We start from the raw sequence: 57,671 nt of genomic DNA, 5'->3' as shown, positions 1-57,671 counted from the left end.
TGACTTGGAGGACAGATGCATACTTCCATTTGAGTAGAATATATGATATGACGAATTCTATTCAACATTTTGAATTTCCTCTTTTAGTTAATGTCAACTCATTTGCTAATGTTGGGCAAGCTTTAAATGGTTTATACCCAAATTTTAGCCTATTGCCATTTATATGGATTACTTCAATATTTACTCCAATTGTTCAATATGGGTTGATTAATCTTTTGTTCGTCCTTTTAGGAAGCATACTTAATTATTTTAGTTTTCAAAAAATTGGTGCATCTAAGATTCAAGCCTTAACTGGAGTTATTGTAGTTCTTGGCTTAATTGACACACATAATTTCGGATCATTTAATCTTCAAGGATCATGGAGTAGCTATTTTACACTACCAATTGTTGTTTTATCGATGCAGAAATTGTATAAGAAAGTATATATATATATCCTGCCACTTGCAATGGCTGTTGCATTTACAGTTAATATCCATATTTTAAGTGCAGTATTTCTGATTATATTTATTTTATGTTATTTTTTATATTTAATTTTTGTTTCAAATAATAGATTATTACTTTTTGGAAACTTTCTTTCTGCAGGTATTATTTCAATTATTTTGTCTTTACCAACGTTGGCTTCGTTATTATTATTCTCAAAAGATCAATTATCAGTGCCTATACCTGTTTCTTTAGGACAGCAGACTGTTAGTATCGAGAGTATGATAAATTCATTAAGCAATCCAATAATTTCTAATTATTCGACGGCTTCAGTTCCACTGCAAGGGATTATGCTCTTATTTGATATAGTGATTTTCTTTCAATGGAGTAAGTTTACAAAAATTGGTAAACAATTAATTATCTCGATGTTTATAGTACAGATAATCATTTCTCCAATTTTTCCTTGGCAGTTATTTGATACAACGCCCTTACAGAATTTACAGTTTCCAGCTCGATTGGTTCCGTTTGTATTAGCCGTTTTTATAACAGTAATTTTCACGCAACGTAAACTAAATAATTCTGTGTTTCTGTTGAGTTTTGTTTTCATGGGACTTTTTTTTGCAACGACATATCAAACTAATGACAAAATAGTTAAAACAAATATGCCTCTGTTAGCTACCAATGAAGGCCAATATAGATTGAGCGATCTTAATCGGAATTTCTCAACCACTATTTCTAACCAAACACTCAATAATCCTAATTTTTATACACTTTCAAAAGCCCCCGAATATAGTCCAGAGTATAAAATTGATAAAAAGAATTTTTATAGTATTTGGGGATCAATCATTAGACACAGGGTGTTTAATAACGAAGAAAGTGTACATGGTGTAAAATTGATTCCTCATAAAAATGCTATTACTTATGAATTTCAGTCAGCAATATCAGGAACTTTTGATCTTCCATTTTGGAAATACAAAAATATGAAGTACAGTGTCATTGATGATAAACAGAGACATCTTCCGGTCAAATTATCAAAAAGGGGAACAGTGCAGGTCCAATCTGCCCATTCAGTTTCTGAACTTACTATTGTAGTAAAGAATCCGAATTGGTATAACTATTTTGTGATTCTTTCGTTATTTTCCTGGATAGTGGCTATTGTCTTGACAGTCATCACTTTTAAAATGAAGGGCTTACATTTTTCCTTAAATAAATTTAAAAATTCTTATTAAAAAAATAATTTAAAATCAAGTAAAAATTCAAAATTTTTTCAAATGAGATATTAGTAAATTCTATTGAAAATTTTTTGAATTTTTTTACTAATGTCCCTAATTAAAATTTAAAAAATTTCTTGTTCAGTTGCAACTTATTGAGAATTATAAAAAATGAAACAAAAAATAATAAAAGTTTTCTGCCTTTTAATTTTGGTTAGTATTATATTCAACTTAATTAGGTTGAATATACAACAAAAATCAGTCCGAAATACTGATATAACGAAGAAAGTGGGAAAAGTTACTCACTTTAATCGACTAAGTATGAATAACATTCCTGAATTATTGTCAAATAAAAAGTATCTTGCACCGACCATCGATCATGAATCTTTGCAAAAGGATATTCCTGGTGCGAAGGTGTATGATGCAACGACCGGACAGAAGGTTCGGATGGATGTTTGGGATTCTTGGCCAGTGACAGATCCAGATGGTGTTGTAGCTAATTACCATGGGTATCGTTTGGTTGTTGGTTTGACGGCAAAAAATGGACGTTATTCTGGTGCCCCGACTAAGATGGGCTTGTTTATGCAGAAAAATGATGCGAAGCAAGATGATTTAAGCACCTGGCAATTTGTTGGCTATGTCTTTAATTCGAAACTAGAGGGTGTTTCTGACCAAGATTATGACCAGTATTTGCAGAATAGCCGTGGTGAATGGTCAGGTTCGACCGTGATGATGAACCCTAAGGATAATACGCTGCGCTTCTTTTATGCTAATGCCTATGTTTTAAATGGTGTTTCGGCACAGGTGTTAACAACCGCTCAAATTACGGTTAACCCAATGGATGGTAAAAAATGGTCAAGTGGTTTAACAATCGATCATACTAAGACAACGGACCGGAAAACAGTCTTTTCAGGTGACGGTGAAATTTATCAGACTGCTAGTCAGGGTGAAGGCAAGGGGAAGTACTTCAGCGATGATTTGACTCTGCGTGATCCACATTTCGTTCGTGATGGCGACAAGTATTACCTTGCATTCGAAGGAAACACTGGTCCTAAGTACAATTACCAAGGAAAGAACAACTTTACGAATAAAAGTTATTATGGTTCTTCCTCATACTTTGAAAAGGAATCAAAGCGTTTAACGTCTAATCCAAATTCTTCTGAGTATGAAAAAACATACTTTGCCAATGGGGCAATTGGAAAACTCGAGTTGAATAAGGACTTTTCTGTTAAAAAGGTTATGCAGCCCATGGTTACCGGGAATGCGACAAACGATGAACTAGAACGGATTAATCTGTTTAAGCATGCTGGTCGCTGGTATGTCTTTACATCTACTTGGGGATTCCATATGGCGACTGATAATGAAGCGATTACGAAGAATTCATACTTGCTTGGTTTCAGCTCTAAGGATGGTATTAACGGTACTTATGAGCCTCTGAATGGGAATGGTCTTGTAATTGCTGGCCAAGGTGAAGGAGCGAATCCGAAGAGTTTCACCTACTCTTACTTGGTCCTGCCTAATGGTGATAATAAAAATAATCGTTTTGTTGTGACTTCCTTTGAAAAGAATAGTACCTTCGCACCAAGTTATTTGCTGAAGATTGATGGTGATAAAACCACCATGATTAATAATAAGGTACTTGGACAGGGTGTCCTGACGGATAATAAAAAGTATTTCTCTGCTCACCCACAGAAGTTGGCGGATTAAATCAAGAACTAATTGTTTCTTATGCCCTCATCGGGTATGCTAGTGAATGTATCTTAATTTGATGAGGACTATCATGAAGAATTTAATTGATTTGTATAAGAAGTATGAAGAGACCATTTTGTATCTCTTCTTTGGGGGAGCAACTTTTGTTGTTTCCGTTGTGACTTATTCGCTCTTTTCGGCAGTGATGCATTGGGATTATAGTTTGGCCTATGTGGCTTCCTGGTTCTTGGCTGTGCTCTTTGCCTATTTGACCAACCGAATCTGGGTGTTTAAGTCAGAGGTTCGTGACTTTGCTGGACTCTTCCGGGAGATTTGGCAGTTCTACTTGGCTCGAATTGTGACGGGCGTTATTGGTTGGTTGATTCTGGCCTTCGGTGTGCAGATTTTGCACCAAAACGATTTGATTTGGAACGGCATTCAAAACATTTTTGTGATTGTGTCGAACTATGCCTTGAGTAAGCTTTTTATCTTTAAGAAGCTGGAAGGCGAATAAGAGGAAATGGTAACCTGCGGGTTATCATTTTTATTTATGGAAATTTTGGGAAAAGTTTGAAAAAGTTATCGATATCTCATTGCAATCTTAGTGAAATAATTATAATATAGGCAGTGAAAAGAGCGGGGATGCAATGTCTCCAATCAATACCCATTTTTTAGGAGATCGACCAGTGTGATTAAGCAGAATAAATTACTGGTAACAATTATCGCAACGGCGATATTGGGAGCGGGCGCTGTGGCGGTCGCAAGCAAAAATTTGAGCGATCAGAACGACCGGAGCAAGACCTCTTCTTCGAGTACGGCGCTGCCAACAACGAAGGATACGTCCTGGAAGGATAACGCTGTCAATGAGAATGGTGGGACCGCTAGTGCTACTTCAGGGGCTGCTTCGAGTTCTAGTGACTCGTCCTCTGGTGCAAAGGGCAGTCAGTCAGCAGGGAATGGTTCGTCATCGAGCAGTAGCCAGTCCAATACGCTGACTGAAGACGACTTCCGTTCAAGTGACGACTTGGCTTATCGGATGATTGCCTTGTATGGCATGCTGAATGGTGATGCTTCCTGGAAGGCTTTGCAGTCGGCTAAGGGTATCACGATGACGCGTCAGTCGGATTCTGTGCCGACTTTTGCAGTGACGGCGACGAGTGGTGGCAATACGACTGCCTACTACCGCTATGCGATGACGAGTAATGACACGGAGGCGCAGAAGAAGCCGCTTTCCTTTAGTAAGAGCGATGCCAGTCAGTACCGGGCGTCGATTGCTGACGTGTTGACTTGTGTGAACGCTAACGGCGGTCGGGCAACGATTCAAAAGATGAACTTTAAGTTAGTTAGTTAATGATAAGAAAGGGACCAATCAGACGATTGGTCCCTTTTTGTATAAGATCGATTAGCGCTATTGTAGCGGTGATTTGAACCTGCTATGATGACGGTAGAAAATTCAAATAAAAGGAGAAAACCATGACCACAGAAATTCAAGTTGAGTTAGATAGCCGAGATAAAGTGTCTTTTGAACGGCTCTGTCAGCGGCTGGGAATGACGGCCCAGGATGCCATGCAAAACTTCGTCATTAAGACCTTGGATGTTGGGAAAATGCCCTTTCAGGTTGAAGAGCCCAATGAACGGTTGAAGAAAGCCTTGGCGAGTCGTGATTACGTGACTTTTGAGAATCCTGAAGATTTTTTGGAGTACTTATACAATGACGAAGATGAATGACTATCAGTTTCAAGCGCGTTCTGTTAATGGCTTTAAAAAACAATTTCGGAAGATGATGAAGGGCGGACGATATAAGAAAAGTGATTTTGAACGAATTAACGAAATTCTTCTTCGAGGGTTACCCATTCCTGAATCGTATGAAGACCACCAGTTGACAAATCGTGAAACAGACCGGGCCTTGCATATTAAACTCGATTGGGTTTTGGTGTACCGCTATAACGGTGATTATGTAGAATTCATTGAAACCGGTAGTCACACCAATCTTTTTTAAGGCAAACAAAAACCCCCTCGACCCGGTTAGGTGAGGGGGTTATTCATTTAATCTGAATTACTTTACGTACTTAGCCAAACGTGACTTTTGACGTGAAGCCTTGTTCTTCTTGATCAAGCCCTTTGAGTAGGCGCGATCGATAGCAGAAGAAACTTGCTTGTACAATTCAGCAGTATCGTCTGAACCGGCCTTAGCAGCCTTGACGAAGCGCTTAACGGCAGTGCGGTAAGCGGAACGCTGTGGTTCGTTGCGATCGTGTTGCTTCTTAGTCAAGCGTACGCGTTGAATAGATGATTCAATAATCGGCATATGTCTGTCTCCTTAAATTTGATGCTGGTTTTTGAAAAGCAGTAGCTTAACGACGCAAACCTAAGCGCTTGATCAATTCACGGTAACGAGGAACATCCGTACCACGGAGGTAACGGAGCAAGTTACGACGACGACCGATCTTCTTCAAAAGACCACGTTGTGAGTGAAAATCATGCTTGTGCATTTCCATGTGGGCGTTCAATTCGTTGATGTCGGCAGTCAAAACTGCAACTTGAACTTCCACTGAACCAGTATCGCCTTCATGGCGGGCATATTCTTTCATGATTTCGTTCTTACGTTCTTGTGTAAGGGCCATAATCATTTCCACCTTTCTATAATGTCGCCAAAGTCTGAGAAAAACGACGGTGAGACGTTAATCTAAGAATTTGGTCAGTTGTTTTGACAACAGTCTTAATTATACGGACTTTTCCTAGAAAATCAAGGGGCAGAAAGGTCCGTTTAATGGTAAAATAGAACAGTAATTAATCTTGAAAGGAAAGCCGTGGTAGCGCCCTTGGGGCCTGCCATGCAGGTGAATACATGGCAACATCAATTTCCAAAGAAGAAGTCGCCCACGTCGCCGACTTGGCCAAGTTGACTTTTGAAGAAGAGGAACTGAACGCCTTCACAAGTCAGCTCCAAGACATCGTTTCTCTCGTCGACAAGATGGCCGAAGTCGATACGACCGGAGTTGAACCAACTTATTCCGTAACCCAAAACGTCAACCACTTACGCGAAGACAAGGCGGATAACTGGCACGAAAAGAAGGCCTTGCTGAAGCAGGCGCCGGAAGAAGCCGCGGACCTAATTAAGGTACCGGCCATTTTGCAGGGAGGGGAAGAAGCCTAATGACTTATAACTACTTCGAACACTCACTGGAAGACATTCACGCCGCCTTGCAGGCCGGTGACATTACGGCCACGCAACTGACGGAAGACACGCTTGAAAACATCAAGCAGTCGGATGGCGAATTGGAAGCCTTTGTGCGCCTGCACGAAGAAGCCGCCATGGAAGCCGCCCGGATTGCCGATGAAGAGGGCGACTTTGACAACCTCTTGGCCGGTATTCCGATGGCCATCAAGGACAACATTGCCACTGAAGGCCTGGAAACGACTGGGGCTTCAAAGATTTTGGCCGGTTTTAAGCCCGTTTACGATGCCACGGTTACCAAAAAGTTGAAGGGCGCCGGGGCGGTCATCGTTGGAAAGGCCAACATGGATGAGTTTGCCATGGGTGGTTCTTCTGAAACGTCCGCTTACAAGCAGACAAAAAACGCCTGGGACCTTTCCCGCGTGCCCGGTGGTTCATCGGGTGGTTCGGCCGCCGCAGTGGCTGCTGGTCAGGTGGCCTATTCCCTTGGTTCCGATACCGGTGGGTCGATTCGTCAGCCAGCCGCCTTTAATGGTTTGGCCGGCATGAAGCCAACCTATGGTCGCGTGTCTCGTTTTGGTCTCTTTGCCATGGCTTCTTCGTTGGACCAAATTGGTCCCTTGACTCGTACGGTGCGTGACAATGCTCTGGTGTTGAACGCCATTGCCGGTTTTGATGACCGAGACTCGACCTCTGCCGAAGTGGCCGTGCCGGACTTTACCGAGAAAATGGGCCAGTCCATTCAGGGGATGAAAGTCGCCGTGCCAAAGGAATACTTCGAAGAGGGAATCTCTGCTGAAGTTAAGGCCCAAGTCAACGCGGCCATCGCACAGTTGGAGGCCTTGGGTGCCGAAGTTTCCGAGGTATCCTTGCCACACACGCAATACGGTGTGGCCGCTTACTACGTGCTGATGTCATCCGAAGCTTCTTCAAACTTGCAGCGTTATGACGGCATTCGTTATGGCTACCGCGCTCCGGAAGCCAAGAGCCTGGAAGAAGTTTACAAGGAAACACGTTCCGAAGGCTTCGGTGCCGAAGTTAAGCGACGGATTATGTTGGGAACTTATTCACTTTCCGCTGGTGCTTATGACGCCTTCTTTAAGAAGGCCGCGCAGATTCGTACTTTGATCATTGAGGACTTTAACAAAGTCTTTGAAGAATACGATTTGATTGTGGCGCCAACGACGCCAACCCAGGCCTACAAGATGGGTGCTGAAATTGACGATCCAAAGGCCATGTACATGGGCGATGTCTTGACGATTCCAGTCAACCTGGCTGGTTTGCCCGCCATGTCGGTTAACGCCGGCTTTAACGGTGGCTTGCCAATCGGTTTGCAGATCATTGGAAAGGCCTTTGACGAGCAGACGATTTACCAGTTGGCCTACGCCTTTGAACAGGAAAACAACTTTACTGACAACATCCCCGCAATCGGGGCGGATTTCTAAGGAGGCCAGCTGATGGGAAATGAAAATTTTGAAACAGTGATTGGACTCGAAGTCCACGTTGAGATGCAGACGAATTCCAAGCTGCTCTCACCATCCCCAGTCCACTACGGGGACTCACCAAACGAAAACACCAACGTGATTGACTGGGCCTACCCTGGTGTTCTGCCAGTGGCCAACAAGGGTGCCTTGGACTACGGGATGCGCGTTGCCATGGCCCTACACGCCGACATCACCGAAGAAATTCGCTGGGACCGGAAGAACTACGTTTACCCGGATAACCCCAAGTCCTACCAGACGACGATGAACCAGACACCACTGGCTCGTAACGGTTATTTGGACGTGACGATGCCAGACGGAAACGTGAAGCGAATCGGAATCGAAGAGCTCCACGTCGAAGAAGATGCCGGAAAGAACACCCACGGGACTGACGGCTATTCCTACGTCGATTTGAACCGTCAGGGAACACCCCTGGTCGAAATTGTTTCCAAGCCAGACTTGGCCTCTCCCGAAGAAGCCTACGCCTACTTGGAACAGCTGCGCCGTGTGATTCTCTTTACCGGTGTTTCCGAAGCCAAGATGCAGGAAGGGCAGATGCGTGCCGACGTTAACGTTTCCTTGCGTCCGCATGGATCCAAGGAATACGGGACCCGTGTCGAAATGAAGAACGTTTCTTCCTTCCGTTACGTTGAAGCAGCCTTGGCCTTTGAAGAAAAGCGCCAGGCCAAGTTGATTCGTGCCGGTGGCCAAGTCCGTCAGGAAACCCGCCGCTACGACGAACCAACCAAGTCAACGATTTTGATGCGTGTTAAGGAAACGGCCGACGATTACCGTTACTTCCCAGAACCTGATCTGTCACCGGTTCGCATCGACCAGGCCTGGATTGACCGGGTGGCCGCGGACTTGCCAAAGTCAGCAACCGACCGTCAAAAGGACTACGTCGACGAACTCGGCTTGGAACCGTACGATGCCGAAGTGTTGACGCAGACCTTGGCTATGTCGAACTTCTTTGACAACACGGTTGCTGCTGGTGCTAACTCAAAGCCAGCTGCTAAGCGTGCAGCCAACTACTTGATTGGTGATGTTAACGCCTACTTGAACAAGACTCAGGTTGAGTTGCAGGAGACGAAGCTGACGCCGGACAACCTGGCTGGTTTGGTCAAGCTGGTCGAAGACGGTACCATTTCAACCAAGCAGGCCAAAAAAGTCTTCGAAGCCATCATGGAAGGTGAAGAACCGGAGGCCTATGCCAAGGCCAAGGGGCTGGTGCAGATTTCCGATCCCGCCACGCTCCTGCCATGGATTACAGAGGTCTTAGATGCCAACCCACAGTCAATTGAAGACTTTAAGGGTGGAAAGGACCGTGCCACTGGATTCTTGATCGGACAGTTGATGAAGAAGTCCAAGGGACAAGCCAACCCAGGTGTCTTGAACAAGCTTTTGTTGGAAGAATTGAACAAGCGTTAAAGGTTGTTGGTGGTTGAGACCTGCGGCTGCGGGCTGAAGAAGGCTTTGCCTTTTTTTTCGGATTGCTGCTTTTTGACCCATGCAATTGTTAAAATGGAAAATCGCGCTGGTTTTCCGTACATAGATTTAGGAGGAAAGGGCGTGGTTGGCCTTTTAAGAGGACCGAATCGCCTTTGGTGAGCAAGATGAAACGTGCACGAATTATTTATAACCCAAGTTCCGGTCGTGAGATGGTTAAGCGGGAAATGCTTGGCATTTTAAACGTTTATGAACAGGCTGGCTACGAAACGTCGACTTTTGCAACGACACCGGAACCCTTGTCGGCACAAAAGGAAGCGACTCGGGCGGCCCTGGCTGGCTTTGACCTGATTGTCGCTGCCGGTGGTGACGGGACCATCAACGAAGTCGTCAACGGGATTGCCCCCTTGGCCAAGCGACCAAAGATGGCCATCATCCCGGCTGGTACGACCAACGATTACGCTCGGGCCTTGAAGGTCTCCCGCGATGATCCATTGGAAGCCGCTAAGGTCATTTTGAAGAACCAGAGCATCAAGATGGACATCGGTCAAATCCAAGCCTTTTCGCCCGCAGAAGTCGGCAAGGAAGGCTCGGCTTTGGAAAAGCAACCGGTCCGCTACTTCATGAACATCGCGGCCCTGGGGACTTTGTCTGAACTGACCTACGCGGTGCCATCGGCCATGAAGTCCCTCTATGGCTACTTGGCCTACTTGGTCAAGGGTGCCGAACTGCTGACCCGCTTGAAGCCGGTGTCGGCCAAGGTGACTTTTGACGATGGGGAATACGAGGGCGATATTTCGATGATCTTCCTGGCCCTGACCAACTCGGTTGCCGGCTTTGAAACCATCGTACCCGACGCTAAGCTTGACGACGGGATGTTCACCCTTCTCATCGTGAAAAAGTCCAACCTCTGGCAGATTGCCCAGTTGGCCGCCCAAGTCTTGAAGGGCGGGGCCCACATCCACAACCCGAACTTGATTTACAAGAAGACGGCCAAGGTGGAAATTGAGCCAACCAACGGTGATCCGATCAAGGTGAACTTGGACGGGGAGTACGGTGGCGATGCACCGATGACTTTTGAAAACCTGAAGCAGCACATCGAATTCGTGGCCAACATTGAAGCCATGAAGACCGATGACACGACGACCAAGATTCAAGAGCAATTCGTCGAACAAGTTGAAAAATTAGAAGCAACGGGCGGTCACGATGACCTGTCCGAAGAAACGGCTGATAAGGCCGATAAGTAAGCAGACTGGCGGCACCTGGTGCGGCCACTTTTGCGTTATTGAGAAGATGAAAGGCGAACACACATGGCAAAAGCCAATCGCGTATACAAGCAGAAGGCGCCGGTCAAAAAGAACGACCGGGTCGAGGCTGACATTATTGATTTGACCTACCAGGGGATGGGTGTGGCCAAGGTGGAAGGCTTTCCACTCTTTGTCGCCAATGCTCTACCCGGTGAAAAAGTCTTACTGACGGTGACCAAGGTTTTGAAGAACTACGGCTTTGCCCGCATTCAAGAAATCGTCAAAGTCTCCCCCGACCGTGTCGAATTGCAAGATAAGCTGGCGCTGACAACCGGGATTGCCCCAATGGCCAACCTGTCCTATCCAGCCCAGCTAGCCTGGAAGCAGCGACAGGTTCGCGAACTCTTCAAGAAGGCTCAGCTGCGGGTGGCGGTTGCACCAACCTTGGGGATGGATGACCCAACCCACTACCGCAACAAGGCCCAGGTACCAACGCAGATGGTCAACGGCCGCTTGGAAACCGGCTTTTACCGTCGTGGTTCCCACAAGCTGATTCCAACCGATTCCTTCTACATTCAAGACGAAAACGTCGATGAAGCCATTCGCGTTACCCGTGACGTTCTCCAAGATTTGGGCCTTTCGGCCTATGACGAAGAGACGGGGAAGGGCTTGGTTCGCCACGTCATGGCCCGCTACGGAAAGGCGACCGGCCAACTGATGGTCGTCTTGGTAACGGCCAAGGAACGCCTGCCTGAAAAGGAGGCCATTGTGGCCGCCTTACGGGAACGTCTGCCAAAGATGGTTTCCTTGGTCCAGAACGTGAACGCCAAGCAGACTAACGTCATTATGGGCCAAGAGAACCACCTGCTGTGGGGGCAGCCTGAGATTGAAGACCAGCTGCTCGGCAAGGCCTATCTGATTGGACCGAACTCCTTCTACCAGGTCAACCCGGAAACGACGGCCAAGCTCTACAGCCTGGCCAAGGACTTGGCTGATTTGAAGCCAACCGACACGGTTATCGATGCCTACTGTGGAATCGGAACGATCGCCTTGACGGTGGCCGACAGTGTCAACAAGGTGCTCGGTGTCGAAGTGGTCGAACCGGCCATTGAAGACGCCAAGAAGAACGCCAAGCTAAACGGCATCTGGAACGCCGACTTTGTCGTGGCGGATGCTCCAGAGCAGATGCACCAGTGGGCCAGCGAAGGCAAGACGGCCGACGTCGTCTTCGTTGATCCACCCCGTAAGGGCTTGACCAAGGACTTTATCGAGGCCGTTGGGGTGATGAAGCCCGACCGCCTGGTCTACGTCTCCTGTAACCCGGCCACTTTGGCTCGTGACGTCAAGGATTTGATCGAGCAGGGCTATGAAGTGGACGGTCGTGTGCAGCCCGTTGACCAGTTCCCACAGACCATGCACGTGGAAGCGGTGGTGAAGCTGGTGCGGGCAAAGTAAGAAAGTGAATAAAAAAGTTGCTAAGAATCTGTAATATTAGATTCTTTAGTGATTTTTGTACATATTGATTGACCAAAAGGAGGGACCACTGTGGCCAAAGCAACCGACACACCAATGATGGTGCAATACCATCAGATCAAAGACCTCTATCCCGACGCCTTCTTGTTTTACCGCTTGGGGGACTTTTACGAACTCTTTGAGGAGGACGCCATTAAGGGGGCCAAGATTCTTGAGTTGACGCTGACCTCGCGCAACAAGAATTCCGAAAACCCCGTACCCATGGCCGGCATTCCCTATCACGCCGCCTCGAACTACATCGACATCCTAGTCGATGCCGGCTACAAAGTCGCCATTGTCGAACAGATGGAAGATCCAGCCACTGCCAAGGGGATGGTCAAGCGAGACGTCGTTCAGCTGATCACGCCCGGAACCAAGTTGGCCGGGCAAAACGGGGATGGCAAGACCAACAACTTCCTGGCCGCCGTTGTCCATGACAATGCTGGTATGGCACCGGCTAAGAAGGGGGAGGCCCCCCGTCCTTACGCTTTGGCCTACATCGATTTATCAACCGGTGAACTCAAGGCGACTTTTTTGGAATCGGCAGAGGAAGTCCTCGATGAATTGGGGGCTTTGGAAGTCAAGGAAGTCGTCTTGGCCAAGCAAGACGACCTGAAGGCCGCTGACGTGGCCAGCCTGGTTGGTGAAAAGGGCCTGGTGGTTTCCTTCCAGGGGCCGGCCCAGCCTTCGGCCACGCTGACTTATCTGACCAAGGACTTGAAAGACGCCCTGGGCCAGGCCGTGACCTCGCTTCTGCTCCAGTACCTCTTTGATACGCAGAAGCGTTCCCTGGACCACATCATGCCCGTGCAGGCCTATGAACGGCAGGCCTACCTGGTCTTCAACCAGGTGACCCGGGTCAACTTGGATTTGGTCCAAAATGCCCGGACCAAGCAAAAAGCCGGTTCGCTCTTTGCCCTTTTGGACGAAACCAAGACAGCCATGGGTGGCCGCTTGCTAAAGCAGTGGCTGATTAAGCCCCTGAAGAACCGCAAGGACATCAAGGCCCGTCAGGACGTTTTGGCTGCTTTGACGGCCGACTTTTTCACCCGGGGAACGGTTCAAGACCAGCTGAAGTACGTTTACGATTTGGAACGACTGGCCGCAAAGGCTGCCCTGGGTACTTTGAACGCTAAGGACATGGTTCAGCTGAAAAAGTCGCTGCAGGCCGTACCGGCGCTGCAGAGTGCCTTGACCGGAACCTCCTCCGATCCCATTTTGCAGGAGCTGGGGGGCGGCCTGGATCCCGTTTCAGATTTGGCCGAGGTAATCGAAGCCGCTCTGGTGGATGATCCGCCCGTTTCAGTCCGCGATGGCGAGCTGATCAAAGAAGGCTACGACGACCTGGTTGATTCCTACAAGCAGGCCTTGACCGATAACCAGGACTGGCTGGCCAATTACCAGGAAGAAGAACGACAAGCAACTGGCATTCCAACCCTAAAGGTCAAGTACAACAAGAACTTTGGCTACTTTATCGAGGTGACTAAGGCCAACTTGGCAAAGCTTGAAGAGGGCCGCTACACCCGTAAGCAGACCCTGACCAACGCTGAGCGCTTTACAACCGCTGAACTGAAGGAGCACGAGGACCTGATCTTTGCTGCGCAAACCAAGCGCTACGACCGGGAATACGAGCTCTTCTTGGAAATTCGCCGACAGGTCAAGGCCGAAATGCACCGCCTGCAGGGCCTGGCCCACGACTTGGCCAAGGTCGATGTCTTGGCCGCTCTGGCCGACGTGGCCGAGGAACGGCACTTTGTTCGACCAAGTTTCCATGAGGATGGGAACCGGGCGGTTAACATTGTCCAGGGCCGCCACCCAGTGGTCGAATCACTCTTACCGGCTGGGGAATACGTGGCAAACGGCGTGACTTTCCCACAGGACCAGTTTATCCAATTGGTTACCGGACCGAACATGGCGGGAAAGTCGACCTACATGCGTCAGTTGGCGATCATCGTCATCTTGGCCCAGATGGGTTCCTTTGTGCCGGCTGAAGCGGCCGAACTGCCAATCTTTGATCAAATCTTTACTCGAATCGGGGCCAACGATGACTTGGTGGCTGGTCGCTCGACTTTCATGGTTGAAATGGCCGAAGCCAACTTGGCCTTGCAAAACGCGACGGCCCAGTCCTTGATTCTCTTTGACGAGTTGGGCCGGGGAACGGCCACTTACGACGGCATGGCGCTGGCTCAGGCCATCATTGAATTCCTGGCCAAGCATTTGCACGCTACGACCGTCTTTGCCACCCACTATCACGAATTAACGGCCCTGGCGGAAGCCTACCCGGCCATTGAAAACGTGCACGTCGGGGCCAAGCTATCAGAAGACGGCCGGCTCCACTTCTTGCACCAGGTGCAACCCGGTGCGGCCGACCGTTCCTATGGAATTCAGGTGGCGGCCTTGGCCGGTCTGCCTGGTCCACTCCTGCAAAACGCCGAAAAGATTTTGGCGGCTTTGGAAAGGGAAGGGGCTGGTCAGGTCGAAGTCGAAGAAACCGTGAAGAGGGCGGCGGAAGCGGCTGGTTCAGCAGAGCCAAATGCGGATGCTGCGGATCAGGCTGTCTCGCCGAAGACTCCGGCCGCGACCTTTACTCAGCCAAGTGGCTTTGCCCAAGACCTGCCGCTCTTTGAAGTGACCGAAAGCAGGCCAAGCAAGGCGGTTCCTTCTGAAGCGGAAAGTGCCGTTTTGGCGAAGTTACAGGAAACCAACCTGAATAAGTTGACGCCGCTGGACGCGCTCAACCTGCTTTATAAGTTGCAGGAAATGGGGGAGCAGCATGGCTAAGATTCACGAACTATCGGACTTGCTGGCCAACCAGATTGCGGCCGGTGAGGTGATTGAACGGCCGGCCTCGGTCGTCAAAGAGTTGGTGGAAAACGCCATTGATGCAAACGCCCACCAGGTCGACGTGGTCGTTGACAACGCTGGTCTGGACCTGATTAAAGTCATCGACAACGGCGATGGCATTGAAGAAGACCAGGTGCCACTGGCCTTCGTTCGCCACGCCACTTCTAAAATTGAAAACCGTCACGACCTGTTCAAAGTCATGACCTTGGGCTTCCGTGGTGAAGCCCTGCCATCGATTGCCTCGGTGGCCGACGTGACTTTGCAAACCAGGACCAAGGAAGCTGAAAACGGCTTTACCTACCAGGTCAAGGGTGGCCAAGTGATTCAGGAGAATCCGGCGGCCGGCCGCTTAGGCACCATCGTTTCGGTGCGCAACCTTTTTTACAATACACCGGCTCGTTTAAAGTACTTAAAGAAGCCGCAGACCGAACTGTCATTAATTGTGGACGTGGTCAACCACTTGGCCCTGGCTCATCCGGAGCGGGCGCTGACTTTGACCCACAACGGCAAGACTTTGGTGAAGACGGCCGGAAACGGCGACTTGCGCCAGGTTTTGGCGGCCATCTACGACCGGAAAACGGCCGAGAAGATGGTCGACTTTGCCGGACAGTCGGAACACTTCAAGGTGTCTGGCTACCTGACTTTGCCGGAGCAGACGCGGGCCTCACGGTCCTATTTGGCCGTTTTGGTCAACCACCGATTCGTGAAGAACTTTTCGGTTTCAAACGCCATTATCAAGGGCTACGGTTCCAAGTTGATGGTCGGCCGTTTTCCAATCGGGGCGGTTTCCATCGAATTGGACCCACTCTTAGTTGATGTCAACGTCCACCCGCAAAAGGCCGAAATTCGCCTGTCTGAACAGGGTGAGTTGACGGACCTGTTGACCAAAGTCATCGCGGAACGTCTGGCTGAAGAAAACCTGATTCCAGACGCCTTGGAGAACCTGGGTCAAAAAGAAGATGAACTGGCCCATCCAGGATTGGAAAGAACGCAAAGTCCAAAGGCGAGTCAGCAAGCGGCTAACGCGGCAAAGACCGCTTTCTTGAACCAAGCCCAGCGCGCGGTGAAGTTGGGGACTATGCCCGCCATCAAGGTCAACGAACAGGCTGTCATTCAGCTCACTGATTTGGCCTATCTGCAAGATGCGGCCGTTTTGGCTTTCAAGACCCGCTATCAAGACGAGGCCTATCTCGATCCCTTTGCAGCGATTGCTTCAGCAAAGTCTTCGACCGTTTTGAATGAAGAAGAGCGGAGGGCTGAAGCGGGCCGGGTTGAGTTCGATCAAGTGGCCGAACCCCTGGTGGATTACCACGTGAACGACCATAGCGCCTCGGACGATTCTGTTGCTGAGGATGATGAGCCGGCACTTTTAAGCAGTCACAAACAGGCTTTTGTTGAAGAAAAGAAAAAAGTTCGGGTGGAAAACCTGGACTTGGACGTCGATGAGCAGGCAACAGACGACAATCCCAAGGGCTTTCCCAATTTGGATTACATCGGCCAGATGCACGGAACCTTTCTCTTTGCCCAAGACAAGGACAAGCTCTATTTGATTGACCAACACGCGGCCCAGGAACGGTTGAACTACGAGTTCTACCGCAAGCAGGTTGGTGAGGTGTCGGGCAACCAGCAAGTGCTCTTGCAGCCGCTGACTTTGACCTATTCGACCGCCGATGTCTTGAAAATCATGGACCACCGCGAGGTGCTCTTGGAAGTCGGCCTGGCGCTCGAGGAATTTGGCCCCAACACGATTGCTTTGTACGAGCACCCGACTTGGATGAAGGCCGATCAGCTGGCCGATACCGTCAAAGAAATGATTGACTGGGTGCTTTCGGGTGAAGAATTGACCATAGCGGCCTTTCGGGAAAAGGCGGCGATCATGATGTCATGTAAGCGGGCCATCAAGGCCAATTGGCACATTTCGGACGCCGAAGCGCGGACTTTACTGGCCAATTTGGCCAAGGCCGAAAACCCCTACAACTGTCCGCACGGCCGGCCCGTTTTGACCGCCTTTACCCTTACTGAAATGGAGCGGATGTTTAAGCGAATTCAGGATTCCCACGAGTCCTGGCAGAACTACGACACCCATCCATTCTAAAAAAATCGACGAAAGGAGGACTCTTCGATGATGAATAATAACGACGTCGTGATTCGCTTGCGTTACGCGCTGTCACTGACAAACAAGCAGGTCGAAGCGATCTTTAAAAAGGGTGGCGTGACGGTTTCTGATGCCGACTTGGACCGGATTTTGACCCGCCAAGACAAGGACCTGCCTCACGACCACAGCCTGTCGAACCATGACTTGGAGGCCTTTTTGAACGGTCTTGTTATCGATAAGCGTGGGGAACGCAAGGACAAGGATGGCAAAGTCGTGCCGCCGACTTTTGACGCCACGAGCGCGAAGTTGGTGAACAACGTGACCATCAAGAAGATTAAGATTGCCATGTCTTACACTTCTGACGACATTCAGGAGCTGATGAAATTGGCTGGTGACAGCATTTCAAACGGTGAATTGTCGGCCATCTTGCGCCGGCCCGACCACCGCAACTACCGGGAAGCGGGGGACCGCTATGTCCGGAAGCTGCTTGCGGGGATGAGCAAGAAGTACCGGGGCTGAGTGTCCTCGATTTAAATTAAATGATTAAAAGCAGCCCCATTATTGTGGGGCTGCTTTTAATTTTCCTTAAATTCTGTTTTCTAAATCACTGTTACTAACTGGTAATCAAGACTTTGTCATTGTTTTTGACTACTTGAACCTCGTCTTTTTTCATATTGTAAATGGGAAAATTTGTTATGATAGAAGAGAATGAATGGAGATTTGAACAGTATGTCATCGATTGAAAAGGCCCTTTTGAAAAATCAAGTCATCGCCCCGTTCGCCTACACGCAAGCAGGCGGTGTGGCGGATTATTTGGCGATTCCAAAGTCTTTAGACGAGCTGTCTGATCTCCTGGCTTGGGCAAGAAAAAACGAATTGCCCGTGCACGTTTTTGGCCGTTTATCCAACCTGGTGGTTCGCTCCGGTGGTTTGCGTGGTCTGGTCATTTTAATGACTGAATTAAAGGCTGTACAGCAGGAAGGTGACCAATTGATTGCCGAAGCCGGCTGTGACATTATCTGGTTGGCGGCCGTTGCCCAGGACAAGGGTCTGACTGGTCTCGAGTGGGCGGCCGGGATTCCCGGTTCTGTCGGTGGGGCTGTCTTCATGAACGCCGGGGCCTACGGTGGCCAGGCGGACATGGTGGTCGAATCCGTGACGGCTTTGATGCCGGATTTGTCCTTGCAGACTTTTGCAAGAGAGGAACTGGCCTTTGCTTACCGGCACTCGGTCTTTCAAGACAACGGGGGCGTGATTGTCCAGGCCCGCTTTGCCTTGAAGCCTGGTAAGAAGGAAAAAATCCAGGCGAAAATGGACGAGAACAACTACGCCCGTGCCCTGAAGCAGCCCCTTTCTTGGCCATCAAACGGCTCGGTCTTTAAGCGGCCAGAAGGGCACTTTGCTGGAAAGCTCATCATGGATTCTGGCCTCCAGGGAACGGCCGTTGGTGGCGTCATGGTGTCAACCAAGCACGCCGGCTTCATGGTCAACGTCGACCACGGGTCTGGAAACGATTACGAAGACCTGATTCATCTCGTCCAAGCAGAAGTTTATAAAAATTATCAAGTGAAACTCGAACCAGAGGTTCGAATTATAGGAGACCGATAAGCATGACATTAATCGAATTAATGGTCGTCTTAGTGACTGGGGTGGCGCTTTCCAGCATCATCTCACACTTTGTTCCGGCCATCCCAATTTCACTTTTCCAAATCGCCATCGGGGTGCTCTTAGCAACCTGGGGCCAGATCAACGTAGAGGTTGATTCCCACTGGTTTATGATGCTTTTCGTTGCGCCGATTTTGTTTAACGATTCCTGGCGCTTTCCAAAGCGTGAACTCTGGGAACTGCGGGCTCCAATCTTGGGAAACGCGATTCTACTTGTTCTGGTTACGACGATCGTTGGTGGCTATGCCATCCACTTCCTGATTCCACAGCTGCCCTTAGCCGTATCACTGGCTTTGGCAGCCGTGCTATCACCAACGGATCCGGTGGCCGTTCAAGCGATTGCCAAGCGGGTCAAGCTACCGGAAAACCTGCTGCACGTGGTGACCGGCGAAAGTCTGGTCAACGATGCCACGGGGCTGGTTTCCTTTAACACGGCGGTCAAGGCGGCGGTCGCTGGTACCTTTGTACTTGGTGACGCCCTTTTGAACTTCGCCTGGATGACGGTGATGGGGGCCCTGGTTGGAATCTTTCTTGGTTCAGGCATGATTATCTTGCGAAACTGGGTTTCCCGTTCCGGCTTGGCCGACGTCGTCTTCTATACGATTTTTACCTTGCTGATGCCCTTTATCATCTTTTGGGTAGCCGAAGGTATCCACGCCTCTGGCTTGATTGCCGTGGTAACGGGCGGCATTGCAGCCAAGATTCTTTCTGATCGCAAATCCAGTCTCCTCTCGGCTGAGGCAACCATTGTTTCGGTGCATTCCTGGGAAGTCGTCGTTTACGTCTTAAACGGCCTAATCTTCGTCTTGCTGGGGATTACCTTACCAAACGCCTTGCACAACATCCTAAAGAACACGGAAATCGCCAACTGGCAGGCCTTCTTATACGGGCTCTTGGTTTGGCTGATCGTCTTTGTTCTCCGGGTTCTCTGGGCCTACGCTATTCAGTGGGGCCAACACTGGCACCACAAGGAAACAGTGGCCTCGCTTCGTTCAGCCATTGTTTCTGGTCTGACCGGTGTGCGTGGGGCGGTCACGATGGCCGCCGTTTTGACGGTGCCAACTGTCACCGATGCCGGCAAGGCCTTCGTTGGGCGCGACTTGGTGATCTTTATCGCGGCGGTTGTGGTCGTGCTGTCACTGGTGATGGCTTCGATTATGCTGCCGGTGGTCACTAAGCAAGTGACCCAGCACGACTTTACCCAGCCGGAATCGGCCATGGCAGCAGAGGAAAGCGAGAGTCCGGTGCGGGCTGACCTTTCCGAAAAGCGGGCCCGTTTGTGGATTATCCGTGTTGGCATTCAACGGTTGCGCGACCTGCAAACCGAGGAAAACCGGCGGATTATTCACGAATTGATTTCCCGTCGGCAAAAGTCGGCCAGAACGTTGCGCCACAGTCTCCACGATGACCAGGACCAGTCCGACTACGCGGCCGAAAAGGAAATCGAATTGCAGGAACTGGCCTTGGAGGCCCAGCGCAACCGCTTGCAGCAGTTGCTGGTGGAAGAAAGCATTTCACCGATTACTTATTCCTTGCAGGCCAAGCGCTTGGATCAGTTCGAAGCCGACTTGGGCTCCGACCGTGATCTGGCGGGTTTTGTCCGCTTTAAGTGGTACTACCGGCGCTTGCGAGCCAACTTCCGCATCTGGTTATCCGACCAGGAATCGGAAGTCGTCCACGAGGAATCGGGCCTGGCCGTTCGTGAAATGGCTAAGGCGGCCATCAAGGCCCTGTCCGACTTTGTTGGGGCCCAGGTGGGAGATACGGTCACGCACCGGATTCTCCGTCAGACGGCCTACAACCTGATTGTGGTTTACCGCTATCAGATTGAAAAGACCAAGCACGTGCCGTCGTTTGAGCAGCAGGAACAAGACGATAAGACGCGCATGGAATTAGAATTGAAGACGCTTTCTGCCGAACGTGACATGGTCCAAGAACTCTACGATCAAAAGCGGATTTCGCGGCAGACCAGCATCAATTTAAGACAGTACATTAACTACGCGGAGACCAGGGCACTGGTTGGCCGCAATGAGGAGTAAAACATGGGAATTTGGGCGTACATGACCTCTAGTAACTTGGCCCACTTGGTCGATATTTTGATCATCTGGTTCTTGCTCTACAAGGTGATTACATTTGTTGAAGGGACGCGGGCGTTGCAGATCCTAATCGGGGTCGGTGTCATCGTCTTGGTCAAAGTCATCGCTTGGTCGCTTGGCCTGGTGGTGCTTTCCTGGTTGATGGACCAAATCATTACCTGGGCACCGATTGCCCTGGTGGTGATTTTCCAGCAGGAAATTAGGCGGGGACTGGAAAGCCTGGGCCGGCGGATGATGGTCCGCAAGCAGCACCTCGATAACGAACAGGCCCGCGAACTGATTCGGGGCTTGGACATGGCCTTGCAATACATGTCCAAGCGCCGTATCGGGGCCCTGATTACAATTAATGGAAAAGACACCCTGGAAGAATACATCAAGACGGGAATTCCTCTGAACGCCACGGTAACTGGCCAACTTTTGATTAACATCTTTATTCCAAACACGCCTTTGCACGATGGGGCCGTCATCATCAACAATGACGAAGTGGCCGTTGCGGCCGCTTACCTGCCACTGTCTGAGTCAACCCGCATTCCAAAGGAATTGGGAACTCGTCACCGTGCCGCCGTTGGTATTTCGGAAGCAACCGATGCCGTGACGGTCGTGGTTTCGGAAGAAACCGGGGAAATTTCAATTACCCAGCGTGGCGACTTGCTCCGCAACATGGACCAGGAATCCTACCTGAACTTCTTTGAAAAGCAGTGGGTTGAGCCGGTTCAAAAGGATCAGAAGCGCTTTGCCTGGCTCCAATTCTTATTGAAAGGGAGGAAGTCATGAAAAAGTTTGGTTCATCAAAGACCGTTAACATTGTCTTTTCATTGTTACTAGCCATTTTGCTGGCGGCCTACGTACTTTCAATTAAAAACTACTCGAACTCGAATTCATCCAACCAGTACTCATCACTGGTAACCGAAAAGAAGGAGACGGTTTCCGTACCGTTGACTTATCAGTACAACAGCGATGATTACGTCATCGTTGGTGGGGCTTCGACCGTTTCAGTTAACCTGCAGGGTTCATCAGCCCTGGTCACGGCCGCTAAGAACCACAACGACATTTCGGCCTCTGCCGACTTGCGTGGCCTTGGGGCCGGTCAGCACACGGTCAACGTGGCCTTGGCCGGGGTCAGCTCCTCCTTATCAGCCACCGCATCGCCACAGACGGTAACGGTGACTTTGGCGGAGAAAAATTCGGCCAAAAAGGATGTCAAAGTCCAGTACGACAGCAGTAAGATAGCCAGTGGTTACAGCGTGACCGACACTTCAACCGACGTGAAAACGGTCACCGTCACTGGACCAAAGGAGAACGTTGACGCCGTTTCCTATATTGGTGCCGACGTTGATTTGGACAAGAATACCAAGTCCAACGTTTCCCAGTCCGCTAAGCTGACGGCCTATGATAAGAACGGCGATCCGGTCCAAGTCAGCCTGTCACAAAGCAAGTCCAACGTGAAGTTGACGGTTGCACAAAGCGATAGCAATTCGTCTTCAAAGTCTGTGAAGCTCGCAGCCCAGGCCAGTGCTGGAAACTTGAGCAACTTTGACATTTCCTTTGACCCTTCAACCGTGACAATCACGGGGTCAAGTGATACACTAAATAGCATTGACTCGCTGCACGTCTCGCTCGATTTGTCCAACATTTCAAGCAAGACCAGCACGAGTGTCAGCTTAGACAAGCCATCTGGTGTCGACCAACTGTCCGTCCAGAAGGTGACCGTCACAATTACTCCGAAATCCAGTAATTAATCAACGGCTTTGAACAAAAGACAGTGTAGGTTTATTTGGAGAAAAAGGAATGACAGAATCTCATTTAAAATACTTTGGAACAGATGGTGTTCGTGGGGTGGCCAACCAGGGCTTAACCCCTGAATTGGCCCTGGCCCTTGGTCGGGCCGGTGGGGCCATTTTGACCCGTCACAACGACAATCCGGATAAAAAGCCGGTTGTGGTCGTTGGCCAAGACACCCGTATTTCTTCTGAAATGCTGCAGGAGGCCCTGATTTCAGGACTCTTGTCAGTCGGTGTCGACGTCTTGAACCTGGGCGTTATCACAACTCCGGCCGTGGCCTACCTGGTCGAAGCCCTGGAAGCCGATGCTGGTATTCAGATTACGGCTTCGCACAACCCAGCCAAGGACAACGGTATCAAGTTCTTTGGCCAGGACGGCTTTAAGTTGTCCGATGACCTGGAAGCCGAAATCGAAGCTATCTTGGATGGCAAAGACGGCGACCAGTTACCACGTCCAGCAGCCGAGGGGCTGGGGATGGTTTCCCACTACCAGGAGGGTGCTCAGAAGTACATGGCCTTCTTGCAAAAGACGGTGCCGTCTGACCTGTCCGGCTTTAAGATTGCCTTGGACGGTGCTAATGGCGCCACGGCCGACTTGCTTCCTCGGCTCTTTGCCGACCTTGGGGTCGACTTTGAAACGATGGGAACGGAACCAGACGGTTTGAACATCAACGACGAAGTTGGGTCCACTCATCCAGAAGCCCTCGTTCAGATGGTGCAAGAAGGCGAATTTGATGCTGGCTTGGCCTTTGATGGTGATGGCGATCGGTTGATTGCCGTCGATTCAGACGGGAACATCGTTGACGGTGATAAGATCATGTACATCACCGCCAAGGCGATGAACGACCAGGGCCGCCTGAAGCACCAGACGGTCGTTTCAACGGTTATGTCAAACATCGGTTTCTACAAGGCTTTGGAGGCAGAAGGAATTTCTTCTGTGAAGACCAAAGTCGGTGACCGCTACGTCATGGAAAAGATGTTGGAAGAGGACGACAACCTCGGTGGTGAGCAGTCTGGCCACATCATTTTCCGCGACTGGGCGAAGACCGGTGATGGTCTCTTGACTGCTCTGCAGCTGCTGCAGGTGATGAAGGATTCCGGTATGACTTTGCAGGAATTGGCAGCACCGGTTACGATTTACCCACAAAAGTTGGTTAACGTGGCTGTCGCGGATAAAAACGCGGTCATGGCAGATCCAGCCTTGGCAGAAAAGATTGCCTCGGTTGAAAAGAAGATGGCCGGTGATGGCCGTGTTCTGGTACGCCCTTCGGGAACTGAATCGTTGGTTCGCGTCATGGCGGAGGCGAAAACACCAGAATTAGTTGCTGGCTATGTGGCCGAACTGGTGGAAACCGTTCAATCGATTGCGAAGAAATAAAATGTAAAATCAACCAAGAAAAGTCCTTTTTCTTGGTTTTTTTACTGGAATCAACGGCAAGAAAAAAGGCGAAATCTGGTATAATAAGGGGTAATTGAACCATGAGAGGACGACAAATTGTCACCAGCAGAATTTAAAGCTTATTTAAACGAAAACTATCAAATCGACTTTGATGATTTGGATCTTTTGAAGGAAGCGCTCACGCAGCGAAACTTCTTGAATGAAAACCCAAAAGAAAGCGGTCGCGATTACCAACGACTCGAATTCTTAGGGGATGCCATCATGCAGGCATCGGTTACGGAGTACCTGTTTAAGCGCTATCCCGATTGGGATGAAGGACAGTTGACTGAAATGCGGATTACGATGGTCCAGACCAAGTCCTTTGCACATTTTTCCCAGGTCATCCACTTAAACGAAGCGATTCGCTTAGGAAAGGGTGAGGAGATGAGTGGGGCCCGTCAACGGCCATCACTTTTGGAAGATATTTGGGAGGCCTTTATTGGTGCTCTTTATCTTGACCAAGGACAAAAGGCCGTTGTTTCGTTGTTAAACCAAACGGTCTTTGCGGCCATTGATGAGAATTTCTTTGACCAATTTATTGACTTCAAGTCTCGCTTGCAGGAAAAACTGCAAACGAGGGGTGCGGTAGCGATTACCTACACCATCGAAGATGAAGAACGAAACGATGACAACAGCCAAGTCTTTAAGGTTTCGGTTGCTTTGGACGGCCGTATTTTGGCTTATGGATTTGGTTCATCAATCAAGGATGCTGAGAAGGCTGCGGCCCAACAGGCCTTGATTGATTTAGCTGAGTAAATTGAGTAGAGAAGTATGAAATTAAAAACGCTGGAGATTATCGGCTTTAAATCTTTTGCCAATAAGACCGTGATTGACTTTCAAAAAGGTATGACCGGTATTGTCGGACCAAACGGTTCCGGTAAATCAAATATTATTGAGGCGATCCGCTGGGTGATGGGCGAGCAGTCTGCAAAGGACTTGCGCGGTAACAAAATGGCGGACGTTATTTTTGCTGGAACAAAGGACCGCAAGGCTTTGAACCGGGCTGAAGTTTCCATTACCTTTGATAATTCGGATCACTATATCCAATCGGATTTTTCAGAATTGCGAATTACCCGGCGCTTGTATCGCTCGGGTGAGTCCTCTTATCAGTTGAATGGGGCTGAATGCCGGCTGAAAGACATTCATGAAATCTTCATGGATACGGGTCTTGGGCGTGATGGCTTTTCCATTATTTCGCAGGGGCAGGTTGAAAAGATTTTTTCAGCCAAGCCCGAAGAACGCCGTGGCATTATTGAAGAAGTCGCTGGTGTCTATAAGTACAAGCAAAATAAGAGCCAAGCCGAAAAAGATTTGGCTGTCACGGATGAAAACTTGGCCCGTGTGGCAGACATTGTCCACGAAGTCGAAGGCCGTTTGTTACCACTGGAAAAGCAGGCGGAAACGGCAAAGGACTATCTCGAAAAACGTGAAAGTTTTGAAAAGCTGGACCAGGTGCGATTGACCCGTTCGATTCTTTCCTTACAAGGCCAAGTCGTCAAGCAAGACCAGGGCTTGAAAACACTGAATTCAGAAGTCGACGAGAAGCAAGCGAAGTTAACCAATCAAAAAGAAGGGTTAGCAAAGACCCGTGAACAACTGACTCAGGTCCAAGAGCAAAAGGATCAATTGGCACAAGAGGTCTTGTCCAAGACGCAACAAAAAGAGCAGTTGATTGGTAACCAAAAGCTGGCCTCGCAAGAAGCGGAATCGCTCCAACACGAACAGCAGTCCTTAACGAAACAGCTAACGAACTTGCAGGGACAGGGCGAACAGGCAGCCAATGATTTGGCAGACGCGGATCAAGAGGAAAGAAGCCTTGCTGAAAAGGCCACCGAGTTGAAGAAAACGGTGGAAAAGATTGAGCAAGAGCACGGCCAAAAGCAGGTTCAAAGCATTAAGGCCGAGCTGGAGGAAAACCGCCAGCAATACGTTGCCATCATGCAAGACTTGGCGACTTTGCATAACAAGGTGACTTTTGAAGAAAAGGCCCTTATCCAAAACCAGGAACAAAAAGAACGGAAGCAGGCCCTGCTAAACGAGGCGGAAAGCGCCTTGGCTAAAGCCAAGCAAGCAGTGGCGGCCTATGAAGAAAAACACCCCGACCAATCCGCAGCCAAAAATCCTTATGAAGAAAAGTTGGACCAGGCTAAAGAAAAGCTAGACCAGGCCAAAGTCGCCTACCAAGAGGCGCAAAGTGCTTGGCAGCAAGGTGCTTATGCCTTGGATAAGTCGCAGTCAATTTATCAGGCGGAATCTTCCCTTGATGAATACGCCGGCTTTTATCAAGGCGTTAAGAATTTGATGGTGCCACAGGTCAAGCGAAACTTCCCAGGCATTCGCGGCGTGGTCGCCGAATTGGTGGACGTGCCAAAGCAGTACACGAAGGCAATCGAAACCGTCTTAGGTGGCGCCTTGCAAAACGTGGTTGTTGATTCGACGAAAACGGCCAAAAGCATTGTGAACTACCTGACGAAAAAACGAAAGGGCCGTGTGACGCTCTTACCGGAAGAAAGCATTAAGCCGCGCCAGGCACGCGACATTCACCGTGCGCAAGAAGAAACGGGCTTCATTGGTATCGCGGCTGATTTGGTGACCATTCCACGTGGAATGGAAAACATTTTAGCCAACCTGCTGGGGACGACTTTGGTCGTTTCGGATTTGGATGCGGCGACCCGTGTGGCAAGGGCTTGTCAAAACCGGCTGCGCGTGGTGTCACTCGATGGCCAATTAGTTAACGCTGGCGGTTCGATTACCGGTGGTGCTAACCATAAACAAGGGCCGCCCGTTCTGTCACGTCAGGCTGAACTGAAGGAAAAGGCAGACGCCTTAGCCAAGCAGGAAGCAGCGGTTGCTAATCTACAAAAGATTCGCAATGAGCAGCAGGACTTGGTTAACCAATTAACCGAACAAGTGCAGGAAATGCGCACGGCTTACTACGACTTTGAGAGCCAGGGACAGCAGGTCGACTATCAGTTGACCGCCTTAAAGGATGCGGTGCAGCAAGAAGAGACCAAGGTGCAAACCTTGACACTCGATCTGGCTGACTTAAAGTTCGCTGAGGCAGACAGTCTTCAAGAGCAAAAGGCTTCACAGGAGGCCTTTCTTGAAAAAGAGGCGAGCCAAAAGGAAGCCGAGCAAAAGACTAGTGACCTGACAAATCGTTTGGCGCAGGTGGAAGAAGAACAGGCCGCTTATCAAGAAGAAAAGGCCCAGTTTCAAGCCGAAGCCGCAACGGTTTCAGCAAAGCAGGAAGCCGCTGATGCAAATAAGAAGCGTCTTCAGGCGCTCTTATCTGAGTTGCAAAGTCAGCAAAACGAACTGACCACGCGCCAAAATGAAATCAGGCAAAAACTCGAACAAGCAGCAGACGGCCCAGCTTTGGCTGAGCAGTTAACGACTTTGGAAGCGGCCTTGACGACAGCGGATGAACAAAGCAGTGCTTTGACTCAGTCATTCCAAGCTTTGACACAAGCAGTCAGCGAGCAAGAAGAAAGCTTGTCGCAGATACAAGAAGCCGTGAACCAGGCCATGATGGACCAGGCAAATGCTTCGCATCGTTTGCAAGCAGCACAGGAAAAGTTGGCAAAGCAAGTCACGACTTTGCAGCAGACCTATGGCTTGACGGTGGAAAGCGAGGCCGATATCAAGGCCTCCGACTTGGATGACGCCACGATTGAGCAGCAGTTAAGTCAGTTGAAGCGTGCCTTAAACGCCCTTGGCCCTGTTAACGTAGCGGCCATTCAAGAGTATGATGAAATTAAAGAACGGTACCAATTCTTGACACAGCAGGCCGATGATCTAGAGAAGGCGAAGGCGACTTTGCAAGCCACGATTGATGAAATGGACCAGGAGGTTCAGGTTCGCTTTAAGCAGACCTTTGATCAAGTGGCGAAGCATTTCAAGGACGTCTTCACGAAGATGTTTGCCGGCGGTCAGGCTCAAATCGAATTGACCGACCCTGAGCACCTGTTAACAACTGGAATTGATATTAAGGCACAGCCGCCTGGCAAGAAGTTCCAGCAGATGTCACTTTTGTCTGGTGGGGAAAAGGCTTTGACGGCCATTTCACTTCTCTTTGCTATCTTGCAGGTCCGCCCTGTACCATTTGCCGTGCTTGATGAGGCCGAAGCGGCCCTTGATGAAGCAAACGTTGATCGTTTTGCCGCTTATTTGAAGAACTTTGGTGGTAGTACGCAATTCATTACGATTACCCACCGAAAGGGAACCATGGTGGCAGCGACGGTTCTGTATGGTGTCACCATGCAAGAGGCCGGTGTTTCCAAAATGGTTGCCGTTAACCTGGACCAAGCAGAAGAAAAACTCGCCTAAAGGAGGGACCAGATGGGACTCTTTGATCGTTTTAAAAAGAAGAAGCAAGAAGCTGAGCAGCCAACAAACGACTCGCTGGCTTCAGAAGAACGGCCAGCTGACAGCCAAGCGGATGCGCCTTCGCTGACTCATCAGTCAACTGACAAAGAAGCCGCCGCTGAGTCGGCCGAAGCCTTGTCAGAAGACGATATGCCAACTGCTGAAATGGCTGCCGCGGCTGCACAAGTCGTGGAAGAAAACCAAGAGCAGGGCTCATCAACGGATTCAACCGAGTCGGCTGATGCCGATAAAAAACCGGCTGAATCGGTCGATACAAAAGATGCTGAAGGGGAACAAGCCGTTTATGAAAAAGGCTTGACGCAATCCCGTCAGGGCTTTGCCGATCGCTTTAATCGCTTCTTGGCTAATTTTCGTTCGGTCGATGAAGATTTTTTTGACGATCTAGAAGACACCTTGATTGGGGCTGACTTAGGCTTTGACCTCGCCATTCGGATTTCCAACCAGGTACGAGAAGCGGTGAAACTTGATAATATCAAGGATAAAGCGGCCATTCGAGAACTGATTATCCGTCTCATGGTGGAGTCTTATGAGGAACAGGGCAAAGATGAAGATCAGTCCATGCATTTTGCACCTGCTGGACAACCAACTGTGATTCTCTTTGTTGGCGTCAACGGCGTTGGGAAAACAACGACGGTTGGTAAGATGGCCCAACGCTATAAGGACCAAGGCAAGTCTGTTCTTCTAGCGGCTGCCGACACCTTCCGTGCCGGGGCAGTCAAGCAATTACAGGAGTGGGGCGAGCGTGCCCAAGTGCCAGTGGTTGCTGGTGCAGAAAAGGCCGACCCATCTTCTGTTGTCTATCAGGCCGTTGAACGTGCAAAAGATGAGCAGGCCGATATTCTCTTTATTGATACGGCCGGTCGTTTACAAAATAACGTGAACTTGATGCAAGAGCTTGCCAAGATGAATCGTGTGATTCAAAAAGTCCTGCCCGATGCCCCTCAGGAAGTTTTCCTGGTACTCGATGCCACGACTGGGCAAAACGCTCTGCAGCAGGCTAAGTTATTCAAGGACTCTTCGGAAGTGACGGGGCTCGTCTTAACCAAGATGGATGGAACCGCCAAGGGTGGCATTGTCTTTGCCATTCGTGACCAATTACACCTGCCAGTCAAGTGGATTGGCTTTGGGGAAAAGGCCAGTGATTTACGTGTCTTTTCCGCCGAAGACTTTGTCTTTGGTCTCTTTAAAGACCTGGTGAAAAACTAATGGACATTGAGCATAAAAATCGCATTAACGCCCTGTTTGCCTTCTACGGTGAGCTGTTGGCGAAAAAGCAGCAGGCCTATCTGCGCTATTATTACGAGGACGACTTTTCCATTATTGAGATTGCCGAAGAGGAGCAGGTTTCTCGTCAGGCGGTTTCTGATAACTTGAAAAAGGGCTGTGAAGCCTTGGAACACTACGAAAAGGTTTTGGCGCTCTACACCGAGTCCATGCACCGGCAGTCGTTAGAAGAAAATCTTTTGACCTATGTGACGGCGCATTACCAGGATGATCACCATTTGAAAGAATTAATTGACCAAATGGTCAACCAAGAAATTAACTAAGAAGGAGGCAGCTGGGTCTTGGCCCAGTCAGCAGACGATGGCTTTTGAAAACTTAACGGAACGCCTGTCCAAGGCGTTAAAAAACCTAACTGGAAAAGGAAAGATTGGGGAAGAAGACCTTCAAGCTTCCTTAAAGGAGATTCGTTTAGCCCTCTTAGAGGCCGACGTTTCCTATCCAACAGTTAAAAAATTCATTGCCGCAATTAAGGAAAAGGCGAAGGGCGCCGAGATTCTTGATGGCTTGAACGCGCCACAGCAGGTCGTCAAAATCGTTAATGACGAATTAACGGCTTTGATGGGGGATGAAGCGGTTCCATTGAACCAGTCCGAAAAGATCCCAACGGTTGTGATGATGGCTGGTTTGCAGGGTGCTGGTAAGACCACGACGGTTGCCAAGTTAGCCTACAAGCTGAAGAAGGAAAAGCAGGCACGACCACTCTTAATTGCTGCCGATGTTTATCGTCCAGCGGCCATTGACCAGTTGGAAGTTCTTGGGAAAGATTTGGAAATCCCGGTCTTTTCTGAAGGAACCGATGTTGATCCACGCGAAATCGTTCGTCATGGATTGGCCCAGGCCAAGGAAAACAAGAACGATTACGTCTTTATTGATACGGCGGGTCGTTTGCAAATTGATGAAACCTTGATGACCGAGCTAAAGGACATCGCTCAAATTGCTTCACCAGATGAAATCCTGTTGACGGTTGATGCGATGACTGGGCAGAACGCGACGGAAACGGCCGAAAGCTTTGCCAATGCCTTGGATTTGACCGGTGTTGTTTTGACGAAGTTGGATGGGGATACCCGTGGTGGTGCTGCCCTGTCAATTCGCGATGTAACGGGCAAGCCCATTAAGTTCGTCGGACAAGGGGAAAAGCCAACGGATTTGGACGTCTTTTACCCAGACCGAATGGCTTCTCGTATCCTTGGTATGGGGGACATGCTGACTTTCATCGAAAAAGCCCAGCGCGAAGTCGATGAAAAAAAGCAGGCGGAACAGTTGGAGAAGATGCGCCAAAACACCTTCGACTTCAACGACTTTGTTGACCAATTGCGTCAGGTCCAAAACATGGGCCCAATGGAAGATTTGATTAAGATGATTCCTGGTATGGCTGGCAATCCCGCTTTGCAGAATCTAAACATCGATCCAAAGACCTTTACTCACATGGAAGCGATTGTTTCTTCCATGACGAAAAAGGAACGAGAAAACCCCGATTTGCTGAACCCATCGCGCCGTCGCCGCTTGGCAGCGGGTGCTGGTCGTCCCATCGTCGAAGTCAATAAGATGATCAAGCAGTTTGATCAAATGAAGAAGATGATGAACCAAGCCACGAAGGGCAACTTCTCGGGGATGGAGCAGATGATGGGCGGTGCTGGTATGGACATGTCCTCCATGATGGGGGGCGCTGGCATGCCTGGTGGAAACTTCGGTCAAAAGGTCCAAAACTTCGCCATGAAGCAAGCCGCCCGGAAGATGAAGAAGATGAAGAAAAAGCGTGGGAAGAAGTGAGTCGTTGATCGATGACTTTTCGCTTTTCATGATGTTTGGTAAGAAGCGCTGGCAGAGGATTAACTCATGACGATTAAGTTAATAGCAACGGATTTGGATGCGACTTTTTTAAATGATGAGAAGGCCTTCGACCACACCTTGTATGAACAAATGGTGGAGCGGGCGGAAGAACAAGGCGTCACCTTCGTGGTGGCCACGGGTAACCACCCTGACAAAGTCGCCCACTACTTCTCCGGTGTGAAGCAGGACTATACCCTGATTGCTAACAACGGTGCGGAAGTCGTGACGGCAGACGGCCGGGTTCTTGCGACCTATGCCATCGACCCCGCTAGTTTTGCCCCGGTTGTTCGCCAAGTCGAAGGTTTGGCTGACCGTGTGCAAATGGGCTTGGTCTTCACTGGTACCGATAAGGCCTTCATGCTTCGCTCACAGGCGGATTTAGGTCTGGGCATCGATAAGGCAGCCTCTTATTTTAAATCACTGACCTTGATTGACGACCTTTCTGAAATTGACGAACCCATTTTGAAAATGACGGTGAACTTGCCCGAGTATGAGCTCCCCTTTATCAAGCAGATTGATGAAATGGCATTGCCCGTGCACGTGACGACTTCTGGTTATGGCGCCATCGACTTTGTCGCCCCCAATGTTAACAAGGGGGTTGCACTAGCTGACTTAGGTGAGCGACTGGCAATCAAAAAAGAAGAGATGGCCGCCTTTGGGGATGGGCTGAACGACTTGGAGATGCTGCGTTATGTCGGGCATCCCTACATCATGCCAAATGCCGATCCCTTATTATTTGGTCAGGGCTTCCACCAAGTCCTAACGGATAACAATCACGACGGGGTTTTGAAGACAATTTTACAAAAATTGTTATAAATGACCTTGCCCTGCAACACTGTTTTTGTAAACTGATGGAAGGGAAGAGGGAGTAGGTTGATGAACGAAAGGGTACGAAAGTGGCTCCACCGTTTTTTCGGTGTCCTAACGGTTATCTTGCTCTTGCTACTGGCCTGGCAGTGGATCCAAAGTCAGCCAGCAACCAATGGCATTAAGAAGACAACCAACAAAGTACTGACCCAAAAGCAAGGGAAGTACAGTAAAAAGGACCGAGCAGCTATCAAGGCTTCGGTGATGAAGCAGGATCAGAAGGAAATTAACCTGACGAAGCAGGGCTATGTTGCCATTCCAAAGTTGTCCATCCTGCTGCCAATTTATGACAACGCCTATTCCAAAGTCGCCCTCGATAAAGGGGCCAATACCGCCCAAAAAGATACGGCTGTTCCTGTGATGGGACAGGGGAACTATACGCTGGCCGCCCATAATTGGGATAACGGCTATACCGGCTTTTCTGCGTTGCAGCAAAAGCTGAAGCAAAACGCCCCCTACGAAGATGACAATGGCCAATTGGGTCGCTCGGACTGGTTGAATGGCACGGTGATCTACATGGCCAACCAGAACGGGATCTTCCGTTATAAGGTAACCGGACAGGTGACGGTTGATCAAAACGATGGTTCCGTGCTGAATCCCGATGACCGCATTGCCGGTAAGGCGAAATTAACCATTGTCACCTGCCTCTTCCCCGACACAACAAAGCGCATTATCACAAACGCCAAGTATGTCGACTTTAAGAGTTGGGACCAGGTGAAGAGTGATGAAATTGGTTACTTCGATCTGAACAAGCAAAAGGCCAACGTCTTGCCTTAGTAAAGGATGGCTGTATGTACGAGTATTTAAAAGGGCGAATTACGCAAATCGCCCCGGGAATCATCGTTCTCGAAACCAAGGATGGCGTGGGTTATCGGATTTTTCCAGCCAATCCTTATCATTTTGAAGTGAACCAGGAGGCGCAGGTTTTCGTGGAGCAAATCGTTCGCGAGACGGAAATGTCTCTTTATGGCTTTGCGACGGTGACCGAAAAGCAACTCTTTAATAAATTGTTGAACGTTTCCGGTATCGGGCCAAAGTCGGCCCTGGCCATCCTGGCCGGGGCAAAGCCCGCCGATTTAGTGGCAGCTATTGAAAATAGCCAAGTCGATTACCTGACCCAGTTTCCCGGCGTGGGAAAGAAGACGGCCCAACAAATTGTGCTGGATCTTTCGGGTAAGATGGACGACTTTTCTGCCTTGTCTGCACAGGCTAGTGAAAGCTTTGCGGAGGCGGGTAATCAGTCAGCTGGCAATCGCTCCAATTTGGAGGATGCGCTGGCTGCACTCGAAGCGTTGGGCTACGCAGCGCGTGATTTGACGAAGGTCAAGAAGGCCTTGGTCAGTGAAGAGGGCAGCACCTCGGACTTGGTCTCAAAGGGCCTGACTTTGTTAGTCCAGGGATAATGCAGCCAATCGTCTAAGAGACGAATTATGATGAAATGGAGTAGATATGGTGATAATTACAGCGGGAATGATTGGTGTCGGTAAGACCACCTTAACGGAATTGGTAGCGAAGCACTTTGGCACGAAGGCATTCTTTGAGCCAGTTGGGGACAACCCCGTTTTGCCACTCTACTACAAGGATCCAAAGCAATACGGCTTCCTTTTGCAGATTTTCTTTTTGAACCGTCGTTTTTCAATGATTAAAAAGGCCCTGGCGGACGATAACAACGTCTTGGACCGTTCAATTTATGAAGACGAATTGTTTACGGAAGAAAACCATAAGGATGGCAACATTTCCGATATGGAAATGGATGTCTACCATAACTTGATTAGTCGGATGATGGCCGAACTCGATGAGTTGCCAAAGAAGGCACCCGATTTGATGGTCTATGCCGATGCCGACTTTGATACGATTTTGCATCGAATTAAAAAGCGTGGTCGTGACTACGAACAGTTCGAAGACAACGACGAATTGTATAACTATTACCACAAGATGTGGACGGCTTATCAAGGATGGTTCGAATCTTATGATCAATCACCAAAGATTCGAGTGGACTTGCAAAAGTACGATTTGGAAGATCCTAAGAACCAAGAAATCGTGCTTGCTCAAATCGAAGAAGCTTTGAAGAAGATTCGTTCATGATAATAGCTTTATAAGCAATAAAAAAAGCCTCCCAATGGAAGGCTTTTTTTGTGCTTATTTTTCTTTGCTTTGTTCGGCCAAAAGATCCTTGATTTCTCGCAGGGTGACCAATTCATCCGATGGCTGTTTTGGTGCTTCTTGACGAGGCTTAATAACAGTCTTGTTAATAAACTTCACCATCAAGAAGACAACAAAGGCCGTGATGAGAAAGGAAATCACATCGTTTAAGAATTCACCGTAGGTGAAGACTAAGCGGGAACTCACCCGTAAGGATAGTTGCGAAAGGGGATGGTCGGAACCAGTTACCAGACCCAACAGTGGATTAATCAGGTTGCTGGTAAAGGATTTGACCAAGGTGGTGAAGGCACCACCAATAATGACACCAACGGCCATATCAACGATGTTACCACGGTTGATGAACTGCTTAAACTCTTTTAAGATTTTCATACTGTCTCCTTTAAGTTGATGAACGTTACCATCTTATCATGTTTTCTTTAGTTTTTGAACTAGATGAGCGTCAGGTGTCACATAAATGGTCTGTTGTCCTTCAAAGATGACAAAGCCGGGTTTGGCCCCATTTGGCTTGCGAAGCTTACCGGCTGGTAAGTAGTCAACGGGTACGTTGGCCGAATCCCGGGCCTTTGAGAAGTAAGCGGCTAGCTTGGCCGCTTCTTCGATGGTTTCTTCTGAAGGATTTTCCGAATCAATCAGAACGTGGGACCCTGGTAGTTTTTGAACGTGCAGCCAAATTTTGTGGCGATTACTCTTCTTTAAGGAGAGCTGATCGTTTTGCAGGTTGTTTTTCCCAACTTCAATCAAGGTGCCATCAGACGCCACAAATTGATCGGGCTTGCCCATCACGTGCTTGGGCTTCTTGGTCTGCTTTCCCTTGGTTTTGATTCGCGCTTTTTCACGAAGATAACCTTGGTCAATCAGCTCGACTTTGATATCAGCGATGTCTTTTGGTGAAGCAACGGCCAGCTGTGTTTGAATTTGATTGAAGTAATCAATTTCTTCCTGCGTTGCGGCCAATTGTTCAAGAACATAATCCTTGGCTAGGCGTAGCTTGCGGTACTTATGGAAGTAGCGGTTTGCGTTTTGTAGGCCATCAAAGCGAGGGTCTAAGGCGATTTTTAAGCGCTTGTTTTCATCGTAGTAGTTCTCAATTTCAACTTCGGTCATCCCTTTTTTCACGAGGTGCGGATAGGTGATCAAGAGGTCGCCCTTGACTTTGAAACTGTCAGCATTTTCTGAATCAGTCAGGGTTTGTTCTAACTTCTTTTGTTTGCCTAGGTTTTTCTTGAGCTCGTTTTTGACCAGGCGAACGAGGGAGGCTGCCTGTTGGTTTACCCGGTCGGCTTCCGCTTGACCGGCAAAATAGGCATCCAGCAGTTCACCGAGCGTTTCAAAACTCGTTTTTTCGCTGGCCTCTTGCCCCCAATCAAAGGCGGCGTAGGAAAGCTTGTTTTTGTCTGACCGATACAAAGTCGGCGCCGGTTGATCAAAGTGGGCTAACCAGTTCTTTGTGGCGTCAATGGCATCACTGGCGCCGTCGATTGCACGAACGAGCGCCTGAGCAGATTGACTCGAGAAACCTTCGAATTGTTGTTGGATGGCTTTTGCCCAATTGGCCCGTTCGTCATCCAGTAAGATCTTGGCCAGAGAACCCAGATCGGAAGTGAAGGGGTTTTCTTTGTTTTGAGCGGGTGGCAGCACGTAAGTGGCACCGGGCATCAGCGAGCGCACTCGGTTTTGGTCGGCCGGTACGTGTTTAATCAACTCTAGAATCCGTTGGTCCTTTTCTCGAACGAGAAAGAGGTTGGAATGCCGGCCCATCATCTCCAGTGTCAGCAGCAAGGTTTGTTCATCACCCAGTTCGTCATGAGTATTGACCGCAAAGTGGAGAATCCGATCGTTGTCGACCTGTTCGATTTTTTCCAAACGGGCACCCTCCAGGTTACGACGCAAGAACATCGCAAAGTTGGTTGGGGTCTTTGGGTTTTGGTAGGGAATCTGAGTGACTTGTGCTCGCGCATAGGCGGGGTGGGCGGACAACAAGACCGGAAAGTTCTGACTGTTGTTGCGCACGACCAAAATGATTTCGTTTGGATAGGGCTGGTGGACTTTGGTAATCCGACCACCGGCTAGTTTTTGATTAAATTCGTGTGCTAAAGCATGCACGAAGAGACCGTCAAGGGGCATATGCTTCTCCTTATTTGAATACTATTTCCATTATAGGGCATTTTGGCTTGTAAAACATGGTCTCCAGGCAGTCTTAAGAAAAGGGAAAGAAAAAAGCCCCGCTCTGTTAAACAGAGTGGAGCTTTTAGTTTAATTACTTCTTTTCAGTAACTTGCTTACCGTTGTACATTCCTGAAGGAGAAACGCGGTGAGCAACGCGGTATTCACCAGTCGTTTTGTCCAAAGTAATGTTTGGCACGTTCAAACCGATGTGTCCGCGGCGGTTACGCTTGTGAGACTTAGAATTCTTGTTTGATGGGGTAGCCATTACAGCACCTCCTTTCGGTTCAATTTATCAACTTTTTAAGTTTATCTAAGATTGACCAAGATGTCAATAAGCTGTCGAAAACTCATCAAAAAATTTCGGCAAAAAAGTGCGGCGGGCTCTTCCTGTTAACTTGGAATGATTTGGTAGTCTTCGCCAAGTTCGTCGAGGACTTTTAAAAAGGCTGCCCAGGTCATGACGATGGTTGCCTCGTTTTGGTTGGGATGCACAGCCACTTGATCCGTATCAATGATGGCCTGATCGACCAAAAAATGAATCTGGCGGTTCTGATCGTTTTCCAAGGCAAAGGGATTAACGGTTCCAGGCGTGACGGCCATCAGGTCAAAGAGCTCGTCGGCCGATGTCATTTGGAGTTGGCTCTTGGATGTGTTCAGTTCCTTTGCTAGGACGCCAAAGTCAATGCGGTCTTGCATAGTCAGGTACAAGTAATACTGGCCGGCCCGCTTTGTTTTTAAAAGAAGGTTTTTCATCGGCACAAAGTCGGTCGGTGCCCCTTGGTCACCCAAGTGGTGGAGGGGCGGATGCGTAAAGCGTTGGTAGGAAACTTTCGTCCGCTCAAGTAAGTCGAGGGCTTGTTTTTCGGTTGCGTCTTTCATATTGGCCACCTTTCGTTTTAAATGCTTGCCTTATTATATGAAAAAAAGGATAAAAGAAAAAGTGAAAAAGGAGGAAAAGCCCTTAACCAAGCGCCTGTATTCTGTTAAAATATTCGTGTTAACCCTTTTGTAAAAAAAGCACTATCCCGTGAAAAAGGTCGGAAGAATGACGCTAAAAAATCGTAACAATATTATCATGGTCCACCTCGTTGTGCTCTTGTTTATTGCCTTCGTTTACTTGACGCCAACCCACTTTGACTTTTTGATGTGGAACGTCTTTTTGGCGCTCTTGCCGCTGGACTTTGCCTTGCTGGTCTTGGTTGCGCGATTGAAGATTAGCCAGCTGATCTTTTCGGCTCTCTGGCTTCTCTTCTTTCCAAATACCATGTACATGATCACGGACTTCATTCACCTGCAGTACATCTCAACGGCCTTGGACGTTCGCTACCAGTACTTTAACTACTCGGTTTTGGCGGCCGGTATCTTCATTGGCGTTTTCCTGGGGATTCTTTCCTTGGAGCTGATGATGCGCCGTTACTTGAAAAACCGGCGGGGCTTTGTTGCCCTCTTTACCCTGGGGGTTGTTTCCTGGATTTCATCCTTTGGCATTTACCTTGGGCGATTCCTGCGCCTGAATTCCTGGGACGTTTTTACCAACTTTGACCTCGTTTGGGCCAACATCCAAAACTCGGTTTCAAAGCACATGTTTGCCTTCGTTGGCCTCTTTGCTTTGGCCCAGTTTGCCATTTTGGTCATCTACCATTACGGGGGCCGCTTGCTCTTTGTATTAGGGGAGCAGGTCTTGGCAGAAGAACGGGCTGTCAAAGACTTTTCAGACGAGAAAAATAATCTAAAATAACGTTGACAGGGTGCTTCTCATCGTCTATACTTAATGACGTTGAACAAGTAGAAGCGCCCGCTTCTCGCCTTGTGACTCGCGTTGCCAGGCAGATACACGTTGTACTTCAATGTACAGACAGGTAAGATGGGCGGACTTCGGTTCGCCCATCTTTTTCTTCGTTGTTCACACAAAAATATTTGGAGGTATCGAGCCATAGCACGTCAACCACGACAAGTTGATCTAGTCAACGATAATATCCGTGCCAGTCGGGTTTTACTGATTCACGATGGTAAGCAAGAAGAGATGTCAACGCGCGAAGCACAGCAACGCGCCGATGAGATGAACCAAGATTTGGTTCTGGTTCAGGCAAACGCCCAACCACCTGTTGCTAAAATCATGGATTGGGGTAAAGCAAAGTTCGAGGCGCAGAAGCGTCAGAAAGAACAGCGCAAAAACCAAAAGATTGTTCAGGTGAAGGAAGTTCGAATGTCACCCGTTATTGATTCAGGTGATTTCGAAACGCGTAAGAAGGCAGCCATTAAGTTCTTGGAAAAGGGCAATAAGGTGAAGCTGAACTTGCGTTTCCGTGGCCGGATGATTACCCACCAAGACATTGGACGGGAAGTCTTAGAACGAATGGCCAACGAATTGGACGACATTGCCAAGGTTGAACAACGCGCTAAGATGGATGGTCGACAAATGTTTTTGGTTTTGGCACCTAAGAAGGGCTAAACCAAAACAGGTCGACTTTGGATACTTGAAAAACGATAGGAGAATGGACACATGCCCAAGATGAAGACTCACCGCGCTGCTGCGAAGCGCTTCAAGAAGACTGCAAAGGGTGGCTTCAAGTCAGCCTCAGCTTACACGTCACACCGTTTCCACGGTAAGACGAAGAAGCAACGTCGTCAATTGCGTGGTACACGCATGATGAACAAGACAACAATCAAGAAGTACGCCAAGATGTTGTCTACCCTTTAATTTCAGGGTGTCTATAAGTAACTAATTTTTAGGAGGATTTTCCCATGCGAGTTAAGGGTGGAACAGTTTCACGCGCACGTCGTAAGAAGTTTATTAAGTTGGCCAAGGGTTACCGTGGACAACGCCGTATCAACTATAAGGTTGCTAAGCAACAAGTTTACAAGTCATACTTGTACGCTTACCGCGATCGTAAGAACCGTAAGCGCGACTTCCGTAAGTTGTGGATTGCCCGTATCAACGCGGCAGCCCGCATGAACGGTATGTCATACTCAAAGTTGATGCACGGTTTGACTTTGGCAGGTGTTCAATTGAACCGTAAGATGTTGGCCGACTTGGCCGTATCTGACTTTGACACTTTCTCAAAGGTTGCTGACCAAGCAAAGGAAGCTTTGAAGAAGGAAAACGTTTTGGTACAGGAACGCAATGCTGCGACGACTGACAAGACGGTTAAGGTTAACCGCTAATCTTAAATAAAAGCCACCCAATCGGGTGGCTTTTTTCTTGCCTTTTTCTCGAGCAAAGTCGGACAAGAATCCTTTGAATGTCTCTTTTCGCTCCAATGTCTTGGCCCGAAAGGGCAGAAGTATGCTAAAATAATAATAATTGATAAATCGAGACAAGAGTTGTGGCAGCATGCGAAACTCAAGTGATAAGAAAATTTAACACGAACAAAGGAAACATTATGACTGATTTAAATATTTTGCCCCTTGGGGGTGTTCGCGAAAACGGAAAGAACATGTACGCGGTTTCCGTTAATGACGAAATCTTTATTTTGGATGCCGGTTTGAAGTATCCAGATACCGAACAGCTAGGAATCGACGTTGTGATTCCTGATTTTGAGTATTTGATTCAAAACCAAGACAAAATTGCAGGGATATTCTTGTCCCATGGCCACTCAGATGCCATTGGGGCCTTGCCATACTTGTTGCAACAGATTCAAGCACCTGTTTTTGGTTCGGAATTAACGATTGCCTTGGCCAAAATTGCCATCGAAGAAGAAAAAGCCATTCAGGGCTTTGACGACTTTCACGTGGTTAACGAAAAAACCGAAATTGATTTTGGTGACGTGAAGCTTTCGTTCTTTAACACAACCCACACGATTCCCGAAGCTCTGGGGATTGTTATGACGGTTGAAGAAGGACAGATTGTCTATTCCGGTCACTTTAAGTTTGACCAGACGGTTGAAGCGGCCTATCAAACCAACTATCAGCGTTTGGCCGAAATCGGTCAAAAGCCTGTCTTGGCCTTGTTGGCTGATGCGGCTGGAACGGAAGAAACGGTCAAGGCACCGGCTTCTGAACGACAGATTCACGAATACATTCAAGAAACCTTTGAAGAAGCAAAGGGCAAGCGAATTATCGTTGCTGCCGTTGCGTCAAACATTCAACGGGTCCAGCAAGTGATTGATGCCACGGCCAAGACAAAGCGCCGCTTGGTATTGACCGGTCATGATGCCGAAAAGATTGTTAAAACGGCCCTTGATCTGAACCTGTTGACTTTGCCAGAGCCAAAGGACACGCTCTTTGCCAGTGAAAAGGAACTCGACCAGTTGCCAGATGGCCAAACCGTTGTTCTCGAAACGGGTAAGCTCGGCGAACCGGTCAAGGCCTTGCACAAGATGGCCAATGGGGAAGATCCCGTCGTCAACATTGGGGCCAACGATTTGGTCTTTATCACGACTAACCCGGCCTTTGCTGTTGAATCCTACGTTGCCCAAACGCGCAACATGCTCTTTAAGAAGGGCGCCAACGTGAAGCAGATCTCAACGGATTTGCGTTCTTCAGGTCACGCCTCGAAGGCGGACTTGCAGTTGCTGATGAACTTCTTGAAGCCTGAGGTGCTGTTGCCAGTTTCAGCGGAATTCCGTGTGATGGTAACGGCCAAGCAAGCAGCGGAAGAAATCGGCTTGAAGGAAGAGCAGATCATCATGGCAAAGCGTGGTGATCAGTTGGCTTATGACGGAACGACTTTTGACAAAGTCGGGGCGGTAACCGTTGCGGAAACGATGATCGATGGTGATTCCCTGAAGGACATTGGAAACGTCGTGCTGCGTGACCGCCGAATCTTGTCAGAAGACGGGGTCTTTGCCACCGTGGTGACGATTGACCGGAAGAAGCGTAAGGTCGTTTCGAAGCCAAAGATGACTTCCCGTGGCTTTGTCTACGTGAAAGCCAACCGCGACCTGATGAAGGAAGCCGGAAAGCTGACCATTGAAGCCATTGAAGATTATCTGAAAAACGCGAAGGCTTTCGATTGGAATGAATTGAAGAACGGTGTTCGTGAGAAGCTTTCACGATTTCTCTTTAACGAAACCCGTCGCCGCCCAATGGTGATGCCGGTTGTGATGGAAGTTAACCAGAACCGCCGTCCGCACCACAAGGGCGAACCCGATAAAAAGGGTAAGAAGCCAGCAAACAAGAAAAATCAAAAACCAAGTTCAAAGAATAAGAAATCTAAGGGTCAAGGACCAAAGCAAGAACAAAAGCCTGCTGAACAAGCTGGTGAGTAATTGTAGAAAAAAGATCCCGTGGGGGTCTTTTTTACTTTGTTTTGACTCATTGATAAGTTGCTCATTTGGTGATAATTGGTGAATTTATGATGACTGAAATTGAACAATTGAGAGAAAAAGGTCTACAGGCACTTGAAGACGGTGACTTTCAACTGGCGGCAGATGCCCTTTGCAAAGTCTATCAAAGTGATCGAACCTTCGAAAATAACAAGCTTTTTGCTGGTGCACTATCAAAGAACGGGCAGGCGGATTCTGCCTTAACGATTGCCAAAGAGTACGTGGGCGAATACATGGGACAAAAGAAGGACTACGAGTTCTATTTTGACCTTTGTCTCGATGCTAGTTACTTCATTATGGCAAGGCGAATGGCCGTTGAATCGATTGAAGACGCTGATAAGGAGCGGCGGATTCAGACCATTGAAGAAGCCGAGGATGTGGCCCGTGCCGAAAGAGGGGATTGGATTGCCGATACGGCTCGGCGCTTTCGACACATTGCGGCTTACGATGCCTTGACCCAGCAGCAGGTCTATCAAGACGCCCTTTCGTTGCCAGTTGATGAATTTTCAGAAGGTGCCTGTCAGGCATTGCTCGATCCGGACTGTTTGGCGTTAATTCGTGTTTCATTAATGACCGATATTCAATGCCTTTCCTTGCACCGTGTGGTGGATTATCTATACCTTGATGGCAAACGCTATCAGACGGTTCTCTGTGATCATCCAAAGCCAGTTCGTGACCCTGTTTATTCGGCGGCTCGTGATTACCTCAATCAGATGGTTGGACAGGAAGATCCGGTTGCATATCAGATGCTTTTAGATCAGCTGCATCTTGAAATGAATGTGCTCTTTCCACAAATTGACCGCGTGACGGATCCGGTTGCTTGGGTGCAAGCAGACCTGGCAATGTTAAATGGGCAGCGCTTTGAAGGGGAGCTTCCTGAAAGTGACGAGCAAGCAGCCATTCACCAGCGAGTTCATCAATTCTTGGCGGAACAAGGAGCTGCTTAAAGCGTTTCATTTACCCCGTTGAAAAGGCCGTTTGGCCTTTTTTGATTGCGTAAAAATGACCAATAAAAAGGTGTTTACAAAAATTTAAGAACTTAGTATAATTGATTTCGGCTCATCGGCCAGAAAAACGTTTGTAACGGTTGTTTTTATCGGTCAAGCGTTGTAAAATATAAACATACGATTTTCTTGGGTACAACCCGAGAGATAAATTTTTGGAGGAAACTACATTGGCTAAGGAAACATACGTACGTAACAAGCCCCACGTTAACATTGGTACTATCGGTCACGTCGATCACGGAAAGACGACTTTGACTGCCGCTATCTCAAAGGTATTGGCTGAAAAAGATGGAAAGACGGCTACTGATTTCGCTGAAATCGATAACGCCCCTGAAGAAAAGGAACGTGGAATCACGATCAACACGTCCCACATCGAATACGAAACTGACACACGTCACTACGCCCATATCGATGCCCCAGGTCACGCCGATTACGTTAAGAACATGATCACTGGTGCCGCACAAATGGATGGTGCCATCCTTGTTGTTGCCGCAACTGATGGTCCTATGCCACAGACGCGTGAGCACATCTTGCTTGCCCGCCAGGTTGGTGTTGAACACTTGGTTGTCTTCTTGAACAAGACGGACCTTGTTGACGATGAAGAATTGGTTGACTTGGTTGAAATGGAAGTTCGTGAATTGTTGTCAGAATATGACTTCCCAGGCGATGACATTCCTGTAATCAAGGGATCAGCTTTGAAGGCATTGGAAGGCGACAAGGAACAAGAACAAGTTATCTTGGACTTGATGAAGGCCGTTGACGAATACATCCCAACTCCTGCACGTGAAGATGACAAGCCATTCTTGATGCCTGTCGAAGACGTATTTACGATCACTGGTCGTGGTACTGTTGCTTCTGGTCGTGTTGACCGTGGTGTTTTGACTACTGGTACTGAAGTTGAAATCGTTGGTTTGAAGGATGAAATCCAAAAGACGACGGTTACTGGAATCGAAATGTTCCGTAAGACTTTGGACGAAGCACAAGCTGGTGACAACATCGGTGCATTGCTCCGTGGTGTTGACCGTGACCAAATCGAACGTGGACAAGTTTTGGCAGCCCCTGGCTCAATCAAGACTCACAAGAAGTTCAAGGCCGAAGTTTATGTCTTGACGAAGGAAGAAGGAGGCCGTCACACGCCATTCTTCACTAACTACCGTCCACAGTTCTACTTCCACACGACTGATGTTACTGGTGTTGTGGAATTGCCTGCTGGCGTAGAAATGGTTATGCCTGGTGACCAAGTAACGTTCGACGTTGAATTGATCGCACCAGTTGCCATTGAAAAGGGATTGAAGTTTACTGTTCGTGAAGGTGGCCACACTGTTGGTGCCGGAACGGTTACTGAAATCGAAGGCTAATTCATTAGCTTTAAAAAAGTCTGCTTTGGCAGGCTTTTTTCTTTTGTCTTAAGATAATAATCGACTCGACTTATTATGAAAATAATATAGTGAATCGCTCGTATTGAAAAATATGAGCGATTTTTTTATTTTTAACGTGTTATTTAATAAGACCAGAAGAATTTTATGATTGGTCAATTGTTTTTAACGTGCAGCCATCGATTGCTTTTAAGTACGCAACCAAATATATTGATGAAAAAAATATCGATTTTGATGATCCAATGGCGCTGCACGGCTCAATTTATCCTGATGCTCGCGCGATTGTGCTGAATAATGATCTTTTATCAGATGATGAATTAAAGAAACTGGCCATTTTATAACAGCAATCATCTTTACCTTATACAAAAACAGGCGCTGGTATATTGATACCAGCGCCTGTTGATGCGTTTGTTGAATTATTTTTCGTCCTTCTGTTGACCCAACGCCTTAGCTCGGTTCTTCTTTTCCTCTTCGGAAATGGGGTCGGGGAAGGAAATGAAGTCTTCCAAAGGGTTATTGAGGTGTTCTTCTTGATTAACAATGCGTGCCATTGGTTTGTCACTCCTTTGATTTACTGTTTTTATTATACAACAGAGATGATTAAGTCCTGATTAAACGGTTTCTTCTTTGCTGCTTTCCTTTTCAAAAAGCAACGTCGCCCCATCCTTTGCAGTGAAACAGGCCGCTGAGAAGGGCCCTTCAAAGTCGGTCACGACACTTCGCTGAATAGAAGAAAGGTTGTCCGTAACGGGCAAGGCTAAAATGAGTTGGCCGCCATCTTTTAAGAACGGCCAGGCACTTTCACATTCATCGTTTATGGTGTGCCGGTCGACGGCTGTACTTTGGCTGTAATCGAGAAGGAGCAAGTCAACCTTGGTCAATCGGCCGAGTTCCTGCCGTAAGGCATCAGCTGAGAGACGACCGTTTTCAACGGTGACCCGATCTTGTAAGCCAGCCATAAAAAGGGAAGCGGCGGTTTTGTTGGCTTCTTCGCGTTCTTCGTGGAAGGAAAGGACCATCCCTTCGGAACCAACGTGAGATGCTAAGAAACGGGTCTTTTGGCCATTCCCGGCACAGCCGTCCACGACCAACATACCGGTCTTGACTTCGTTTTCTAAAAAGTTTTGTAAGAAGCGTTCGTTTGAAAAGACCATTCAGGCCACCTCCAATGAATTCTACTGCTAGTATAGCGAATCTTGTGGTATAATAACAGTACTTTTCAACACTAGTAGTAACGACGGAGCATCAGAAAGTAAGCGGGGCTGAAAGCTTGCCAACCAACGTTATGAACTCGGTTGAAAGCGCGATTGGTGAAGGTAGTAGTCAATCCGTTATACCGCGTTAAGGTACTGAGACCGGAGGCGACTTTGGCAAAATGTAGGTGGGACCGCGGTTTCAACCGCCCTACGTTAGCTCTTTTTGGGCTGACGTGGGGCTTTTTTATTTAAAAAGGAGAAGACATGGGATACGATCACCAAAATATTGAAAAGAAGTGGCAGCATTATTGGCAGGATAATAAGACCTTTAAGGCAACGGAAGACGCCGCAAAGGATAAGTACTATGTCTTAGACATGTTCCCTTATCCGTCTGGTCAGGGTTTGCACGTTGGTCACCCAGAAGGGTACACGGCAACGGATATCGTCTCCCGTTACAAGCGGGCACAAGGCTTTAATGTCTTGCATCCAATGGGCTGGGATGCCTTTGGCTTGCCTGCTGAACAGTATGCCTTGAAGACGGGCCATGATCCCGCAACCTTTACGAACCAAAACATTCAAACTTTTAAAAACCAAATCCAATCGCTTGGCTTTTCTTACGACTGGGATCGTGAAATTAACACGACGGACCCTGAGTACTACAAGTGGTCACAGTGGATCTTCGAACAGCTTTATAAGAAGGGGCTGGCTTACGAAGATGAGATGATGGTTAACTGGGCACCGGACTTTCCAGGTGGTGGCTTGGTTGTGGCCAATGAAGAAGTCATTGACGGTAAGACGGAACGTGGTGGCTACCCCGTCTACCGCAAGCCAATGAAGCAGTGGGTCTTGAAGATTACGGCCTACGCGGATCGCTTGATTGACGACTTGGATGACTTGGATTGGCCAGAAGCCATCAAGGAACAGCAACGAAACTGGATCGGCCGTTCAGTCGGGGCGACGGTTCGCTTTGCTATTGAAAACCATGACGATGATCAAATCGAAGTGTTCTCCACTCGTGCCGACACTTTGTTTGGGGCTTCTTACATCGTCTTAGCGCCAGAACATGACTTGGTCAATACGATTACCACACCAGAGCAAAAAGAAGCTGTGACGGCTTATCAGAAGCAAATCGCTTTGAAGTCCGACTTGGAACGAACGGATTTGAACAAGGATAAGTCCGGGGTCTTCACCGGGGCTTACGCCATTAATCCGGTAAACGGCGACAAGTTGCCAATCTGGATCGCTGATTACGTGCTGGCCTCATACGGAACCGGAATGGTGATGGGTGTGCCTGCCCACGATCAGCGTGACTGGGACTTTGCCACGAAGTTTGATTTGCCAATTAAGCCCGTGATCGAGGGTGGCGATGTGACTAAGGAAGCCTATACAGGCGAAGGGGTCCACATTAACTCCGGCTTCTTGGATGGTTTGGGAAAGCAAGAAGCCATCGACAAAATGATTGCCTGGTTAGAAGAACACGATGCCGGTGCTAAAAAAGTCAACTACCGCCTCCGTGATTGGATTTTCTCCCGTCAGCGTTACTGGGGAGAGCCAATCCCCGTTATTCACTGGGAAGATGGCACGCAATCGCTGGTTCCCGAAAGTGAACTGCCCCTTCGTTTGCCTCGCTTGACCAAGGATGAAATGAAGCCTTCTGGAACGGGGGAATCACCTTTGGCCAATGCCAAGGACTGGTTGACGGTCACCCGTGAAGACGGCGTGAAGGGTCGCCGTGAAACGAACACGATGCCACAGTGGGCTGGCTCTTCTTGGTACTTCCTGCGTTACATGGATCCAAAGAACCCGGATGCCTTGGCTGGTAAAAAGGCCTTGGACTACTGGCAAAACGTCGACCTCTACGTCGGTGGTGCCGAACACGCTGTTTTGCACCTCTTGTACGCTCGATTCTGGAACAAGGTCTTGTATGACCTTGGACTCGTGCCAAACAAGGAACCTTTCCACAAGTTGGTTAACCAGGGGATGATCCTTGGTGAAAACCACGAAAAGATGTCCAAGTCGAAGGGTAACGTGGTGAACCCCGATGACATCGTGAATGAATACGGCGCCGACACGCTGCGTATTTACGAAATGTTCATGGGACCTTTGACACAAAACAAGCCATGGTCTGAAGAAGGGGTGACGGGATCACGCCGTTGGTTAGACCGTGTTTGGCGCATGCTGCTAAACGAAGATGGCACGTTGACGGACAAGTTGACGGCCGGAACGTCAAAGGATTTGGAAAAGGTCTACAACGAAACGGTCAAGAAGGTGACTGAAGACTTGGAAAACCTCCACTTCAACACGGCGATTTCGCAGTTAATGGTCTTTGTTAACGAAGTCTATAAGCAAGATCAGCGACCTGCCGCCTACATGGAAGGCTTTGTTCAGTTGTTGGCTCCCTTTGCCCCACACTTGGCCGAAGAACTTTGGTCGAAGTTGACGGGCTCAACGGAATCAATCGCTTACGTTGCTTGGCCAACTTATGATGAGAAGGCCTTGGTTGATGACCAGAAGGAAATTATTTTCCAGGTCAACGGTAAAGTCCGCTCGAAGCAAGTGATGCCGGTTGATGCTTCCAAGGAAGATATGGAAAAAGCGGCGCAAGCCGATGACAAAGTCCAGAAGTACCTCGAGGGCTTAGACATTAAAAAAGTTATTGCCATTCCTGGCAAATTTGTTAACATTGTGGCGAAATAATATTGCCCTCTGTTGACTTTAACCGGGTAGTCAAAATTGATTACTCGGGTACATATTGAAGGAGTACCCATTCATGACCCAGAAGGATCCAAAACAAGCAAACGGCCGTGTCAATCAGACCGAAGTTGACGGGCAGTATTTGACGGCTGAAGAGCTTTTGGAAAAACTCGAGATTAACTTGCAGCCAAAAAAGGAGAGTAAGTGGTCGTTTTTTAAATCCCGTAAACAAAAAGAAGACGACGAGGAAGTTCGTCGGTTGATCGCCCGCGGCCAGCAAAACACTGCTGCGGATCACGAGGTATCGACTAGGGCAAGTGAGCCACAACCGTCAGCGCAAGAAGCTGAAAAGAAGGCAGAAGGTTCACTGGCTGCCTGGCCCATGCAAAATTTCGACCAAGCAGCCGATGAAGAAGAGGCCATCAGCCAAGTCGAAGCAGAAGGCGTTCAAGCAGCCGAAACGAAACCAGCAGAGCCGTCACCAGCGAAGCAAGCGGAAACCAATCAGGCAGGAACCAATCAGGCTAAGCCTTCGCTCACCGACAACGAAGAAGACACAAGTCGCCTTGTGGCCGATGCCAAGGCCGCAACGGCTTCGGCCCAGGCGGCAGCTGCCGTCAGCAGCAGTGCGACGGCGACCGCCTCGACCACTTTGAAAAGCACGATTGCTACGACGAGTTCGAAGGAGACGAATCAAGATAACCAGGCCCTTGTTCGTGGTTCTTTCTGGCTATCCCTTGGAAACATTGTCTCCCGCCTCTTGGGGGCGGCCTTCATTTTGCCCTGGTTGGCCATGCTGGGAGCGGCAGCCAACCAGGCGAACGCGCTTTTTTCTCAGGGTTATAACATTTACGGAATCTTGCTCTCGGTGGCCACTTTTGGCTTCCCATCGGCGATTTCAAAAGTCATGGCCCAGTTAATTGCAAAAGAGGATGAAGACGGCCTCTGGTCGTTGACCAAGCAATCGCTTCAAATTGGGACCTTGCTGGGACTGGTCTTTGCCCTTTTGCTCTACGTGGCAGCGCCGGTTCTATCAAACGGGAATGAAAACGTCGTGCCCGTCTTGCATTCACTGGCACCAGCCGTGTTCGTTTTCCCAGCCATGTCGATGGTCCGGGGAATCTTCCAGGGCCACCAATTGATGCATATTTCCGCCCTGTCTGAGATTGTCGAGCAGGTTGGACGGATTATTTACCTGTTGCTAGCTACTTGGGTGGTCCTTGGCCATGACAGCTCCAACTGGACGGGCGCCGTCGTGCAGGCGACCTTTGCCGCCTTTATCGGGGCACTCTTTGCCATTTTGGTTCTGGCCTATGGCTGGATTCGCTACAAGAACTTGCTCCACCCGGACAAGCCGGTTTCAAACGGCAGCCTAGTCTACCAGAAAAAGTCCAAAGCCAAGGCGAACCTTCTGTCCTTCTTTAAGCCGGAAAAGGCGCAGTCGCTGGTCTTAGACATTTTGAAGGAGTCTTGGCCCTTTGTCATTATTGGGGCTTCGACCAACTTGTTCCTCTTCGTCGACCAGTATTCCTTCTTCCCACTGATGAAGGCGTTTTTCCACACCAATGCCGATAATCTGCAGGTGCAATTTGCCCTTTTTTCCGCCAACCCGAATAAGCTGGTGATGATTGTGATTTCCTTTGCCACGTCAATTGCGGCAACGGCGCTGCCAATCCTCGCTGCTAAGAAGGCGGCGGGGGCGGGGGCCGAACTGAAGCAACAGCTGGTGGCGACGCTGCAACTGACGGCGCTGGTCTTGTTGCCATCGGCTTTGGGGATGTATGCCATTTCCGACGTGCTCTACAAGTTCTTCTACCCAATTGATGACACGGCTCAGGCGGGAATTTATCTTTTGCAGTTCTCGGCCTTGTTGACGATTATTATGGCCTTGTTCATGTTGCTGGCCTTTGTCTTGCAGGCACTGTCTGAAGGCAAAGTCGTCATGCGTTTTTTTGGCTACGGCTTGCTCATCAAAGTCGTTAGCCAAATCCCCTTGATTTACCTCTTCCAGGGGATGGGCGCCTTAATCGCGACTGGCCTTGGTCTTGGTTGGTCACTCTATGCCATGCTGGCCTTCTTGGTTAAGCATTACCGCTTGTCCTTTGCTGCCATGAAAAAGACTTTGCTGTTGGCTTACTTGGCTTCTGCAATCATGGCGGTTTTGGCCTACTTGACGACCAAATTCTCGACGGCCTTCTTGCTTTCTGCAAATTCCAAGCTAGGGGCTGGTCTGGCTACCTTTCTTGCCGTTTTGGTAGGGGCAGGGGCCTTGGTCTACCTATATAATCGTTTCGGGCTTTTGAGACAGGTGCTCAACCGGGGACGGATTCAATCCTAATAAACTGGGCGTCTTGTTCATGCAAGACGCCTTTTTTCGTGCAGAAAATTCTCTGGTGCACCCCCTTATAGACGCTGTCATTCTGTGTTATGATTGGATTCGTGAACAAAACGCAGGTAAGGAGGTTGTGCACCATGAAAAAGCAAACGAAAAAGTGGCGTAAGGTTGCGCTAACCATCATCTTTTTCTTTGTGTCCGTTGCCCTTCAAGTGGTCGGACTGAACTACTTCTTGATTCCAAACAACATTTTTTCGGTTGGTTTGAACGGAATCTCCCAGCTGATGTCTTTGTCGGCCAACCAATTCTTTGGCTTACACATTCAAACGGGTGTTTTCTTCCTGCTCTTTAATATTCCAATTGGAATAGTCGGCTTCAAGATGGTCGGGGGTAAGTTTACCATCCTGTCCTTTATTAACGCGGTGGTCGTCTCCATTCTCTTGATTTTCTTGCCAACGCAAGCCTTTACCACACAACCGCTGCTTGCCTCGCTCTTTGGTGGCTTGTTGGTCGGTTCCTCAGTCGGACTGGCTTTGCGTTATGGCTTTTCAACGGGTGGCTTTGACATCATTGCGCTGATCATTCAAAAGCGTACGGGAAAATCAATTGGTGCCTTTTCAAACGTCGCCAACGGCATCATTGTGTTGATCGCCGGCTTCTTTATCGGCTGGCAAAACGCCATGTATACCTTGATCGGTATTTATGCGACCGGGCAGGTGATTGATACCTTGTATACCGGCTATCAAAAGGTGACGGCTCTGATTGTGACCTCAAAGGGCGAAGAGGTCATCGACGTCTTGCACCGGGACCTCATTCGAGGCATTACGATTTTGCCATCGTCTGGGGCCTATACCAAGCGTGAATCGACGACTTTGATGATGGTTTTGTCGCGTTTTGAATTGTTCGAAATGCAAGAAGCCGTCCACTCGGTCGATCCAAAAGCCTTCATTAATTTGCTGTCGACGGTTTCGGTTTCGGGTGAATTCTGGGATGCCGACCGGCAACTCCAAATGAAAAAGTCCATCGGGCCAAAGGCCGTGACCATCGACGCCCAGTTGGAAGCCGAGCAACAGCTCGAAGACCAGCTAGCACAACTCCAAGAAAATCAAAAAGACGCTTAAAAGCAAAAAAGTGAACCGGGCAAAGCCGGTTCACTTTTTTATTGGCAGCGTTCATAACAGAGAAAATCGTCAACAAGCCCTGTCTCGATAAAGCCGGCCTTTTCGGCCACCCGTCGGCTCGCTTGATTCTCTTCCTTGATTCGAAGGACTAAGCGGCCTAGGGCGAGCCTTGTCAAGGCGTGTTCGCTGATCAACTCAACGGCCCGGCTGACGATTCCTTGGTTTTGGTACTGCTGGCTGATCCAGTAGCCGATTTCAGCCGAACGTTTCGCTTCGTTAACGGCGTGTAGGTCCAACATGCCGACCGGCTGCCCAGCAACCACTAAAGCGAAAACGAGGGGCTGGCCCTCGAACTGCCGGTTCTTTTCCCGGAGCAAAAAGTCCTTTTCGTCCTTTAAGGAAAGATCCATTGCCCAGGGGAGAAAGTCGCCAATGGCCGGGCGACTGTCAACAATCGCCTGAAAGAGTGGCGCGGCGTATTTCACCTGGATGGGTTTAATTTGAACTAGCCCGGCTGCGGACTGGAAAGTTTTCATGAAGGATTCCTCAATTAAAGACAATAAAGTTGTGTACGTTAATAAAATATTAAAATAAAATGAGAACAAAAGCAAGGGCGATAATCGTCTTGTTTGACGGGGGAAGATCACTTGAATTCTTTGCCCGTCATCTGTATAATAAATCTAACAACTCAATTAAAAACGAACAGATATATCGCTGGAAAATGGCCAGCAGTCTCTACCACGCCCCAAAAGTCGTGACTATCCGTGATTGTTTTTGAAAAGACTTTTTTCAATGGCATTCTGCGGATCTGGTAAAAGATAGCGGAATGCCTTTTTTGGTGCAAATATCGGTTGAATGAAGGAGAATCATGGCAGCATTTCAGATGAAAAACAAGTTTGTGCCGATGGGCCTGACTTTTGATGATATGGCAATGACTGGTGAACAGGGCAATGCAGTCCCCGCCGCCGACGTTTCGCTCAAGACGGCCTTAACGCCTAGCTTGAAGTTGAACATTCCACTGCTTTCTGCAGCCATGGATACGGTGACCGAAGCACCATTCGCCATTGCCCTGGCACAGTTCGGTGGCCTGGGCGTTGTGCACAAAAACATGACGATTGCTGATCAGGCAAAAGAAATCCAGAAGGTCAAAGAAACAGCTGTTGATCTGAACAAGACGCCAATGGCTGCCCTTGATGACAAAGGCCGTCTCCTGGTTGCCGGTGCGGTCGGTGTGACCAATGACACGGTGGATCGTGCCAAAGCCATGGTTGAAGCCGGTGTCGATGCCATCATCTTGGATTCGGCCCACGGCCATTCCGAAGGGGTTCTTCGCAAAGTTTCCGAAGTTCGCGCGGCTTTTCCAGAGTTGAATATTATCGCTGGAAACATTGCCACTGAATCAGGTGCGGCAGCGCTTTATGACGCCGGTGCCGATGTCGTTAAGATTGGAATCGGCCCTGGTTCGATTTGTACAACCCGTGTGGTTGCCGGAATCGGTGTGCCACAGCTGTCAGCCATTCGCGATGCGGCAAAGGAAGCCAAGTGTCGTAACAAAGCCATTATCGCCGATGGTGGGGCGAAGACGGCAAATGATATTTTGAAGGCCATTGCCATGGGTGGTAACGCCGTGATGATGGGTTCGATGTTCTCTGGAACGAAGGAAACGCCGGGCGATGTCTTTGAGGAAAACGGTAAGAAGTTTAAGTTCTACCGGGGCATGGGCTCGATTGCTGCCATGGAAAACGGTTCGAAGGACCGCTACTTCCAGGGTGAGGTGAACGAAGCCAAGAAGATGGTGCCGGAAGGAATCGAGGCTCGCGTGGCTTATAAGGGCGAGTTGAAGGACATTCTCCAGCCAATCCTGACGCACTTGCGTGATGGTTTGGCAAAGATGGGCGCCGAGACGATTCAAGAAGCAATCACCCATGCGTCCTCGATTCAAAAGACGACAACGACGTATGATTACCAGTCAGGGTTGATGGCAGACGATGCCGACTTGGCCAAGCATGGTTTGGGCTATGATGAAACGCTGCTGGTACCAGCAGCTTCCAACGTCTTGCCCCATAAGGTAGACCTCCAAACCAAGCTTTTGGACTTAGCACTGGCCAATCCATTACTGGCCAGCGACCTGACCGACGGCAAGGCCGAAGAAGTGGCCACGGCCATGAGCCAGTCCGGTGGTCTGGGCATTGTGCCCGCCACGGAATTGGTCGCTGACCAAGTCGACCTTCTAAAGTCAATTCGCGCCACCGATGGGGTGTCGAAGTTGGCTGCCGAAGTTTGGTTGACCGCTGATCATAATGAACGCGTGGCGACTTTGGCAAACGAGGCCATTGATGCCTTGGTTCTTTACTTGCCAAAAGCCTTTGATTTCAGCGTTATCGCCGATGTGAAGGCAACAAAGGCCTTGATTGGTTCCAAGGCCTTGATTGTTGGAACGGTGGAAGATCCAGCGATTGCCAAGCAATTGGCCGAAGCCGGTGCCGATGCCGTGATTGCCGGTCGTGCCAATGATTCGGCCTGGGCTGACGATACCCACTACCCATTCTTGACGACGGTGATGACTTTGGCCGAAGCCTTGGCAGATCGCCAAACGGCTGTGATTGCTCAAGGGGGCATCCACTATTCCGGTGACGTCGTCAAAGCCATCGCTGCTGGAGCCGATGCCGTGATGGTCTCAGATTATCTGATGAAAGAAGAAGTTCCAGAAGACGCCATCTTCCAAATCGATGGTGGCTTGCGTGCGGGAATGGGCTACACGGGCTCACACAATGTGGCCCAGCTAAAAGAAGACGCACAGTTCGTCCAAATCACGGATAACGGGTTGAAGGAATCACACCCACACGATGTCGAAATTACGAAAAAAGCGCCGAACTACGTTGAACAGGAAAGAGATTAAAGATGGCCATTTCAAATGACAAAATCTTAGTGCTGGACTACGGTTCTCAGTACAACCAACTCATTACCCGCCGCGTCCGCGAACTCGGTGTCTATTCCGAACTGAAGTCCAACAAGATGACGGTTGAAGAAATCAAGGAATACAATCCAAAGGGAATCATCCTGTCGGGTGGTCCGAAGTCCGTTTACGACGAAGACGCCTTTACCATCGATCCCGAGATCTTCGAATTGGGAATCCCGGTCTTGGGTGTTTGTTACGGGATGCAGCTGATTGCCTGGCACTTGGGCGGCAAAGTCGAAGCTAACCCGGGCAACGGAGAGTTCGGTCAAACCGAAATTACCTTGACGGCGCCTTCAAAGCTCTTTGCTGGCACGCCTGAAAAGCAGGTCGTCTTGATGTCGCACTCCGACAATGTGACGAAGTTGCCTGACGGCTTTAAGGTTGCGGCCTCGACGTCAAAGACGCCGATTGCGGCCATTGCAAACGATGAAGCCGGCATCTACGGTGTTCAGTTCCACTCGGAAACGACTTTGTCCGAGCATGGAAAAGAAATCATCAAGAACTTTGTGATGAACGTGGCCGGTGCTAAGGCCACTTGGTCGATGGCGGAATTCATCGATGAACAGATCGAAAAGATTCGTGCTGAAGTTGGCGATAAAAAAGTCCTGCTCGGCCTTTCCGGCGGTGTGGATTCATCCGTCGTTGGGGTGCTCTTGCAAAAGGCCATTGGCGATCAACTGACTTGTATCTTCGTTGATCACGGCTTGCTCCGTAAAAACGAGGCTGACCAGGTCATGGACATGCTCGGTGGCAAGTTCGGCTTAAACATCATTAAGGTCGATGCTCAGGATCGTTTCTTGTCGAAGTTGGATGGCGTGACGAATCCAGAACAGAAGCGTAAGATCATCGGAAACGAATTTATCGAAGTTTTCAATGACGAAGCGACGAAGTTGAAAGGCATTGATTACCTGGCCCAGGGAACGCTCTATACCGACGTCATCGAGTCTGGTACGGAAACGGCCCAAACGATTAAGTCCCACCACAACGTGGGGGGCTTGCCAGAAGACATGCAGTTCCAATTGATTGAGCCTTTGAACACGCTCTTTAAGGACGAAGTGCGTGAATTGGGTGAGCAGCTGAACATGGATCACGAATTGGTTTGGCGTCAGCCATTCCCAGGTCCTGGTCTTGGTATTCGCGTGATGGGGGCCATTACGGAAGACCGTTTGGCCATTGTCCGTGAGTCCGACTGGATTCTTCGTGACGAAATTGCAAAGGCCGGCTTGGAAGATTCCGTCTGGCAGTACTTCACGGTTTTGACGAACAACAAATCCGTTGGGGTCATGGGCGACTTCCGTACTTACGAGTACACGATTGCCATCCGTGCCATCACGTCCATTGACGGGATGACGGCGGACTTTGCTCGCTTGCCATGGGATCTCTTGCAAAAGGTATCCTCACGAATCGTCAATGAAGTGGATCACATTAACCGCGTCGTCTACGATATTACGGCGAAGCCACCCGCAACGGTGGAGTGGGAATAAGCAACCCACATTGAGAGAGAAGACAAAAATCGCACGCCTTATTTAAGGGTGCGATTTTTATGCGCTTTGAAAGTTATGTAACAAAGTCGTTCACACTGTGTTACAGAAAGGTTACATCGCAATGTCCTTATAGTTACCTAAAGGTAACTTTCTCGTTAAAAAAGTACCGTTTCGACACGATGGCGTTACAATAGAGATGTAAAAAAGTCTGAACCATCGTTTTATATCTACGCCTTCAAAAAGACGCCCTTACAAGACAATGGCTAAGAAAGAGTGCCTTGCTTGCAAGCAAGGTCTTCTTCTTAGCCTTTTTGGTTGCAGAAAATGGACTATTTTGGGGGAATGATCATGAAGGATCAAAAAAACTTTTCGTTAAAAGAACACGTGAAGATGTATAAGTCCGGCAAAATTTGGCTCTTTGCCGCCGTCATCGGATTAACACTTGGGGCCGGTGCCCAAGTGCCGCCGGCTTGATGACCTTACCAGGATTCCCAACCGCCATTAAGGCATCGGCGGATGATAGTACTTCATCACCATTTTGGTTTGGTCAGAATCAGACCTATTTTCAGCACTATAGTGCGTTGACATTGCCAACATCCAATAGTATTCCTGAGAGTGTGCAGTCAAAATGGTCAAATGCGAGTGAAATTAACCAAGAAAAGACACAAAATACCTTCGCTTATAAGAGTTTGACCTATGATTCGACAACTAAGAAATTCACGATGACACTTGAGTACAATTCTCCTGCTTTGAAAGGGGAGGGACGTAAGTCATACTTTGATTTGGCTTTTTCACAGTCGATGTCAAGCAAAACAAGTGACGTTCATTTGTTAACTTCTAGTATCAAGGGTGCTGCGCCTGATACGACATTGGAAGCAAAGAACGGTGTCTTCAGTAGTGGTTTTGATGCGGGTCAACAGCTAGGTGGATTGTATACGCTGAAGATGACAATTGATCCTGTTAAAATCTTGTCATCAGACGAGATGACTGGAATGTACTCTTCTGATACGGATACAACGGGTTATCACCCAATTTTCCAGGCCGCTCGAACAGTTGGTTATAACGACTTTGGTCCGCAGTTTAACGATGCTTTGCTGGCTCAACTGAAGATTAATTCAAAAGGTACAATCAGTTCTCTTGATAACTTAACACCTGATCAGAAGTCTGGTTACAATAATCAAATTGATGGTGAAAACACTAACAAAGATTTCGTTAACGATCTGAATAAAATCACAAATGATGCAACGGATGCTGATAAGAAGGCTGCTTGCTCGTATGCTGATAAAATGGACAGATTTTATGCATCGTCCACTGTATAATTATCCCAAGACTAAAAAGGAAATCAGCACATGACTAAAAGGCCACGTTATTCACAGGAATTCAAAGATGCCATTGTTGCCCTCTATCAAGAAGGTCGTTCCTCTCTGTCACTT

Annotated in this window: 52 protein-coding genes, 1 pseudogene, 1 riboswitch and 1 other annotated feature (1 of these 55 running past the window's edge); of the genes and pseudogenes, 44 read left to right on the top strand and 9 right to left on the bottom strand. The window is 48.8% G+C overall.

All coding sequences use genetic code 11. The features are described 5' to 3' along the window. The 6 genes from G6R30_RS04570 to G6R30_RS04545 form a co-directional block, all read left to right on the top strand. On the top strand, positions 1–1,649 hold the 3' portion of the coding sequence (locus tag G6R30_RS04570; protein WP_213821917.1) for a hypothetical protein. 106 nt of this gene lie to the left of the window's left edge; 1,649 of the gene's 1,755 nt are visible here — the last part of the coding sequence; the start codon falls outside the window, past its left edge; the stop codon is at positions 1,647–1,649. A gap of 303 nt (positions 1,650–1,952) precedes the next feature. Next, positions 1,953–3,338 (top strand): glycoside hydrolase family 68 protein, encoded by a 1,386-nt coding sequence (locus G6R30_RS04565; protein ID WP_213821915.1) that lies wholly within the window; start codon positions 1,953–1,955, stop codon positions 3,336–3,338. A gap of 73 nt (positions 3,339–3,411) precedes the next feature. Continuing rightward, a complete protein-coding gene (locus G6R30_RS04560; RefSeq protein ID WP_213821913.1) occupies positions 3,412–3,834 on the top strand; it encodes a GtrA family protein in 423 nt (140 codons plus the stop codon). Between the two features lie 174 nt (positions 3,835–4,008). Then, entirely contained in the window at positions 4,009–4,671 is a 663-nt protein-coding gene (locus tag G6R30_RS04555; RefSeq protein WP_213821911.1) for a hypothetical protein, read from the top strand. Between the two features lie 122 nt (positions 4,672–4,793). Continuing rightward, positions 4,794–5,048 carry a type II toxin-antitoxin system antitoxin, RelB/DinJ family gene (locus G6R30_RS04550; RefSeq protein WP_213821909.1) on the top strand — a complete coding sequence of 85 codons (255 nt, stop codon included), beginning with the start codon at positions 4,794–4,796 and terminating at the stop codon, positions 5,046–5,048. After that, positions 5,032–5,319 (top strand): type II toxin-antitoxin system YafQ family toxin, encoded by a 288-nt coding sequence (locus G6R30_RS04545; protein ID WP_213821907.1) that lies wholly within the window; start codon positions 5,032–5,034, stop codon positions 5,317–5,319. The genes G6R30_RS04550 and G6R30_RS04545 overlap by 17 nt, the downstream gene beginning before the upstream one ends. 57 nt (positions 5,320–5,376) lie before the next feature. On the opposite strand, the gene rpsT is transcribed toward G6R30_RS04545, so the two are convergent. Beyond that, the gene (gene rpsT, locus G6R30_RS04540; RefSeq protein ID WP_213792373.1) at positions 5,377–5,628 is read right to left on the bottom strand and encodes a 30S ribosomal protein S20; all 252 of its coding nucleotides are present in this window, start codon (positions 5,626–5,628) and stop codon (positions 5,377–5,379) included. A 46-nt stretch (positions 5,629–5,674) separates the two neighbouring features. Then, positions 5,675–5,944, bottom strand: coding sequence for a 30S ribosomal protein S15 (gene rpsO / locus G6R30_RS04535; RefSeq protein WP_091501309.1), 270 nt, complete (start codon positions 5,942–5,944; stop codon positions 5,675–5,677). Between the two features lie 224 nt (positions 5,945–6,168). Between rpsO and gatC the strand changes: the two genes are divergently transcribed. The 22 genes from gatC to G6R30_RS04425 all read left to right on the top strand — a co-directional run bounded on the left by gatC (position 6,169) and on the right by G6R30_RS04425 (position 34,558). Then, entirely contained in the window at positions 6,169–6,477 is a 309-nt protein-coding gene (gene gatC, locus G6R30_RS04530; RefSeq protein WP_213821905.1) for an Asp-tRNA(Asn)/Glu-tRNA(Gln) amidotransferase subunit GatC, read from the top strand. Beyond that, positions 6,477–7,943 (top strand): Asp-tRNA(Asn)/Glu-tRNA(Gln) amidotransferase subunit GatA, encoded by a 1,467-nt coding sequence (gatA, locus tag G6R30_RS04525; RefSeq protein ID WP_213821903.1) that lies wholly within the window; start codon positions 6,477–6,479, stop codon positions 7,941–7,943. The genes gatC and gatA overlap by 1 nt, the downstream gene beginning before the upstream one ends. A gap of 12 nt (positions 7,944–7,955) precedes the next feature. Next, complete coding sequence (gatB, locus tag G6R30_RS04520) at positions 7,956–9,407, top strand: Asp-tRNA(Asn)/Glu-tRNA(Gln) amidotransferase subunit GatB (RefSeq protein ID WP_213821901.1); 1,452 nt, start codon at positions 7,956–7,958, stop codon at positions 9,405–9,407. Positions 9,408–9,592: 185 nt separating this feature from the next. Beyond that, positions 9,593–10,672 carry a diacylglycerol kinase family lipid kinase gene (locus G6R30_RS04515; protein ID WP_213821899.1) on the top strand — a complete coding sequence of 360 codons (1,080 nt, stop codon included), beginning with the start codon at positions 9,593–9,595 and terminating at the stop codon, positions 10,670–10,672. Between the two features lie 63 nt (positions 10,673–10,735). After that, entirely contained in the window at positions 10,736–12,127 is a 1,392-nt protein-coding gene (gene rlmD / locus G6R30_RS04510) for a 23S rRNA (uracil(1939)-C(5))-methyltransferase RlmD (protein ID WP_213821897.1), read from the top strand. 90 nt (positions 12,128–12,217) lie between these two features. Beyond that, complete coding sequence (gene mutS / locus G6R30_RS04505; protein WP_213821895.1) at positions 12,218–14,965, top strand: DNA mismatch repair protein MutS; 2,748 nt, start codon at positions 12,218–12,220, stop codon at positions 14,963–14,965. Then, positions 14,958–17,123 (top strand): DNA mismatch repair endonuclease MutL, encoded by a 2,166-nt coding sequence (gene mutL, locus G6R30_RS04500; protein WP_213821893.1) that lies wholly within the window; start codon positions 14,958–14,960, stop codon positions 17,121–17,123. Before mutS ends, mutL begins: the two co-directional genes overlap by 8 nt. Before the next feature lie 30 nt (positions 17,124–17,153). Continuing rightward, positions 17,154–17,642 carry a YehS family protein gene (locus G6R30_RS04495; RefSeq protein WP_213822060.1) on the top strand — a complete coding sequence of 163 codons (489 nt, stop codon included), beginning with the start codon at positions 17,154–17,156 and terminating at the stop codon, positions 17,640–17,642. A 210-nt stretch (positions 17,643–17,852) separates the two neighbouring features. Further along, positions 17,853–18,731 carry a UDP-N-acetylmuramate dehydrogenase gene (gene murB, locus G6R30_RS04490; protein WP_420798109.1) on the top strand — a complete coding sequence of 293 codons (879 nt, stop codon included), beginning with the start codon at positions 17,853–17,855 and terminating at the stop codon, positions 18,729–18,731. A gap of 2 nt (positions 18,732–18,733) precedes the next feature. Further along, on the top strand, positions 18,734–20,827 hold the full coding sequence (locus G6R30_RS04485; protein ID WP_213821889.1) for a cation:proton antiporter: 2,094 nt from the start codon (positions 18,734–18,736) through the stop codon (positions 20,825–20,827). 3 nt (positions 20,828–20,830) lie between these two features. Continuing rightward, on the top strand, positions 20,831–21,658 hold the full coding sequence (gene cdaA / locus G6R30_RS04480) for a diadenylate cyclase CdaA (RefSeq protein WP_213792384.1): 828 nt from the start codon (positions 20,831–20,833) through the stop codon (positions 21,656–21,658). Further along, positions 21,655–22,623, top strand: a complete 969-nt coding sequence (locus tag G6R30_RS04475; RefSeq protein WP_213821887.1) for a CdaR family protein — start codon at positions 21,655–21,657, stop codon at positions 22,621–22,623. The genes cdaA and G6R30_RS04475 overlap by 4 nt, the downstream gene beginning before the upstream one ends. 49 nt (positions 22,624–22,672) lie before the next feature. Next, positions 22,673–24,043 (top strand): phosphoglucosamine mutase, encoded by a 1,371-nt coding sequence (glmM, locus tag G6R30_RS04470; protein WP_213821885.1) that lies wholly within the window; start codon positions 22,673–22,675, stop codon positions 24,041–24,043. Positions 24,044–24,160: 117 nt separating this feature from the next. Further along, entirely contained in the window at positions 24,161–24,859 is a 699-nt protein-coding gene (rnc, locus tag G6R30_RS04465; protein ID WP_213821882.1) for a ribonuclease III, read from the top strand. A 15-nt stretch (positions 24,860–24,874) separates the two neighbouring features. Continuing rightward, positions 24,875–28,432, top strand: a complete 3,558-nt coding sequence (gene smc, locus G6R30_RS04460; protein ID WP_213821880.1) for a chromosome segregation protein SMC — start codon at positions 24,875–24,877, stop codon at positions 28,430–28,432. A 12-nt stretch (positions 28,433–28,444) separates the two neighbouring features. Further along, the gene (ftsY, locus tag G6R30_RS04455; protein ID WP_213821878.1) at positions 28,445–29,698 is read left to right on the top strand and encodes a signal recognition particle-docking protein FtsY; all 1,254 of its coding nucleotides are present in this window, start codon (positions 28,445–28,447) and stop codon (positions 29,696–29,698) included. Beyond that, entirely contained in the window at positions 29,698–30,039 is a 342-nt protein-coding gene (gene ylxM, locus G6R30_RS04450; RefSeq protein WP_213821876.1) for a YlxM family DNA-binding protein, read from the top strand. Before ftsY ends, ylxM begins: the two co-directional genes overlap by 1 nt. A 37-nt stretch (positions 30,040–30,076) precedes the next feature. Next, positions 30,077–31,546 (top strand): signal recognition particle protein, encoded by a 1,470-nt coding sequence (ffh, locus tag G6R30_RS04445; RefSeq protein ID WP_213822058.1) that lies wholly within the window; start codon positions 30,077–30,079, stop codon positions 31,544–31,546. Positions 31,547–31,612: 66 nt separating this feature from the next. Then, on the top strand, positions 31,613–32,422 hold the full coding sequence (locus G6R30_RS04440) for an HAD family hydrolase (protein ID WP_213821874.1): 810 nt from the start codon (positions 31,613–31,615) through the stop codon (positions 32,420–32,422). A gap of 60 nt (positions 32,423–32,482) precedes the next feature. Next, on the top strand, positions 32,483–33,250 hold the full coding sequence (locus tag G6R30_RS04435; RefSeq protein WP_213821872.1) for a class A sortase: 768 nt from the start codon (positions 32,483–32,485) through the stop codon (positions 33,248–33,250). Positions 33,251–33,264: 14 nt separating this feature from the next. Next, positions 33,265–33,876 (top strand): Holliday junction branch migration protein RuvA, encoded by a 612-nt coding sequence (gene ruvA, locus G6R30_RS04430; RefSeq protein WP_213821870.1) that lies wholly within the window; start codon positions 33,265–33,267, stop codon positions 33,874–33,876. A 46-nt stretch (positions 33,877–33,922) separates the two neighbouring features. Then, positions 33,923–34,558 carry a deoxynucleoside kinase gene (locus G6R30_RS04425; RefSeq protein WP_213821868.1) on the top strand — a complete coding sequence of 212 codons (636 nt, stop codon included), beginning with the start codon at positions 33,923–33,925 and terminating at the stop codon, positions 34,556–34,558. A gap of 54 nt (positions 34,559–34,612) precedes the next feature. Here the strand turns inward: G6R30_RS04425 and mscL are convergent, their stop codons facing one another. The 4 genes from mscL to G6R30_RS04405 form a co-directional block, all read right to left on the bottom strand. Continuing rightward, positions 34,613–34,999, bottom strand: a complete 387-nt coding sequence (mscL, locus tag G6R30_RS04420) for a large-conductance mechanosensitive channel protein MscL (RefSeq protein ID WP_213822056.1) — start codon at positions 34,997–34,999, stop codon at positions 34,613–34,615. Positions 35,000–35,041: 42 nt separating this feature from the next. Further along, on the bottom strand, positions 35,042–36,760 hold the full coding sequence (locus G6R30_RS04415; protein WP_213821866.1) for an NFACT RNA binding domain-containing protein: 1,719 nt from the start codon (positions 36,758–36,760) through the stop codon (positions 35,042–35,044). 133 nt (positions 36,761–36,893) lie between these two features. After that, positions 36,894–37,067 carry a 50S ribosomal protein L32 gene (rpmF, locus tag G6R30_RS04410; RefSeq protein ID WP_091501350.1) on the bottom strand — a complete coding sequence of 58 codons (174 nt, stop codon included), beginning with the start codon at positions 37,065–37,067 and terminating at the stop codon, positions 36,894–36,896. Positions 37,068–37,192: 125 nt separating this feature from the next. Continuing rightward, the gene (locus G6R30_RS04405; RefSeq protein ID WP_213821864.1) at positions 37,193–37,681 is read right to left on the bottom strand and encodes a YbaK/EbsC family protein; all 489 of its coding nucleotides are present in this window, start codon (positions 37,679–37,681) and stop codon (positions 37,193–37,195) included. A 166-nt stretch (positions 37,682–37,847) separates the two neighbouring features. Here G6R30_RS04405 and G6R30_RS04400 point away from each other — a divergent pair, with 166 nt between their 5' ends. The 8 genes from G6R30_RS04400 to G6R30_RS04365 all read left to right on the top strand — a co-directional run bounded on the left by G6R30_RS04400 (position 37,848) and on the right by G6R30_RS04365 (position 44,790). Next, on the top strand, positions 37,848–38,540 hold the full coding sequence (locus G6R30_RS04400) for a DUF1361 domain-containing protein (protein WP_213821862.1): 693 nt from the start codon (positions 37,848–37,850) through the stop codon (positions 38,538–38,540). A 39-nt stretch (positions 38,541–38,579) separates the two neighbouring features. After that, positions 38,580–38,703 (top strand) — a sequence feature (ribosomal protein L20 leader region). After that, positions 38,667–39,254, top strand: coding sequence for a translation initiation factor IF-3 (gene infC / locus G6R30_RS04395; RefSeq protein WP_213821860.1), 588 nt, complete (start codon positions 38,667–38,669; stop codon positions 39,252–39,254). (Overlaps the previous feature by 37 nt.) Before the next feature lie 51 nt (positions 39,255–39,305). Continuing rightward, the gene (rpmI, locus tag G6R30_RS04390; RefSeq protein WP_061993849.1) at positions 39,306–39,503 is read left to right on the top strand and encodes a 50S ribosomal protein L35; all 198 of its coding nucleotides are present in this window, start codon (positions 39,306–39,308) and stop codon (positions 39,501–39,503) included. A gap of 44 nt (positions 39,504–39,547) precedes the next feature. After that, a complete protein-coding gene (gene rplT / locus G6R30_RS04385; protein ID WP_213819452.1) occupies positions 39,548–39,967 on the top strand; it encodes a 50S ribosomal protein L20 in 420 nt (139 codons plus the stop codon). 218 nt (positions 39,968–40,185) lie between these two features. After that, a complete protein-coding gene (locus tag G6R30_RS04380; protein WP_213821858.1) occupies positions 40,186–42,012 on the top strand; it encodes a ribonuclease J in 1,827 nt (608 codons plus the stop codon). 89 nt (positions 42,013–42,101) lie between these two features. Next, positions 42,102–43,016: a hypothetical protein gene (locus G6R30_RS04375; RefSeq protein WP_213821856.1), complete on the top strand. Its 915-nt coding sequence runs from the start codon at positions 42,102–42,104 to the stop codon at positions 43,014–43,016. A 227-nt stretch (positions 43,017–43,243) separates the two neighbouring features. Continuing rightward, complete coding sequence (gene tuf / locus G6R30_RS04370; protein WP_213821854.1) at positions 43,244–44,431, top strand: elongation factor Tu; 1,188 nt, start codon at positions 43,244–43,246, stop codon at positions 44,429–44,431. A gap of 188 nt (positions 44,432–44,619) precedes the next feature. Then, positions 44,620–44,790, top strand: coding sequence for a hypothetical protein (locus G6R30_RS04365; RefSeq protein ID WP_213821852.1), 171 nt, complete (start codon positions 44,620–44,622; stop codon positions 44,788–44,790). Between the two features lie 75 nt (positions 44,791–44,865). Here G6R30_RS04365 and G6R30_RS06270 read toward each other — a convergent pair whose 3' ends face one another. Together G6R30_RS06270 and G6R30_RS04360 are read right to left on the bottom strand one after the other, a co-directional pair. Beyond that, the gene (locus tag G6R30_RS06270) at positions 44,866–45,000 is read right to left on the bottom strand and encodes a hypothetical protein (RefSeq protein ID WP_274381106.1); all 135 of its coding nucleotides are present in this window, start codon (positions 44,998–45,000) and stop codon (positions 44,866–44,868) included. A 60-nt stretch (positions 45,001–45,060) separates the two neighbouring features. Continuing rightward, complete coding sequence (locus G6R30_RS04360; protein WP_213821850.1) at positions 45,061–45,603, bottom strand: class I SAM-dependent methyltransferase; 543 nt, start codon at positions 45,601–45,603, stop codon at positions 45,061–45,063. A gap of 306 nt (positions 45,604–45,909) precedes the next feature. On the opposite strand from G6R30_RS04360, the gene leuS reads away from it, so the two are divergent. From leuS to G6R30_RS04345, 3 genes are all read left to right on the top strand, one after another. Next, positions 45,910–48,342: a leucine--tRNA ligase gene (leuS, locus tag G6R30_RS04355; protein ID WP_213821848.1), complete on the top strand. Its 2,433-nt coding sequence runs from the start codon at positions 45,910–45,912 to the stop codon at positions 48,340–48,342. A 73-nt stretch (positions 48,343–48,415) separates the two neighbouring features. Further along, positions 48,416–50,677 carry an oligosaccharide flippase family protein gene (locus G6R30_RS04350; protein ID WP_238476792.1) on the top strand — a complete coding sequence of 754 codons (2,262 nt, stop codon included), beginning with the start codon at positions 48,416–48,418 and terminating at the stop codon, positions 50,675–50,677. Positions 50,678–50,811: 134 nt separating this feature from the next. Then, entirely contained in the window at positions 50,812–51,795 is a 984-nt protein-coding gene (locus tag G6R30_RS04345) for a YitT family protein (protein WP_213821846.1), read from the top strand. 38 nt (positions 51,796–51,833) lie between these two features. Here the strand turns inward: G6R30_RS04345 and G6R30_RS04340 are convergent, their stop codons facing one another. After that, positions 51,834–52,331, bottom strand: a complete 498-nt coding sequence (locus G6R30_RS04340) for a GNAT family N-acetyltransferase (RefSeq protein WP_213821844.1) — start codon at positions 52,329–52,331, stop codon at positions 51,834–51,836. Positions 52,332–52,479: 148 nt separating this feature from the next. Beyond that, a riboswitch (purine riboswitch) is annotated at positions 52,480–52,576 on the top strand. 87 nt (positions 52,577–52,663) lie between these two features. Here G6R30_RS04340 and guaB point away from each other — a divergent pair. From guaB to G6R30_RS04320, 5 genes and pseudogenes are all read left to right on the top strand, one after another. After that, positions 52,664–53,767: pseudogene (gene guaB / locus G6R30_RS06225) on the top strand (IMP dehydrogenase); the annotation flags it as partial. 6 nt (positions 53,768–53,773) lie between these two features. Continuing rightward, on the top strand, positions 53,774–54,694 hold the full coding sequence (locus G6R30_RS06220; RefSeq protein WP_238476794.1) for an IMP dehydrogenase: 921 nt from the start codon (positions 53,774–53,776) through the stop codon (positions 54,692–54,694). Between the two features lie 2 nt (positions 54,695–54,696). After that, the gene (gene guaA / locus G6R30_RS04330) at positions 54,697–56,238 is read left to right on the top strand and encodes a glutamine-hydrolyzing GMP synthase (protein WP_213821840.1); all 1,542 of its coding nucleotides are present in this window, start codon (positions 54,697–54,699) and stop codon (positions 56,236–56,238) included. A gap of 348 nt (positions 56,239–56,586) precedes the next feature. After that, complete coding sequence (locus G6R30_RS04325; RefSeq protein ID WP_213821838.1) at positions 56,587–56,712, top strand: KxYKxGKxW signal peptide domain-containing protein; 126 nt, start codon at positions 56,587–56,589, stop codon at positions 56,710–56,712. Further along, positions 56,712–57,557 (top strand): GA module-containing protein, encoded by an 846-nt coding sequence (locus G6R30_RS04320; RefSeq protein ID WP_213821836.1) that lies wholly within the window; start codon positions 56,712–56,714, stop codon positions 57,555–57,557. Before G6R30_RS04325 ends, G6R30_RS04320 begins: the two co-directional genes overlap by 1 nt. The last annotated feature ends 114 nt before the right edge of the window (positions 57,558–57,671 follow it).

Origin of the sequence: Fructobacillus parabroussonetiae (assembly GCF_018437265.1) — a bacterium.
Taxonomy (GTDB): Bacteria; Bacillota; Bacilli; order Lactobacillales; family Lactobacillaceae; genus Fructobacillus; species Fructobacillus parabroussonetiae.
Note: the sequence above shows the minus strand (reverse complement) of the source record. Positions and strands in the feature narration are given on the sequence as shown.

Excerpts from the sequence above, each read along its gene's own strand:
- G6R30_RS04565 (WP_213821915.1), top strand. The coding sequence starts at position 1,953 with ATGAATAACATTCCTGAATTATTGTCAAATAAAAAGTATCTTGCACCG.
- G6R30_RS04560 (WP_213821913.1), top strand. The coding sequence starts at position 3,412 with ATGAAGAATTTAATTGATTTGTATAAGAAGTATGAAGAGACCATTTTG.
- G6R30_RS04550 (WP_213821909.1), top strand. The coding sequence starts at position 4,794 with ATGACCACAGAAATTCAAGTTGAGTTAGATAGCCGAGATAAAGTGTCT.
- G6R30_RS04545 (WP_213821907.1), top strand. The coding sequence starts at position 5,032 with ATGACGAAGATGAATGACTATCAGTTTCAAGCGCGTTCTGTTAATGGC.
- rpsT (WP_213792373.1), bottom strand. The coding sequence starts at position 5,628 with ATGCCGATTATTGAATCATCTATTCAACGCGTACGCTTGACTAAGAAG.
- rpsO (WP_091501309.1), bottom strand. The coding sequence starts at position 5,944 with ATGGCCCTTACACAAGAACGTAAGAACGAAATCATGAAAGAATATGCC.
- gatC (WP_213821905.1), top strand. The coding sequence starts at position 6,169 with ATGGCAACATCAATTTCCAAAGAAGAAGTCGCCCACGTCGCCGACTTG.
- gatA (WP_213821903.1), top strand. The coding sequence starts at position 6,477 with ATGACTTATAACTACTTCGAACACTCACTGGAAGACATTCACGCCGCC.
- gatB (WP_213821901.1), top strand. The coding sequence starts at position 7,956 with ATGGGAAATGAAAATTTTGAAACAGTGATTGGACTCGAAGTCCACGTT.
- G6R30_RS04515 (WP_213821899.1), top strand. The coding sequence starts at position 9,593 with ATGAAACGTGCACGAATTATTTATAACCCAAGTTCCGGTCGTGAGATG.
- rlmD (WP_213821897.1), top strand. The coding sequence starts at position 10,736 with ATGGCAAAAGCCAATCGCGTATACAAGCAGAAGGCGCCGGTCAAAAAG.
- mutL (WP_213821893.1), top strand. The coding sequence starts at position 14,958 with ATGGCTAAGATTCACGAACTATCGGACTTGCTGGCCAACCAGATTGCG.
- G6R30_RS04495 (WP_213822060.1), top strand. The coding sequence starts at position 17,154 with ATGAATAATAACGACGTCGTGATTCGCTTGCGTTACGCGCTGTCACTG.
- murB (WP_420798109.1), top strand. The coding sequence starts at position 17,853 with ATGTCATCGATTGAAAAGGCCCTTTTGAAAAATCAAGTCATCGCCCCG.
- G6R30_RS04485 (WP_213821889.1), top strand. The coding sequence starts at position 18,734 with ATGACATTAATCGAATTAATGGTCGTCTTAGTGACTGGGGTGGCGCTT.
- cdaA (WP_213792384.1), top strand. The coding sequence starts at position 20,831 with ATGGGAATTTGGGCGTACATGACCTCTAGTAACTTGGCCCACTTGGTC.
- G6R30_RS04475 (WP_213821887.1), top strand. The coding sequence starts at position 21,655 with ATGAAAAAGTTTGGTTCATCAAAGACCGTTAACATTGTCTTTTCATTG.
- glmM (WP_213821885.1), top strand. The coding sequence starts at position 22,673 with ATGACAGAATCTCATTTAAAATACTTTGGAACAGATGGTGTTCGTGGG.
- smc (WP_213821880.1), top strand. The coding sequence starts at position 24,875 with ATGAAATTAAAAACGCTGGAGATTATCGGCTTTAAATCTTTTGCCAAT.
- ftsY (WP_213821878.1), top strand. The coding sequence starts at position 28,445 with ATGGGACTCTTTGATCGTTTTAAAAAGAAGAAGCAAGAAGCTGAGCAG.
- ylxM (WP_213821876.1), top strand. The coding sequence starts at position 29,698 with ATGGACATTGAGCATAAAAATCGCATTAACGCCCTGTTTGCCTTCTAC.
- ffh (WP_213822058.1), top strand. The coding sequence starts at position 30,077 with ATGGCTTTTGAAAACTTAACGGAACGCCTGTCCAAGGCGTTAAAAAAC.
- G6R30_RS04440 (WP_213821874.1), top strand. The coding sequence starts at position 31,613 with ATGACGATTAAGTTAATAGCAACGGATTTGGATGCGACTTTTTTAAAT.
- G6R30_RS04435 (WP_213821872.1), top strand. The coding sequence starts at position 32,483 with ATGAACGAAAGGGTACGAAAGTGGCTCCACCGTTTTTTCGGTGTCCTA.
- ruvA (WP_213821870.1), top strand. The coding sequence starts at position 33,265 with ATGTACGAGTATTTAAAAGGGCGAATTACGCAAATCGCCCCGGGAATC.
- G6R30_RS04425 (WP_213821868.1), top strand. The coding sequence starts at position 33,923 with ATGGTGATAATTACAGCGGGAATGATTGGTGTCGGTAAGACCACCTTA.
- G6R30_RS04415 (WP_213821866.1), bottom strand. The coding sequence starts at position 36,760 with ATGCCCCTTGACGGTCTCTTCGTGCATGCTTTAGCACACGAATTTAAT.
- rpmF (WP_091501350.1), bottom strand. The coding sequence starts at position 37,067 with ATGGCTACCCCATCAAACAAGAATTCTAAGTCTCACAAGCGTAACCGC.
- G6R30_RS04405 (WP_213821864.1), bottom strand. The coding sequence starts at position 37,681 with ATGAAAGACGCAACCGAAAAACAAGCCCTCGACTTACTTGAGCGGACG.
- G6R30_RS04400 (WP_213821862.1), top strand. The coding sequence starts at position 37,848 with ATGACGCTAAAAAATCGTAACAATATTATCATGGTCCACCTCGTTGTG.
- infC (WP_213821860.1), top strand. The coding sequence starts at position 38,667 with ATGGGCGGACTTCGGTTCGCCCATCTTTTTCTTCGTTGTTCACACAAA.
- rpmI (WP_061993849.1), top strand. The coding sequence starts at position 39,306 with ATGCCCAAGATGAAGACTCACCGCGCTGCTGCGAAGCGCTTCAAGAAG.
- rplT (WP_213819452.1), top strand. The coding sequence starts at position 39,548 with ATGCGAGTTAAGGGTGGAACAGTTTCACGCGCACGTCGTAAGAAGTTT.
- G6R30_RS04380 (WP_213821858.1), top strand. The coding sequence starts at position 40,186 with ATGACTGATTTAAATATTTTGCCCCTTGGGGGTGTTCGCGAAAACGGA.
- G6R30_RS04375 (WP_213821856.1), top strand. The coding sequence starts at position 42,102 with ATGACTGAAATTGAACAATTGAGAGAAAAAGGTCTACAGGCACTTGAA.
- G6R30_RS06270 (WP_274381106.1), bottom strand. The coding sequence starts at position 45,000 with ATGGCACGCATTGTTAATCAAGAAGAACACCTCAATAACCCTTTGGAA.
- G6R30_RS04360 (WP_213821850.1), bottom strand. The coding sequence starts at position 45,603 with ATGGTCTTTTCAAACGAACGCTTCTTACAAAACTTTTTAGAAAACGAA.
- leuS (WP_213821848.1), top strand. The coding sequence starts at position 45,910 with ATGGGATACGATCACCAAAATATTGAAAAGAAGTGGCAGCATTATTGG.
- G6R30_RS04350 (WP_238476792.1), top strand. The coding sequence starts at position 48,416 with ATGACCCAGAAGGATCCAAAACAAGCAAACGGCCGTGTCAATCAGACC.
- G6R30_RS04345 (WP_213821846.1), top strand. The coding sequence starts at position 50,812 with ATGAAAAAGCAAACGAAAAAGTGGCGTAAGGTTGCGCTAACCATCATC.
- G6R30_RS04340 (WP_213821844.1), bottom strand. The coding sequence starts at position 52,331 with ATGAAAACTTTCCAGTCCGCAGCCGGGCTAGTTCAAATTAAACCCATC.
- G6R30_RS06220 (WP_238476794.1), top strand. The coding sequence starts at position 53,774 with ATGGCAGACGATGCCGACTTGGCCAAGCATGGTTTGGGCTATGATGAA.
- guaA (WP_213821840.1), top strand. The coding sequence starts at position 54,697 with ATGGCCATTTCAAATGACAAAATCTTAGTGCTGGACTACGGTTCTCAG.
- G6R30_RS04325 (WP_213821838.1), top strand. The coding sequence starts at position 56,587 with ATGAAGGATCAAAAAAACTTTTCGTTAAAAGAACACGTGAAGATGTAT.
- G6R30_RS04320 (WP_213821836.1), top strand. The coding sequence starts at position 56,712 with ATGACCTTACCAGGATTCCCAACCGCCATTAAGGCATCGGCGGATGAT.